This is a genomic window from Salinimicrobium profundisediminis (assembly GCF_026241755.1).
Classification (GTDB): Bacteria; Bacteroidota; Bacteroidia; order Flavobacteriales; family Flavobacteriaceae; genus Salinimicrobium; species Salinimicrobium profundisediminis.
This window is the reverse complement of record NZ_JAPJDA010000007.1, coordinates 57672-115342: the sequence shown is the minus strand read 5'-3', so window position 1 is coordinate 115342 and position 57671 is coordinate 57672. Positions and strand designations below refer to the sequence as shown.

Annotated in this window: 53 protein-coding genes and 1 other RNA gene (2 of these 54 cut by a window edge); 24 read left to right on the top strand and 30 right to left on the bottom strand. The window is 41.2% G+C overall.

Features of this window, described 5'->3' with window-relative positions; genetic code table 11:
* Positions 1–778, top strand: partial view of a DUF438 domain-containing protein gene (locus OQ279_RS05855; RefSeq protein ID WP_266068910.1) — the 3' portion only. It extends 197 nt beyond the left edge of the window; the window shows 778 of its 975 coding nt (coding positions 198–975); its start codon lies beyond the left edge, outside the window; its stop codon occupies positions 776–778.
* A 445-nt stretch (positions 779–1223) separates the two neighbouring features.
* Positions 1224–1811, top strand: a complete 588-nt coding sequence (locus tag OQ279_RS05850; protein WP_266068909.1) for a hypothetical protein — start codon at positions 1224–1226, stop codon at positions 1809–1811.
* A gap of 85 nt (positions 1812–1896) precedes the next feature.
* Here OQ279_RS05850 and OQ279_RS05845 read toward each other — a convergent pair whose 3' ends face one another.
* On the bottom strand, positions 1897–3921 hold the full coding sequence (locus OQ279_RS05845; protein WP_266068908.1) for a M1 family metallopeptidase: 2025 nt from the start codon (positions 3919–3921) through the stop codon (positions 1897–1899).
* A 75-nt stretch (positions 3922–3996) separates the two neighbouring features.
* Here OQ279_RS05845 and recG point away from each other — a divergent pair, with 75 nt between their 5' ends.
* Together recG and pheT are read left to right on the top strand one after the other, a co-directional pair.
* Positions 3997–6102, top strand: coding sequence for an ATP-dependent DNA helicase RecG (recG, locus tag OQ279_RS05840; RefSeq protein WP_266068907.1), 2106 nt, complete (start codon positions 3997–3999; stop codon positions 6100–6102).
* Between the two features lie 168 nt (positions 6103–6270).
* Positions 6271–8697, top strand: coding sequence for a phenylalanine--tRNA ligase subunit beta (gene pheT, locus OQ279_RS05835; protein ID WP_266068906.1), 2427 nt, complete (start codon positions 6271–6273; stop codon positions 8695–8697).
* A 108-nt stretch (positions 8698–8805) separates the two neighbouring features.
* Here pheT and OQ279_RS05830 read toward each other — a convergent pair whose 3' ends face one another.
* The gene (locus OQ279_RS05830; protein ID WP_266068905.1) at positions 8806–9393 is read right to left on the bottom strand and encodes a DUF4136 domain-containing protein; all 588 of its coding nucleotides are present in this window, start codon (positions 9391–9393) and stop codon (positions 8806–8808) included.
* 198 nt (positions 9394–9591) lie between these two features.
* Here OQ279_RS05830 and OQ279_RS05825 point away from each other — a divergent pair, with 198 nt between their 5' ends.
* From OQ279_RS05825 to OQ279_RS05815, 3 genes are all read left to right on the top strand, one after another.
* Positions 9592–10317 carry a hypothetical protein gene (locus tag OQ279_RS05825; protein ID WP_266068904.1) on the top strand — a complete coding sequence of 242 codons (726 nt, stop codon included), beginning with the start codon at positions 9592–9594 and terminating at the stop codon, positions 10315–10317.
* A gap of 75 nt (positions 10318–10392) precedes the next feature.
* Complete coding sequence (locus OQ279_RS05820) at positions 10393–10635, top strand: putative signal transducing protein (protein WP_266068903.1); 243 nt, start codon at positions 10393–10395, stop codon at positions 10633–10635.
* Positions 10636–10639: 4 nt separating this feature from the next.
* On the top strand, positions 10640–10834 hold the full coding sequence (locus OQ279_RS05815; RefSeq protein WP_266068902.1) for a hypothetical protein: 195 nt from the start codon (positions 10640–10642) through the stop codon (positions 10832–10834).
* A 118-nt stretch (positions 10835–10952) separates the two neighbouring features.
* Here the strand turns inward: OQ279_RS05815 and OQ279_RS05810 are convergent, their stop codons facing one another.
* A complete protein-coding gene (locus OQ279_RS05810; protein ID WP_266068944.1) occupies positions 10953–12578 on the bottom strand; it encodes an ABC-F family ATP-binding cassette domain-containing protein in 1626 nt (541 codons plus the stop codon).
* A 149-nt stretch (positions 12579–12727) separates the two neighbouring features.
* Here OQ279_RS05810 and OQ279_RS05805 point away from each other — a divergent pair, with 149 nt between their 5' ends.
* A complete protein-coding gene (locus OQ279_RS05805) occupies positions 12728–14170 on the top strand; it encodes a TlpA family protein disulfide reductase (RefSeq protein ID WP_266068901.1) in 1443 nt (480 codons plus the stop codon).
* Between the two features lie 255 nt (positions 14171–14425).
* Here the strand turns inward: OQ279_RS05805 and fsa are convergent, their stop codons facing one another.
* The 3 genes from fsa to ffs form a co-directional block, all read right to left on the bottom strand.
* A complete protein-coding gene (gene fsa / locus OQ279_RS05800) occupies positions 14426–15079 on the bottom strand; it encodes a fructose-6-phosphate aldolase (RefSeq protein ID WP_266068900.1) in 654 nt (217 codons plus the stop codon).
* A 62-nt stretch (positions 15080–15141) separates the two neighbouring features.
* Entirely contained in the window at positions 15142–15954 is an 813-nt protein-coding gene (locus OQ279_RS05795; RefSeq protein WP_266068899.1) for an SDR family oxidoreductase, read from the bottom strand.
* Between the two features lie 39 nt (positions 15955–15993).
* An RNA gene (gene ffs, locus OQ279_RS05790) (signal recognition particle sRNA small type) lies at positions 15994–16092 on the bottom strand.
* Between the two features lie 87 nt (positions 16093–16179).
* On the opposite strand from ffs, the gene OQ279_RS05785 reads away from it, so the two are divergent.
* Together OQ279_RS05785 and OQ279_RS05780 are read left to right on the top strand one after the other, a co-directional pair.
* Positions 16180–17241 (top strand): glutaminyl-peptide cyclotransferase, encoded by a 1062-nt coding sequence (locus OQ279_RS05785; RefSeq protein ID WP_266068898.1) that lies wholly within the window; start codon positions 16180–16182, stop codon positions 17239–17241.
* Positions 17241–17651, top strand: coding sequence for an acyl-CoA thioesterase (locus OQ279_RS05780; RefSeq protein WP_266068897.1), 411 nt, complete (start codon positions 17241–17243; stop codon positions 17649–17651). The genes OQ279_RS05785 and OQ279_RS05780 overlap by 1 nt, the downstream gene beginning before the upstream one ends.
* A gap of 176 nt (positions 17652–17827) precedes the next feature.
* Here the strand turns inward: OQ279_RS05780 and glyA are convergent, their stop codons facing one another.
* A complete protein-coding gene (gene glyA / locus OQ279_RS05775; RefSeq protein ID WP_266068896.1) occupies positions 17828–19102 on the bottom strand; it encodes a serine hydroxymethyltransferase in 1275 nt (424 codons plus the stop codon).
* Positions 19103–19212: 110 nt separating this feature from the next.
* Between glyA and fahA the strand changes: the two genes are divergently transcribed.
* Positions 19213–20502, top strand: coding sequence for a fumarylacetoacetase (gene fahA / locus OQ279_RS05770; protein WP_266068895.1), 1290 nt, complete (start codon positions 19213–19215; stop codon positions 20500–20502).
* Positions 20503–20573: 71 nt separating this feature from the next.
* Here the strand turns inward: fahA and OQ279_RS05765 are convergent, their stop codons facing one another.
* Together OQ279_RS05765 and ytxJ are read right to left on the bottom strand one after the other, a co-directional pair.
* Positions 20574–20774: a hypothetical protein gene (locus OQ279_RS05765; RefSeq protein WP_266068894.1), complete on the bottom strand. Its 201-nt coding sequence runs from the start codon at positions 20772–20774 to the stop codon at positions 20574–20576.
* Between the two features lie 124 nt (positions 20775–20898).
* Entirely contained in the window at positions 20899–21297 is a 399-nt protein-coding gene (gene ytxJ, locus OQ279_RS05760; protein ID WP_266068893.1) for a bacillithiol system redox-active protein YtxJ, read from the bottom strand.
* Between the two features lie 193 nt (positions 21298–21490).
* Here ytxJ and clpB point away from each other — a divergent pair, with 193 nt between their 5' ends.
* Entirely contained in the window at positions 21491–24091 is a 2601-nt protein-coding gene (gene clpB / locus OQ279_RS05755; RefSeq protein ID WP_266068892.1) for an ATP-dependent chaperone ClpB, read from the top strand.
* Between the two features lie 49 nt (positions 24092–24140).
* Here clpB and OQ279_RS05750 read toward each other — a convergent pair whose 3' ends face one another.
* Positions 24141–24326 carry a CsbD family protein gene (locus tag OQ279_RS05750; protein WP_266068891.1) on the bottom strand — a complete coding sequence of 62 codons (186 nt, stop codon included), beginning with the start codon at positions 24324–24326 and terminating at the stop codon, positions 24141–24143.
* Between the two features lie 102 nt (positions 24327–24428).
* Here OQ279_RS05750 and OQ279_RS05745 point away from each other — a divergent pair, with 102 nt between their 5' ends.
* From OQ279_RS05745 to OQ279_RS05735, 3 genes are read left to right on the top strand one after another with little or no spacing between them, the layout of a single operon-like run.
* Entirely contained in the window at positions 24429–25529 is a 1101-nt protein-coding gene (locus tag OQ279_RS05745; protein WP_266068890.1) for an esterase-like activity of phytase family protein, read from the top strand.
* Positions 25530–25532: 3 nt separating this feature from the next.
* The gene (locus tag OQ279_RS05740) at positions 25533–26054 is read left to right on the top strand and encodes a SixA phosphatase family protein (protein WP_266068889.1); all 522 of its coding nucleotides are present in this window, start codon (positions 25533–25535) and stop codon (positions 26052–26054) included.
* A gap of 36 nt (positions 26055–26090) precedes the next feature.
* Entirely contained in the window at positions 26091–26633 is a 543-nt protein-coding gene (locus tag OQ279_RS05735) for a glycosyl-4,4'-diaponeurosporenoate acyltransferase CrtO family protein (RefSeq protein ID WP_266068888.1), read from the top strand.
* Positions 26634–26636: 3 nt separating this feature from the next.
* Here the strand turns inward: OQ279_RS05735 and OQ279_RS05730 are convergent, their stop codons facing one another.
* Entirely contained in the window at positions 26637–27383 is a 747-nt protein-coding gene (locus OQ279_RS05730) for a DUF6503 family protein (RefSeq protein WP_266068887.1), read from the bottom strand.
* Between the two features lie 122 nt (positions 27384–27505).
* On the opposite strand from OQ279_RS05730, the gene smpB reads away from it, so the two are divergent.
* Complete coding sequence (smpB, locus tag OQ279_RS05725) at positions 27506–27961, top strand: SsrA-binding protein SmpB (protein WP_266068886.1); 456 nt, start codon at positions 27506–27508, stop codon at positions 27959–27961.
* A gap of 250 nt (positions 27962–28211) precedes the next feature.
* Here smpB and OQ279_RS05720 read toward each other — a convergent pair whose 3' ends face one another.
* Positions 28212–28856 carry a protein-L-isoaspartate(D-aspartate) O-methyltransferase gene (locus OQ279_RS05720; protein WP_266068885.1) on the bottom strand — a complete coding sequence of 215 codons (645 nt, stop codon included), beginning with the start codon at positions 28854–28856 and terminating at the stop codon, positions 28212–28214.
* A gap of 137 nt (positions 28857–28993) precedes the next feature.
* Here OQ279_RS05720 and OQ279_RS05715 point away from each other — a divergent pair, with 137 nt between their 5' ends.
* The 8 genes from OQ279_RS05715 (at position 28994) to miaA (ending at position 37973) form a co-directional block, all read left to right on the top strand.
* A complete protein-coding gene (locus OQ279_RS05715; protein WP_266068884.1) occupies positions 28994–29956 on the top strand; it encodes a Gfo/Idh/MocA family protein in 963 nt (320 codons plus the stop codon).
* A gap of 8 nt (positions 29957–29964) precedes the next feature.
* A complete protein-coding gene (locus OQ279_RS05710; RefSeq protein WP_266068883.1) occupies positions 29965–30855 on the top strand; it encodes a 3-hydroxybutyryl-CoA dehydrogenase in 891 nt (296 codons plus the stop codon).
* Between the two features lie 36 nt (positions 30856–30891).
* Positions 30892–32127 (top strand): DUF1015 domain-containing protein, encoded by a 1236-nt coding sequence (locus OQ279_RS05705; RefSeq protein ID WP_266068882.1) that lies wholly within the window; start codon positions 30892–30894, stop codon positions 32125–32127.
* A 4-nt stretch (positions 32128–32131) separates the two neighbouring features.
* Positions 32132–32791 (top strand): YggS family pyridoxal phosphate-dependent enzyme, encoded by a 660-nt coding sequence (locus tag OQ279_RS05700; protein ID WP_266068880.1) that lies wholly within the window; start codon positions 32132–32134, stop codon positions 32789–32791.
* Positions 32792–32804: 13 nt separating this feature from the next.
* Positions 32805–34178, top strand: a complete 1374-nt coding sequence (locus OQ279_RS05695; RefSeq protein ID WP_266068879.1) for an exonuclease domain-containing protein — start codon at positions 32805–32807, stop codon at positions 34176–34178.
* Positions 34171–36132 carry a DUF3858 domain-containing protein gene (locus tag OQ279_RS05690; protein WP_266068878.1) on the top strand — a complete coding sequence of 654 codons (1962 nt, stop codon included), beginning with the start codon at positions 34171–34173 and terminating at the stop codon, positions 36130–36132. The genes OQ279_RS05695 and OQ279_RS05690 overlap by 8 nt, the downstream gene beginning before the upstream one ends.
* 109 nt (positions 36133–36241) lie before the next feature.
* Positions 36242–37069, top strand: a complete 828-nt coding sequence (locus OQ279_RS05685) for an ion transporter (RefSeq protein ID WP_266068877.1) — start codon at positions 36242–36244, stop codon at positions 37067–37069.
* Entirely contained in the window at positions 37062–37973 is a 912-nt protein-coding gene (gene miaA / locus OQ279_RS05680) for a tRNA (adenosine(37)-N6)-dimethylallyltransferase MiaA (protein ID WP_266068876.1), read from the top strand. Before OQ279_RS05685 ends, miaA begins: the two co-directional genes overlap by 8 nt.
* Here miaA and OQ279_RS05675 read toward each other — a convergent pair.
* The 18 genes from OQ279_RS05675 to OQ279_RS05590 all read right to left on the bottom strand — a co-directional run.
* On the bottom strand, positions 37963–42819 hold the full coding sequence (locus OQ279_RS05675) for an HYR domain-containing protein (protein ID WP_266068875.1): 4857 nt from the start codon (positions 42817–42819) through the stop codon (positions 37963–37965). The genes miaA and OQ279_RS05675 overlap by 11 nt on opposite strands.
* Before the next feature lie 137 nt (positions 42820–42956).
* The gene (locus OQ279_RS05670) at positions 42957–43679 is read right to left on the bottom strand and encodes a response regulator transcription factor (protein ID WP_266068874.1); all 723 of its coding nucleotides are present in this window, start codon (positions 43677–43679) and stop codon (positions 42957–42959) included.
* Between the two features lie 3 nt (positions 43680–43682).
* Positions 43683–45251 carry a sensor histidine kinase gene (locus OQ279_RS05665; RefSeq protein WP_266068873.1) on the bottom strand — a complete coding sequence of 523 codons (1569 nt, stop codon included), beginning with the start codon at positions 45249–45251 and terminating at the stop codon, positions 43683–43685.
* An 82-nt stretch (positions 45252–45333) separates the two neighbouring features.
* Positions 45334–45909 (bottom strand): dephospho-CoA kinase, encoded by a 576-nt coding sequence (gene coaE, locus OQ279_RS05660; RefSeq protein WP_266068872.1) that lies wholly within the window; start codon positions 45907–45909, stop codon positions 45334–45336.
* The gene (locus OQ279_RS05655; protein ID WP_266068870.1) at positions 45906–46862 is read right to left on the bottom strand and encodes a YbbR-like domain-containing protein; all 957 of its coding nucleotides are present in this window, start codon (positions 46860–46862) and stop codon (positions 45906–45908) included. Before OQ279_RS05655 ends, coaE begins: the two co-directional genes overlap by 4 nt.
* Complete coding sequence (locus OQ279_RS05650; protein ID WP_266068869.1) at positions 46852–47862, bottom strand: glycosyltransferase family 2 protein; 1011 nt, start codon at positions 47860–47862, stop codon at positions 46852–46854. The genes OQ279_RS05655 and OQ279_RS05650 overlap by 11 nt, the downstream gene beginning before the upstream one ends.
* Positions 47863–47959: 97 nt before the next feature.
* Positions 47960–48784 (bottom strand): enoyl-ACP reductase FabI, encoded by an 825-nt coding sequence (locus tag OQ279_RS05645; RefSeq protein ID WP_266068868.1) that lies wholly within the window; start codon positions 48782–48784, stop codon positions 47960–47962.
* A 49-nt stretch (positions 48785–48833) separates the two neighbouring features.
* Complete coding sequence (gene recN, locus OQ279_RS05640) at positions 48834–50486, bottom strand: DNA repair protein RecN (RefSeq protein ID WP_266068867.1); 1653 nt, start codon at positions 50484–50486, stop codon at positions 48834–48836.
* 385 nt (positions 50487–50871) lie between these two features.
* On the bottom strand, positions 50872–51231 hold the full coding sequence (locus OQ279_RS05635) for a type II toxin-antitoxin system PemK/MazF family toxin (protein ID WP_266068866.1): 360 nt from the start codon (positions 51229–51231) through the stop codon (positions 50872–50874).
* Positions 51232–51684 (bottom strand): hypothetical protein, encoded by a 453-nt coding sequence (locus OQ279_RS05630; RefSeq protein WP_266068865.1) that lies wholly within the window; start codon positions 51682–51684, stop codon positions 51232–51234.
* Between the two features lie 331 nt (positions 51685–52015).
* Positions 52016–52906 (bottom strand): type IX secretion system protein PorD, encoded by an 891-nt coding sequence (porD, locus tag OQ279_RS05625; protein WP_266068864.1) that lies wholly within the window; start codon positions 52904–52906, stop codon positions 52016–52018.
* Positions 52899–54110, bottom strand: coding sequence for a bifunctional phosphopantothenoylcysteine decarboxylase/phosphopantothenate--cysteine ligase CoaBC (gene coaBC / locus OQ279_RS05620; RefSeq protein ID WP_266068863.1), 1212 nt, complete (start codon positions 54108–54110; stop codon positions 52899–52901). The genes porD and coaBC overlap by 8 nt, the downstream gene beginning before the upstream one ends.
* A 6-nt stretch (positions 54111–54116) precedes the next feature.
* Positions 54117–54443 (bottom strand): DNA-directed RNA polymerase subunit omega, encoded by a 327-nt coding sequence (locus tag OQ279_RS05615; protein WP_274704439.1) that lies wholly within the window; start codon positions 54441–54443, stop codon positions 54117–54119.
* Between the two features lie 15 nt (positions 54444–54458).
* The gene (locus OQ279_RS05610; protein ID WP_266068862.1) at positions 54459–55274 is read right to left on the bottom strand and encodes an outer membrane protein assembly factor BamD; all 816 of its coding nucleotides are present in this window, start codon (positions 55272–55274) and stop codon (positions 54459–54461) included.
* A gap of 106 nt (positions 55275–55380) precedes the next feature.
* The gene (gene dapA, locus OQ279_RS05605) at positions 55381–56253 is read right to left on the bottom strand and encodes a 4-hydroxy-tetrahydrodipicolinate synthase (RefSeq protein WP_266068861.1); all 873 of its coding nucleotides are present in this window, start codon (positions 56251–56253) and stop codon (positions 55381–55383) included.
* The gene (locus OQ279_RS05600) at positions 56246–56764 is read right to left on the bottom strand and encodes a DUF6913 domain-containing protein (protein WP_266068860.1); all 519 of its coding nucleotides are present in this window, start codon (positions 56762–56764) and stop codon (positions 56246–56248) included. Before OQ279_RS05600 ends, dapA begins: the two co-directional genes overlap by 8 nt.
* 57 nt (positions 56765–56821) lie before the next feature.
* Complete coding sequence (locus OQ279_RS05595; protein ID WP_266068859.1) at positions 56822–57520, bottom strand: hypothetical protein; 699 nt, start codon at positions 57518–57520, stop codon at positions 56822–56824.
* 108 nt (positions 57521–57628) lie between these two features.
* Positions 57629–57671: the end of a hypothetical protein gene (locus OQ279_RS05590; protein WP_266068858.1), read on the bottom strand. The gene runs 644 nt beyond the window's last position; only the last 43 of its 687 coding nucleotides appear in the window; its start codon lies off the right edge, out of view; the stop codon is at positions 57629–57631.

Here is a 57671-nt window from a genome sequence, read left to right as displayed (position 1 = left end):
TTTCCCGGTACTTGAACAAAAAGGCTGGACAGGGCCTTCCAAAAATATGTGGTCTTTTCACGACACTATTCGAGAGCAATTCCGGCTGCTTAGAAAAAAGATTGAAGCCAGGGAATTTGCTGAAGTTTCCCGGGATGCGCAGTATCTGGTAAGCAGTATTTTCAGGCTCCTGCTGGTTGAAGAAAATGTGCTTTTCCCGAACGCTCTCAGCTTACTTACCGAAGAAGACTGGAAAAACGTGCGGAAAGGTGAAGAAGAAATTGGATGGATGCTTCCCTCCCATCCTCCAAAATATCCTGAAACAGAGGAAGAGGAATACATTCACCCCTCACAGGACCATACCAAAAGGGAACTTTCTTTTGATACTGAAAACGCCTCCCATTATGACGAGGGCTATATGACCGTAGACCAGGTGAACCTGCTGTTAAAGACCATGCCTCTCGATCTTACTTATGTTGATGAAAATGATAAAGTGATCTTTTATAATCGTGGTGAAGAACGTGTATTTCCGCGAAGCGCCGGAATTATAGGCAGGGAAGTAAAATTTTGCCACCCTCCAAAAAGTGTAGGTACGGTATTAAAAATTCTGGAAGAGTTTAAAAAAGGGAATAAAAATGAAGCCTCCTTCTGGATAAACTTTAAAGGCAGGCTAATTTACATTAGGTACTTTGCGGTACGTGACGCTCAAAAAACATATCGAGGGGTTATTGAAATGTCTCAGGATATCACCGATATTAAAAAAATTGATGGCGAGCAAAGATTGCTGGACTGGAATTAATAGGGCTGAATAACAATATTTTAAGAATTTCCATGAAGGCTTTATGCATTTTTTAAGTTAGCTTTACAGTCATAACTTAGAAACAATTATGGAATACTTTCTTACTGGTATTGCCGGAATAGTTATTTTATTACTTATCCTCCTACTGATAAATAACCGAAAGCAGCGATTGAAGATTAGAAAAAATATTAAAGAAATTAACAATCTCCAGACTGGCTCCAGAGATTATCAAAACTTCTTTGAATAATTTTAAAGCAGTTTTTCTTAACTGCTTCTTAACTATCTATTTTTTTTTGAAATCTTCATTCATAGGATACCCTGATTACTAAAAATCTATTTATTACAGCATTTTAAGACTGTAACTTATTCCTCTTTTCCCGAAAGTTGGCAGGGGGCTTTACTTCTTTTTGTTATCTTTAAGTTCTTCATTTTCAAAACATGAGTTATGAAATCTTTCCTGTTCATTCTATCCCTGCTTTTCACATCCATTTTAAATGCGCAGACAAAAGTGCTGCCGGCAGAGATCCAGATAAAGACTGCAACGCTTGCAGCACCCGAAGAACTTCGTGACGGTGCAATGGTCTATGGCTTTAATGAACAGGGAGAAATGATCGTTTTACGTGAGGGCACAAATCACCTGGTATGCCTGGCCGATGACCCAGCTCAAAATGGAATTAATGTGTCTTGTTATTCCAACAAACTGGAACCATTTATGGCCCGCGGCAGGGAACTTGCTGCCCAGGGAACAGGGGAAATGGAAAAGCGGGAAACAAGAAAAAGAGAAGCTGAAGCCGGTTCCCTGTCTTTAACCGATTCCCCGGCAATGACCACGATCCTTACCGGTAGTGAAGAAAACTACAATGCGGCAACCGGAGAGCTCACCGACGGGCACTTCAGGTATGTGATCTATATTCCCTATGCCACAGCCGAATCTACAGGACTACCCGAAAAACCATTCGCCCCGGGTATGCCCTGGATCATGGATCCCGGTACCCATCGCGCTCATATCATGATCACTCCGCCAAAAAATTAGTTCAAGGTTCAAAGTTCAAGGTTTAAGGTTTAAGGTTTAAGGTCTACAGAATACCAACTACAGACTATAAACTACAGACTATAAACTACAGACCTTCTGCTTCCTGTAAAGTTTTGAGCAGCTCTTTGGCAAATTCCCTGAACCTGTAGTTTGGGTGAGTGGTGGCATCTTTGAGGTTGGCTAAACTCTGCTCATCAAAAGCATTTAACTGGTACAGGAAACCAAACGCTCTTTCCCGCACCTGGAAACGGGAATGAGGAGCCGTATAACTTCTCAGTTCTTCAATATATTTGTTTTTAGAAGCCATTTCAAATCCCGGAGTAGCGAGGGCCAGCGTTAGCCAAAGGGTCCTGATGTTCTTGTCAAGAAAGCCTTCTGTATTTGCCATTTTTCGCAGGTAAGCCGCTCTGTCTTCGGGAAAAGACATCCACAGGTTGTAGAGCGTCATTTCCTGGGTGAGGTAAGACGCATCATTCAGCAGAGATTCATATTCCGGTTTTAGTTGCTGTGGCACGTTTTGTAATGTAAAAGCTATGGCCTGCCTGGTATAAAGATTTCCGCTTGAAAATGCCTTTTTATAAAGGTCACTTACCAGCGTAGTATCTTCCAGAGCCAGCTGCAGTACCGCTTCCTGCCCCAGATAATCGTTTACCGGAAAACTGAGTACCTGCAGTAACAAATTCCTTTTTTCTGAAACAGGTAGTGGTTTGACCGCAGCCAATGCAAGGTACTTCTGAATAAAAGGAGATTTTCTCAAAGATTCCAGCGCCTGTGTTCCCTGGAAAGCCGATTGCTTCAGCCAGTCATTTACAAAACCCGAAAGGTCCTGCCCACTGGCAGCTTCCATTTCATCTATGAGATCTTGAGTGGTGGCGGTTGAATATTTATGCTTTTCAAGAAAATTCTTTACCCCCGTGTCAAAAGCAGTCTTTCCTATTTTCTCGTTCAAAATGTGCAAAGCCCACGCCCCTTTCTGGTAATATGTAAGAGAACTGCCATTTTTGGCAGCTACGGCTTCCCCCTTGCCCCTGTCACTTAATTCCTTTAGCTCTTCAGCGGTTTTAAAGAGTTTCCGGTAATAGTAGTCTTCCCCAAAAATTTCCTTTTCGGCAAGTAAAGCATAATAGGTCGCAAAACCTTCCTGCAGCCAGTGATCTTCATGAAAAGCAGCCGTTACAAGATTTCCAAACCATTGATGGGCCAGCTCATGAGCATTCACATTCACATAATTCTGGTCGTGATAGCCTATAGAATCTACAAGAAAAATGTCTGAAAAAATGGTTGTACCGGTGTTCTCCATTCCGGAGTATAAAAAATCACGGACAGGAATCTGTTTGTAATTCTGCCATGGATATGCCACGCCGGTTTCCTTCTGAAAAAAATCCATCATAAAACCGGTATGCCTGTAGGTGGGCTCCACCCTCTCTTCCATGCCTTCGGGATAATAAAAGATCATGGGAATATCATTTTCAATATGCCTCACCTCTTTAAAATCTCCAGCTGCCATCGCAACAAGATAGCTGCTCATTGGGTTCATCATATCAAATTCCCAGCGCGTAAGCGTGTCATTGATCTTTTCTGAAGCCACTAAACTTCCATTAGAGATCAGCATTTTCCCGGAAGGATAGATGTACGTGAGGTCAAATTCCAGTTTTTCTGAAGTATCATCAAAGCTTGGTAGCCAGTTAGAAGTGTATTTTCCCTGGCCCTGCGTCCATACCTGGTAATCCTGCTGCCCTGCTGCTTCGGGTTTCTTCGAAATAAAATAAAGGGTTTGACCGGGTGTAGCCGAATACTTCAGCTGAAGTTGCTGATCTTGTGCGGGAGAAAAATTTCCGGTGATCCAGAATTTATTTTGATCACTTCCGAAGTTAACTTTTTTACCATTCAGAAGCACATCCGAAAATGCCATTTTTCGGGCATCAATAAAGATCGAATCTACAGCCTCTAAAATGTCAAATTTGAACATAATTTTTCCCGAAACTGCCTTTTTTGAGGGGTAAATACTTATTTCGGCATTGAGTTTTTTGAAATCTACTGCCGCCGAATGCTGTGCGCAGGTCGCAGTGCTAATTAATATCGCCAGAACAAGTAAAAAGGAGCTTTTCATTGTTCAAATATACACTACCTGCTCAAACCTGTAAAAACTTACCTTCCTAAAAGGCTTTTTTTTATCTTCGTTTCCATGAATCCACCACTGCTGCATACTCCCATTGACTATCTAAAAGGCATAGGCCCAAACCGGGCCGAAATTCTGCGGAAGGAGATTGGGGTGAACACTTATGGTGACTTGCTTAACTTTTTTCCAAACCGCTACCTCGATAAAACCCGATTTTACAAAATTGCCCAGCTGGAAAGGAATTCTTCGGAAGTGCAAATCGTGGGAAAAATCGTACACCTGCGAACAGTGGAACAAAAGAAAGGAAAACGCCTGGTAGCCGATTTTGTTGATGACAGCGGAAAGATGGAGCTGGTATGGTTTCGCGGTCAAAAATGGATTCGTGAAAACCTGAAGCTCAACACTCCCTATGTGATCTTTGGAAAAACTTCCTGGTACAATGGCCTTTTTAGCATGCCACACCCCGAGATGGAGCTGGTTGAAGATTATAAAAAGAACCTGCGCACCGCCATGCAACCTGTGTACCCTTCTACAGAAAGATTAGGAAAATCGGGCATTACCAACAGGGTTTTTAGCCGCTGCGTACAGCAACTTTTTTTGGAGAGCGGCAATAAATTTGTTGATCCACTTCCGCAGGACATTATAGAGGAACTTCATTTATTACCCAAAGCCGAGGCACTTTTTAATGCTCATTTTCCGAAGAGCCAGGAATTACTGGCAAAGGCACAGTTCCGTTTAAAGTTTGAAGAGCTTTTTTACATACAAATTCAGCTGTTGATCAAGAACCTGATAAGGAAGAAAAAGATCAAAGGTTTTCCTTTTGAAGAAGTGGGTTCCCATTTCAGCGAGTTTTATGAAAAGCACCTTCCTTTTGAACTCACCAACGCACAAAAAAGAGTAATCAAAGAGATTCGAAAAGACCTGGGCACCGGTGCCCAAATGAACCGTTTGCTGCAGGGAGATGTGGGATCGGGAAAAACAATTGTCGCTTTGATGAGCGTGCTGCTGGCACTGGATAATGGATTCCAGGCCTGCTTAATGGCCCCCACCGAAATTCTGGCTACCCAGCATTTTAACGGGATATCAGAACTTGTTACTAATCTGGGGATCAAGGTTAAACTACTCACCGGTTCAACAAAGACTTCAGAAAGAAAAGAAATCCATGCCGCTTTAGAAAGTGGAGAATTACATCTACTTATTGGCACCCATGCGCTGCTCGAGGAAAAAGTTCAATTTCAAAATCTAGGCCTGGCCATTATTGATGAGCAGCATAGGTTTGGTGTTGCACAAAGAGCAAGGCTCTGGAAAAAGAACCACCTGCCGCCCCACGTGCTGGTAATGACCGCCACCCCAATACCGCGAACGCTCGCGATGAGCCTCTATGGAGACCTTGATATTTCTGTAATTGACGAATTGCCCCCAGGCAGGAAAGTAATCAAGACTGTACACCGCTATGACAGCAACAGGCTGAAGGTTTTTGCTTTTATTCGGGATGAAATTAGAAAAGGAAGACAAATTTATATTGTGTATCCGCTCATCCAGGAATCGGAAACCATGGATTACAAAGATCTTATGGACGGTTATGAAAGTATAGCCCGCGAATTTCCCATGCCCGAGTTCCAGATCTCCATTTTACACGGGCAAATGAAACCTGCCGATAAAGATTATGAAATGGACAGGTTTGTAAAAGGCGAAACGCAGATCATGGTAGCCACTACAGTAATTGAAGTGGGTGTAAATGTGCCCAATGCCAGTGTGATGATCATAGAAAGTGCAGAGCGGTTTGGACTTTCCCAGCTACACCAGCTAAGAGGCCGCGTGGGCCGTGGTGCCGAACAGAGTTTTTGTATCCTTATGACCGGTCATAAACTTTCTAACGACAGCAAGACCCGCCTTGAAACCATGGTACGCACTGCCGACGGATTTGAAATTGCTGAAGTAGATCTCAAACTCCGCGGCCCGGGCGATCTTATGGGAACCCAGCAAAGTGGTGTGCTCAACTTAAAGATCGCAGATATTGTAAAGGATAATGATATCCTCAAAACTGCCCGGCATTACGCATTGCAACTTCTAAAAGAAGATCCAGGCCTGGAACTTGAGAAGAATAAGATCGTTAATTACACCTACTCTCAGCTTATAAAGGAGAAGAATATCTGGAATTACATCAGTTAAACATAAATTTATCTTCTTTTAGATGAATACTTCAGGGCGTTACAGCAATCCTGAAACAGCTTTGTTTTTCAGAAATTAGTCTTTTATAGTTGACATTGCTGCTCTTCCCTTTTTTATTATGTCAAAATCAATGGTAATACTATCTTTGCAGCTCGAAAAATTTGTTCAATGAAGATTTCATATAACTGGCTTAGACAATTCATAAAAGTTAATCGTAATCCTGAAGAAACAGGAGAACTGCTCACAGATCTGGGCCTTGAAGTAGAAGGTATTCATGAATTTCAAAGTGTAAAAGGGAGCCTTAGGGGCATAGTGGTAGGAGAAGTACTTACCTGCGAACCCCATCCCAACGCCGACAGGCTTAAAGTTACCACTGTAGATTTGGGTAATGGCGAACCGGTTCAAATTGTTTGTGGGGCACCTAATGTAGCAGCAGGACAAAAAGTACCGGTGGCAACAGTAGGCACTACCCTTTACGATGAAAAAGGTTCTCCCTGGGAAATCAAGAAAAGTAAAATAAGAGGCGAAAGCAGTCACGGGATGATTTGTGCCGAAGATGAACTGGGTCTGGGACAAAGCCATGACGGCATAATGGTACTCGATTCCAGTATTGAAGTGGGCACCCCGGCAGCCAGTCTTTTTGAAGTTGAAGACGACCATGTGTTCGAAATAGGTTTAACTCCAAACCGTGCCGACGCTATGAGCCACTGGGGAGTAGCGCGCGATCTTAAAGCGGGGCTACAACAACAGGGAGAACCCCAGGAGCTAATTACCCCTTCGGTAAGTAGTTTTCATATTGACAGCCGCAGCCGAAGGATTCCGGTGAAAATTGTCAAGCCCGAACTGGCACCCCGTTATTGCGGAGTGACCATTACAGGGGTAGAAATATCAGAATCCCCAAAATGGTTGCAAAACAGGCTTAAAGCAATTGGAATCGCTCCAAAGAACAATGTTGTAGATGTGACCAATTACGTGATGCATGAGCTAGGCCAGCCCCTGCACGCTTTTGATGCCGACAGGATCTCAGGAAATGAGATCATTGTGCAGACATTAGAGGCAGGAACAAAATTCACTACGCTAGATGAAGTTGAAAGAGAGCTGCATGAAGAAGACCTTATGATATGTGATGCCGAAAAGCCACTGGCTATAGCCGGTGTGTTTGGCGGAATTAGCAGTGGGGTAACATCGGGAACCAACAATCTCTTTATTGAGAGTGCCTATTTCAATCCTGTAACTGTTCGAAAAACAGCCAAACGCCATGGTTTAAATACCGATGCTTCCTTTAGATATGAAAGAGGTATTGATCCCAACATAACCGAATATGCTCTTAAACGTGCAGTATTGCTCATTCAGGAGCTGGCCGGAGGAAGTGTTTCAAGTGATATTGACGACTACTACCCAAAAAAGGTTGAAGACTTCCCTGTTTTCCTCACTTTTGAAAAGATCAATTCTCTTGTTGGGCAAAACCTGTCTAAAGAAACCATCAAATCTATTCTTGCTTCGCTCGAAATACGAGTGAACAACGTTACCGAAACCGGAATGGGCCTTACCATACCGCCATACCGTGTAGACGTAAAACGAGAGGCCGATGTTATTGAAGAGATCCTAAGGGTTTATGGTTACAACAATATTGAATTTGGAGATAAGATCAATGCCTCTGTCGCCAATTCCACGAGGTTTGAAGATTATAAACTTCAGAATTTAATTGCCGGACAGCTTGTAGGGCAGGGATTCTTTGAAACCATGGCCAATTCACTTACTACTCCTTCCCACCTGGGCCTTAGTGAGCAGTTGAAGGAAGAACATGTGGTAAAAATGCTTAACCCGCTTAGCCAGGATCTTTCTGTGCTGCGGCAGTCGTTATTGTTCTCGGGCCTTGAGGCAGTGAGCTACAACCTGAACCGCAAAAGAGCCGATCTTAAGTTCTTTGAATTCGGAAAGACCTATCACAACTACAACAGCGGCCGGGAAGAAAAGAAACACCTTTCTATCTTCATTTCGGGTAACAGGAACAGAGAAACCTGGACCAATGCTGTTCAAAAAGGGGAATTTTTCTACCTTAAAGGAATAGTGACTTCAGTTTTGGAAAGACTGGGTATAAGAGACCTTAAAACCTCACCTGTCAAAAATGACGTTTTTTCTGAAGGAATTTCTTTCAGCTTTAATAATGTGAGACTGGTAGAATTTGGAGTGATCAAAAGAAAGATCCTCAAAAATTTCGACATAAACCAGGAAGTGCTTTATGCCGATTTCAACTGGGATATGGTGGTAGAAACTTCTAAAGACCAACAGAACAAATTCAGGGATATTTCCAAGTTTCAGGCGGTGAGAAGAGATTTTGCCCTCTTGCTTGATGACGCTGTGAAATTTGAACAGATCTACGACATAGCCTTTAAAACTGAAAAAGACCTTCTTAAGGAAGTAAATCTTTTTGACGTGTACGAAGGGGCTAACCTTCCGGAAGGAAAGAAGAGTTATGCAGTGAGTTTTATCCTGCAGGATGAAAGAAAAACCCTTACCGATAAACAAATTGATAAAATAATGGGCAAGCTGCAACAAAACCTTGAAAAGCAATTGGGTGCAGAGCTTAGATAAAAGCAGGGCTTTAGCCCAGATAAAGAAAAAAGGCTGTTCGGGGAACAGCCTTTTTCTTTGCAATTTTTTAAATACTGTTTCCAATCAGCATTCAGGTTTACTCAAGGTTTACTTTGGTAACCTGTCAAAAATGGCATTTACGTAAGTCCTTAATTCTTCACTAAGATTGGCGGGAGAAACAACATCTTCGGCTTTTCCTCTCCATACAATCTCATTGGTACGACGGTCAATAAGGTCAATCACTATGGTACCTTCTTTATATGGTACTTGCTGTACACTATTTCCTGCAATTCTGGGAACGGTGAAATAGTTATTATAAGCATAATTTCTATAGTATGGCCCTACGTAAAATCCGGGACGGTAATAACTGTAGTTGGTGTAAACAGGATTTGCATTCACCGCCATTTCTTCGTCTAACATTAGGTGATAATACACCAGGAGATCGGGTTGATTGCGATCTAGCCTGTAATTTAGGTCCTGCATATTCTGCCGAATTTCATCTATAACTATTTCATTCACCTGCGCATTGTCATAAACAGAAGTTTGTATAGTATCCTGGTTGGGTAAGAAGGCATAGCTCTCATAACTGTTTAAGCTCTTTGCCGTTCTTTTGTTGGTATCTACTTTGGGCCCGCAACCAACCAGGAGGATTCCTGCCAGGATACTCAGGCTTAAAAAGTGTCTAAAAATTTTCATTTTTTGAGGGTTTTAAAGTTCGTTATCCTCAATTTAGCGCATCTATTACTAATGGATAAATAGAACTGCAGGTTTAAAATGAATTTAACCATCACCTCTTAAATTTAACAGTAGGATTCCTTAAAACATAGCCAAAAATGCGATTTTTTGCATGTTTTGCTGTTATTCGCTATTTTTAGCTGCTAAACGGAAAAGAAAATGCTGCTAGAGAGAACAAACCTTCAGAGGGAGATGGAGCTGCTGCGCCGGAAGGAGATGAAAGAACAGGAAGTGCTGGAGGAAGTAAAGAAGATCCTGAAAAGAGAGGAAAATTCAGAAGAAGAGATCCTGCGTAAAATTGCTGAAGGGAGCGCCGAAGAATCAATTTCAAACCCATTGGTATTCGATTTACTGCAAACTGAAAAGATCTTTCATGAAAACCAGATTAAAAAGATCTGTGTAGATTTTAGGCTCCGCTTTCTCGACACCAAATTTTTTAAAGGAGATCTACCTGCTGAAGCGGTAAGCGCAGTTAAGGAAGTGGAAAAGAAACACAGAATTTCTCTGCAAGGTTTTAAAATAGTTGCCCCTGCCAAATATTTCAGGCTTGAAAATGCCGATGATCCTATGCTCTTTGCGCCATTAGGCAACGGGTACTACTATCTTCTCCACAAATGGGGTACCGATATGCACCCTTTGAGAAAACTATTGATGTGGCCGCTTAAAAATCTTGAAAACCTGTTGATCTTTTGTTTCCTCTCCAGCTTTTTGCTCTCTTTTGGAGTCAGGGAACTTTTCTTCTCTCAGTTCAGGGAGACTTCGCAATTCCTTATTATTTACATGTACTGTTTTAAATCTATGGTTGCGCTGATATTTTTCTACGGAATTAGCCTCGGAAAAAATTTTAGTTCGGGAAACTGGAACAGCAAATTCTATAATGCCTGATACAAATGTTAAACTCAAATTAAATACTCCTGAAGTCATTTGCCTATTCTTAAATTTATAGGAAAATAACATTATATGAGCGACGAAGAACAACAAGAATACAAAAGAGTTTATACCGGGAGTGAAGTAAATGTGCAACACCTGCAGAACTTACTTGAAGAAGAAGGGATCGCTACCCGGGTACGAAATGATTTTGATTCCGGATTAAGAGCCGGCTTTGGTGGTGGTTTACCCGGACAGGTTTTGCTCTTCGCCAGATCAAAGGATTATGAAAAGGCCCTGCGCATCACTAATGAAACCTTTCCTGATAGTGATTAATTAAATGACTGCTGCTCCCCGAAAAAATTATTTCAACCTGGTTGTGGGTCTTGCTTTCCTGGGCTATGGAGGCTACCGCATATACACCTTTCTTACAGGTGCAGAGTATACCACCTTCAGGATAATCATTGCCATAGGCTTTATTGTTCTTGGAGGTTTTGACCTGTACAAGTTCTTCTGGAAAGACAAAGAAGCATAAAAAAAGACTGTCTAAAAATTCACACCATTTATCCTACTTCTCATTAAGCAGGGTGATGCAATTTAGAATAGCATCACATAGATGTAAAGCTTTTTTAGACAGCCTCTTATTTTTTATATTACTTAGAATACATTTTATCCCTTTGTTCCTTGATCTTAGGATCGCTCATGTACTCATCAAAAGTAAGGTAACGATCTATAGCCCCGTTAGGAGTTAATTCAATTACCCTGTTTGCAACTGTCTGTGCAAATTCATGATCGTGAGTGGTAAACATCACAGTACCCTTAAAGTTCTTAAGGGAATTGTTGAATGCCGTAATAGATTCCAGGTCTAGGTGGTTGGTAGGCTCATCGAGCATAAGTACGTTCGCCCTCATCATCATCATTCGGCTTAACATACAACGCACTTTTTCACCTCCAGAGAGCACCCGGGCTGTTTTTAAAGCTTCTTCACCGCTAAAGATCATCTTGCCAAGGAATCCGCGGATATGAACTTCTTCCCTTTCCTCTTCGGTTTTAGCCCATTGGCGCAACCAGTCAACCAGAGTAAGGTCATTGTCAAAATATTCGGAGTTATCTAAGGGCAGGTAAGACTGGTTGGTAGTAATTCCCCAACTGAATTTACCCGATACGGCTTTTTCCTTTTCATTAAGTATCTCGTAGAAAGCTGTAGTAGCTCGTGAATCTTTTGAATACACCACTACTTTATCTCCTTTCGCAAGATTAATATTCACGTCTTTAAATAGCGTTTCCCCTTCAATAGAAGCCTCAAGGCCTTCTACATTTAGAATTTGATCCCCGGCTTCTCTTTCTCTTTCAAAAATAATCGCAGGATACCTTCGGCTTGAAGGCTTAATATCGTCAATATTAAGTTTTGCGATCATCTTCTTCCTGGAAGTAGCCTGCTTAGATTTTGCCACGTTGGCGCTGAAGCGACGAATAAATTCTTCAAGTTCCTTTTTCTTTTCTTCAGCTTTCTTGTTCTGCTGAGACCGCTGGCGTGCTGCCAACTGTGAAGACTCATACCAAAAAGTATAGTTACCACTGTAATGGTTGATCTTTCCGAAGTCGATATCAGAAACGTGGGTACAAACAGAATCCAGGAAGTGACGGTCGTGAGATACTACTATCACTGTATTTTCATAGTTGGCAAGAAAGTTTTCAAGCCAGTTTATTGTTTCATAATCCAGGTCGTTTGTTGGCTCATCCATGATCAATACATCAGGATTACCAAAAAGTGCCTGCGCCAAAAGTACCCTAACCTTAAGTTTGTTATCAAGATCGCCCATAAGCGTGTAGTGGCTATCTTCTTTTATACCAAGGTTAGAAAGCAGGGCAGCAGCCTCACTATCGGCGTTCCAGCCATTCATTTCCTCAAATTCAACCTGTAGCACTCCTACTCTTTCCCCATCGGCATCCCCAAAATCTTCTTTGGCGTAGATCTCGTCCATCTCTTTTTTGATGTTATAGAGAGGCTTATTTCCCATAATGACGGTTTCCAATACAGGGTATTCGTCATAAAGGTTATGGTTTTGCTCGAGAACAGACATTCTTTTTCCCGGCTCCAGGTGTACGTGGCCCGAAGTAGGTTCTGACTTCCCGCTAAGGATATTTAAGAAAGTAGATTTTCCGGCACCATTGGCACCAATAATTCCATAACAGTTGCCCTGGGTAAAGGTGGTGTTCACTTCATCAAACAACACTCTTTTCCCAAACTGAACAGATAAATTTGAAACTGATAACATATAGTCTTTTCTAAATTTTTGCAAAAGTAGCTATTTAAGCTTATCCCTTAAAACATTAACTTTTATAATTCTCTATTTAACGAGGAGTTAACATCGCTGTTGTTGCTTCGGGTCTACATTTGCTATCCGCTATTTGTCCCCCAAAAATTTTGAAAAGCAATAGTTTACATATTTTACATGATGCCTTACCAGCACTGGTTTTACTGGGCCTCAGCTTTTTTATTTCCAGCTGTAACAATTTAACTTCCAGTCCTTCATATGCTTATATTGGAGGTGAGATTATTAATCCTACCTTAGAATATGTGGTCGTTAAACACCAGGGGGAAGTTCTTGATACGGTTACGCTCGATGAAAATAATAGATTTAACTACAAAATCGAGAATGCAAAGGAAGGCCTGTATATACTTCAACATAAGCCCGAAACTCAGAATATTTATATTTCTCGGGGAGACAGCCTGCTGCTAAGAGCCAATACTTTAGCCTTTGATGAATCCCTCCACTTCAGCGGAAAAGGCAATGCGAAGAACAATTTTATGGCTGAAATGTTCTTAAAAGACGAGAACAACTCCCAACTCCTGCTCAACTTTCATAAGTACACCCCCCCTGTTTTTCTTGAAAAAGCCGATTCTATAAGGCAGGATCGAATAAATTACCTGGCCGCAATTTCCGAAAAGAAAAATTTTTCAGAAGAATTCAACCAGCTGGCAAGGGAGATCATCAATTATGAGAATTATGATCTCAGGGAGCGTTACACTTATCTCGTAAACAAATACTATCGTGACTACTCCCGACAATTCCCAGCCAATTTTCACGATTACAGAGAAGAAATCGATTTTAACTGTGTTAATATTCAGTGCAGCCCCGGTTATAAAAGGCTACTGGAGAACTATCTTATTAACTATTCCCTGGCCTGGTGTGCCGATAGTAATTTAGACGGGGCCGATTGTTACAACCTTACCGATGTTGCCAATGTAAAAGCCCGCCTTCGCAAAGCCGGCGAACTTATTAGGGTGCCAAAGATAAGGGAACAGCTACTGGAAAAAATTGCCGTAAGAGGTATCATCATGGCAGAAAACAAGGAGAATATAGTTTCGATTCTCGACGAACTTGAGGCCCTTAACTTCCCTGATGAAAATCTTGAAAAACTGGAAAACCTGGCCACGGTACAACTGGCCTACCTTCCCGGCACCTCACTGGCAGCAGTCCCCCTGCTCAATATGGAGGGGGAGCTCGTCACTACACAGGATATCATTAGAAGGCCCACCGTGATATTTCTTTGGTCTGTTTATGATGAAAGTTACCAGAATGAACACCAGGTAATAGATCTTTACCGAAAAAAATATCCCGAAGTAGATTTTATAGGCATCAATCTCGATCTTTCTGAAGAACCCGCCTGGAGAGTTGCTGTAAGACAAAATGGCTACGACCCGGCAACCGAATTTCAGCTGGCGCCCGCCAGGATCCACAAGGAAGCTTTTCAGTATTTCCTCACTAAAATGTTATTTGTGAACGATGCTTCAGTAGTAGAAGTGGGCGACGTGTACCTCTCTTCACCCGAATTTGAATCTAGGCTTCTGGCCTTCCTCAACTAAAAAAATTTTTCCGAAGAAGAAGTTGTCAAAAATGCCATTTTTGGAACCTGAATTTTCCCAACCCGTTAGTATTCTCTCAAAATCCTTCAGCAATATGTGCTTAAAGATTTTTTTTTAATAGATGCTTCAGTAGTAAAAACGTAAAATAACAATCTATCTTCATCCAAATTTTAATCCTGGCTCCTCAAAATGCTCTCCATTAAAAAGCCTTTCTTCCGAAGAAAAAAGGCTTTAAAAAATGTCATTTTTGGAACCTTAGTTCCCTTTTTTATGATCGGCAAGGAATTTCTCAAGACCAATATCAGTAAGTGGGTGGTTTAATAAACCTGTGATCGCCGAAAGTGGCCCGGTCATTACATCGGCACCTATTTTAGCGCAATCAATTACGTGCATGGTGTGCCTCACCGAAGCTGCAAGAATTTCGGTTTCAAACCCGTAGTTATCATATATTTGGCGGATCTCCATGATAAGGTTCAAACCATCTGTTGAGATATCATCAAGTCTCCCGATAAAAGGCGAAACATAAGTTGCCCCGGCTTTGGCTGCCAAAAGCGCCTGACCTGCCGAAAATACCAAAGTACAGTTTGTTTTTATTCCTTTATCGCTAAAGTATTTGATGGCTTTAATACCGTCTTTGATCATAGGCACTTTCACAATAATTTGATCGTGCAAAGCGGCAAGTTCCTCTCCTTCTTTTACAATATTCTCAAAATCGGTCGCAATCACTTCGGCACTAACATCTCCGGTAGTGATCTCACAAATTTTCTTGTAATGGGCAATGATGTTGTCTTTCCCGGTGATACCTTCTTTAGCCATAAGAGAAGGGTTAGTAGTCACTCCGTCAAGGACCCCAAGGTCCTGGGCTTCCCTTATCTGGTCAAGGTTTGCTGTGTCGATAAAAAATTTCATAGTGTGTTGTTATAAATGATTAAATACTGCTGAAAAATGCCATTTTTCAACCTTCTGCAAAACTACAACTTATAATGTTTTAAGAGTAGGCGCTCATACAATTTATCGGGCAGTATGCGCTTTAAAGCAATAGAGAACTTTTGCAGCGGCTCCCCTACCTTGTAATGTATTTTTGGATCTTTTTCCTGAAGTATGCTGTAGATCACTTTGGCCATCATATTGGGATCTTTACCCTGGTCTACATGCTCATTCATGATCTTAAGCGTGTTCCCGTAAGGCTTTTCATAAGGAGATCCTGCTATTACCGGCGCATGATACCTTCCCGCCGCAATGTTAGTGGCAAAATCTCCCGGGGCTATATTGGTCATTTTGATATTTGAATCCTTCAGCTCCATTCTAAAAGCTTCGGTAGTGATCTCCAGCGCTCCTTTTGAAGCCGAATATATTCCGCGGTAAGGCAACCCCATATATCCGGCGATGGAAGTTACATTTATTATAAGTCCCGAATTATTTTTCCGCATTTGAGGCAGTACGGCCTTAATGACATTAATAGGCCCAAAATAATTGGTATCAAAAGCCTTTTTTATTTCCTCATCGGGTGTTTCTTCAATGGGGCCGGTAATACCAACCCCGGCATTATTGATAAGTACATCAATTTTTCCTGCGGAAGCAATAACTTCAGCCACGGCAGCGATAATGGTTTCGGGTTTGGTAACATCGAGCGCGACCAGAGGAAAGGCAGAATCCCGCCCCGACGGATTACGGCTGGTTCCAAAAACGATATAATTCTTTGATTGAAGAAAATTGGCAATGGCTTTTCCAATTCCTGAAGATGCTCCTGTTACGAGCACCACTTTTGAAGCTGTTTCTGTCATGCTGCAAAGATGCAATAAATCGAGACTATTGGAAACAAAAAATGGCAAGCTACCCACATCACACCGCTACGACCGCTTACCCTTGCTGCGTTCCCGCCCTGGGGGATTCAGCAGGAGCTGGTTGTGTGGGACTTGCCGGGGCAAATATACAACCTTTCATGTTTTTTGCAAGTAATTTTTAAGCTGAATTCTTTAAATTAGCTTCCATAAAAATTACTGTGAAACATGAAGGTATATAATCCTCTCTTTTTGATGGCATTGGGTGTAATCTTGCATTCCTGCGGAAGTGACTCCAATGAATCAGAAAATAATTATTCTTTAAAAATAGAAGAAAACAAGAAGGAATTTAAGCTTGGCGAAAGCCTGCAGGCGCAGGTAAACGGAGAAAAAGATTCTGTGATTTACTTTCTGGGAGAACAAAGATTAGCAAAAACTGTAGGGGGAGAATCCCTTAACCACACTTTTGATGGAGAAAAACTGGGCAAGTGGCAGCTAAATGCTCGTATATATAATAATGGTGAAGTGGTTGAAAAGCAACAGGAAATTACCCTTTTTAATGACGCTGCCCCTGTTACCTATACTTACGAGATCATCAATAAATATCCGCACCAGGCCGATGCTTACACCCAGGGACTGGAATTCTTTGAAAATAAACTCTATGAAAGTACCGGCCACTATGGAAGTTCTTCTCTAAGGCTGGTAGATCTCACGACGGGTGAAGTTCAAAGAAAAATTAACATTCCTTCTCAATATTTTGCTGAAGGCATTACCATACTTAATAGTAAGATCTATCAACTCACCTGGAAAGAAGGAGTCGGTTTTATTTATGACGTAGAGACTTTCAAGAAGACCGGAGAGTTTAATTATGAAAAAAGTAAAGAAGGTTGGGGACTTGCAAATGACGGTAGCATACTATATAAAAGTGATGGTACCGAGAAAATATGGTTTTTAGACCCCGCTTCTCCTTCCCTACCAGAGACAGATTATATTCAAACGGTAACCAATCGCACCATTGCCACGCAACTCAATGAGCTGGAATGGGTAGATGGAAAGATCTATGCCAACACCTATCAAAAAGATGGGGTTGCAATAATTAATCCGAAGAATGGCGCTATAGAAGGAGTGATCAACTTCTCTGGTTTACGCGACCAACTGGGCAACACTGCCGATCTTGACCCGGTAAATGATGTGCTCAACGGCATTGCATATGACCCCGGGAGCAAGAAACTTTACGTTACCGGAAAAGACTGGGATACACTTTTTGAAGTAAAAATAATTGAGAACTAATGGTAGTACCTGCAGAAACATACACACATAAAAGAACGGTTTCCGAAGAAGATTTGGATGACCTCAACCACGTGAACAATGTACGTTACGTGCAGTGGATACAGGATATCGCAAAAGAGCACTGGGAAGTTAGAGCTACAGATGAGCTTAAAGAAAACTTTATCTGGGTGGTGATTCGCCACGAAATAGACTACAAAAAACAGGCATTTTTGGGAGATGACCTTATTATAGAAACCTATGTGGGAGAGACCACTTTTGTCACTTCTGAAAGGTTTGTAAACATCAAAAGTGCCAAAAACGGTGACGTTTTAGTTGCGGCAAAATCTATGTGGTGCCTGCTGGACGCCCATTCGAAAAAACCCACCAAAATCACCGAAGAACTACGTAACGTTTTCCATAAAAGAGAATAAAACACTCAAATTTCAGCTTTTCACGACACCTTCGGAAGCAAATGAGGCCCTGATATTTATCTATCCCCAACCTACACTTCCGCAGAATTAATAAAACTTCAGAAATAAAAAACGCTGCCTAAAAATCCCATTTTTGAGACCTAAGGCAGCGTTATATTTAATTTGATAGCTTACTCTTACATTTGAAAGAGAGGTCTTCCCTGCATAAGGTTAATCACGTCCTGTCTCACCGCTTCAAGCTTCTCGTCATCCTGATAATTAGTGATCACGCGATCAATAAGGTCAACAATAGTATCCATATCGGCTTCTTTGAGTCCGCGGGTGGTTACCGCCGGGGTACCAATACGTATTCCTGAAGTTACAAAAGGGGATTTATCGTCAAAAGGCACCATGTTTTTGTTCACGGTGATATCGGCTTTTCCAAGAGCTTCTTCGGCTTCTTTTCCTGAGATATCTTTATTGCGCAGGTCTATAAGCATCATGTGATTGTCTGTCCCACCCGAGATCACCTGGTAATCTTTTTTCATAAATGCTTCAGCCATACGTTTGGCATTTTTCTTCACCTGTACTGTATAATGAAGGAATTCATCGGTAAGGGCCTCACCAAAAGCCACAGCCTTTGCTGCAATGATATGCTCTAAAGGCCCACCCTGGTTTCCGGGGAATACACCGCTGTTAAGCAGCATAGACATTTTTTTAGGGCTTCCGTTCTTAAGAGTTTCGCCAAAAGGATTGTCAAAATCTTTCCCCATCATAATAATTCCGCCGCGAGGCCCGCGCAAAGTTTTATGAGTGGTTGAGGAAACGATGTGGCAATGAGGAATTGGGTCGCTGAGCAAACCTTTAGCAATGAGACCTGCCGGGTGTGCGATATCTGCAAAAAGTATGGCACCCACACTGTCGGCAATCTCTCTAAAGCGCTTGTAGTCGATTTCCCTTGAATATGCCGAGGCACCGGCAATGATCATTTTGGGTTGCTCTTTTTCAGCTATTTTTTGAACTTCATCATAATCTATAAGCCCGGTTTCTTTATCTACACCATAAAATACAGGGTTGTAAAGTTTTCCGGAGAAATTTACGGGAGAACCGTGAGTTAAATGTCCGCCGTGGGAAAGGTCAAAACCAAGGAATTTATCACCGGGTTTCATACAGGCGTGAAAAACAGCAGTATTAGCCTGAGATCCAGAATGCGGCTGCACGTTCGCATATTCGGCATTAAAAAGTTCTTTTAATCTATCGATCGCCAAATTTTCAACCTCATCTACCACATCACACCCACCGTAATACCTTTTACCCGGGTAACCTTCGGCGTATTTATTGGTAAGTACAGAACCGGCAGCTTCGAGTACCTGTTCACTTACAAAATTTTCACTGGCAATTAACTCTAAACCATTAAGTTGCCTCTCCTTTTCTGCGTCAATTAAATCAAATAATTCGTTATCCCGTTGCATATGCATTTTTTACGTTAAATAATACTCAAAAATAGCAAATACATTCGGTTCTTAGTAAGAAAATAATATATTTGGTTCGAATTGATTTTAACAAAATACCAACATTTATTATGTCCATTACAGCTAACGACCCTACACGAAAAACCTGGCTGGAAGTACCCGAAAACTCTGATTTTCCCATACAAAACATCCCCTTTGGAGTTTTTCTTACAAGAGATGATATCATCACCATAGGAACTCGTATAGGAGATACCGCAATAGACCTGGGTGCCCTGCACCAGTTGGGTTATTTTGAAGGTATCCCCCTTACTGACGATATTTTTCTACAGGATACCCTGAACGATTTCATTTCTGACGGAAAAAAAACCTGGAGACTTGTAAGGAATCGTATTGCTGAAATTTTTGACACCAGCAATGAAAGCCTTCGCGATAATGAAGAACACCGGCAGGTTGTTCTCTTTACCCTGGATGAGATTGAAATGCAAATGCCTGTACAGGTAGGCGATTATACCGATTTTTATTCCAGTAAAGAGCACGCTACCAATGTGGGTACCATGTTTCGTGATCCAGATAATGCATTGCTGCCCAACTGGCTTCACATTCCGGTAGGTTACCATGGGAGAAGTTCTTCTATAGTTCCCAGTGGCATTCCTATTCACCGCCCACAAGGACAAACCAAACCTAAGGATGCCGATGAGCCTGTATTCGGGCCCTCAAAAAGAGTGGATTTTGAACTGGAAATGGCTTTTATCACTACCGATGCCAACCACCTTGGGGAACCCATACCAATAGATGAAGCCGAAGATTACATTTTTGGACTTGTACTTTTTAATGACTGGAGTGCACGCGATATTCAAACCTGGGAATATGTGCCTTTAGGACCTTTTCTTGCCAAGAATTTTGCTTCTGCCATTTCCCCGTGGATCGTCACTTTAGATGCGCTTGAACCTTTTAGGGTGAAAAGCCCAAAACCTGAAAAGAAACTATTGCCTTACCTTCAATCTACAGGTAAAAGGAGTTTTGATATAGAACTTGAAGTATTCATAAAGCCCGAGAATGCTGAAGAAACACGGGTCTCTAAATCCAATTTTAGACACATGTACTGGAACATGAGCCAGCAGCTCGCTCATCACACCGTGAACGGTTGCCCTGTACTTTCTGGAGACATGATGGGATCGGGAACAATTTCAGGCCCCACTCCCGACTCATACGGATCTATGCTTGAACTTTCATGGAAAGGTGAAAAACCTGTAAAACTTTCTGACGGCAGCACCCGTACTTTTATTGAAGATAACGATACTGTTATTATGCGTGGTTTTTGCCAAAAAGACAACTACAGGATAGGATTTGGGGAGGTAAGCACAAAGCTGCTTCCTGTTTTTGAGCCTAAGAAGAAGTAAGTCTACAACAACCAATAAAAAAGAGCCGTAAAATTTGATATTTTACGGCTCTTTTTTATTGGAAAAGGATCCTAAATAAGCTCTTCTCTATTATTGCGATCTTCTCGTTTTTTATCGCGTTTCATGTCTCTTTCCCTCTCGGCATCTTCCTGCTTTTGCTTGTCACGGTCACCTGCGGCCTGTTGCGCCGGGTTCCTTCTTTCTTCTTCCTGTTGGTGACGCCTTTGCTCTTCATTGTGATCGCGGTTGCGATCTCCTCTTCTCTCTTCCATAATTACAATTTTTAAGGTTCTTAGATTAACACCTCTAAATATAATTAGAAATCACCTCTTAAAATATTGATTATAAAATATTTAACCGTATTTTACCATTGATCATAATTGAGAAAAAATTAACCTACAGTTGATCTTTTATATTCTGAACTTCAATAGATTGATGTGAGGAATGATGAACTACTTCCCTATTCTTAAGGATAATCATTTGCGGACTTTCATGTCTCACCCCGAAGCGGCTGGCCACTGCGTTAGAAATGTCGCGATTGGCTAAGAGATCAAGAAAGTAAAGTTTTACTTCTTCATCTTTTGGCAGATCATAACTTCGCTCAAAATTGTTTAATACCATTCGGCTGATTCCGCAGCGGGTAGAATGTTTGAAAATCACTACAGGTTGTGAATCAGATTCTTTTTCGATCTCTTCAAGTTGCTTCTCTCCAGTAAGAGCGTGCCACGGCACCTCCACAATCTCTTTCTTCACGATATCTCTTTCACTTTTAAAAACTTTATCAAATAATCCCATTTTTGAAGGCTTTAGTTACACGTTTATTGAACTCTGTAAAATAGTAAAATCATCTGATAATTCGGTTACAGGGCCTGAACTTTAGCATCTCTATAAGAGACAAAAAGTCATTAGATTCTGCAGAATATCAGCCATTTTGTCGGCATTATTGTACTGGTACATGCTTTGCTAAAACTAAAGAAAAAGAACAACTATGAACTTAAATAATTTTACAATAAAAAGTCAGGAGGCCATTCAGCAGGCCCAGCAACTGGCGCAGGAGTTAGGGCATCAGCAAATAGAGAACGAACATATATTCAAAGCAATTACCTTAGTAGATGAGAATGTTACTCCTTTTCTTCTGAAGAAGCTCAATATTAATGTGAGTCTCTTTCAGCAGATCCTGGACAAGACACTTCAAAATTTTCCGAAGGTGAGCGGCGGAGATATTATGCTCTCGCGTGAAGCATCCAAAACACTTACTGATGCATCTTCCGTAGCTAAGAAAATGGGAGATGAATACGTTTCAGTAGAGCACCTTATTTTAGCCATTTTTGGATCTTCAAGTAAAGTAGCCCAGATCATGAAAGACCAGGGCGCCACCGAAAAAGGTTTAAAAGCTGCAATTGAAGAACTTAGAAAAGGAGAAAAAGTCACTTCTCAAAGTGCCGAAGAAACCTATAACTCCCTGAATAAATACGCCAATAACCTCAATAAACTGGCCGAAGAAGGAAAGCTTGATCCTGTAATTGGGCGCGATGAAGAGATACGCAGAGTATTGCAAATCCTGTCTCGAAGAACCAAGAACAACCCAATGTTAGTGGGAGAACCCGGTGTGGGTAAAACCGCCATTGCCGAAGGTCTTGCCCATCGTATCGTTGCAGGTGATATTCCCGAAAACCTCAAGGATAAACAAATCTATTCCCTTGATATGGGAGCTTTAATTGCCGGTGCAAAATATAAAGGGGAATTTGAAGAAAGGCTAAAGGCCGTCATTAAAGAAGTAACTTCCAGCGAAGGAAACATCGTGCTGTTCATTGACGAGATTCACACCCTTGTGGGTGCCGGCGGTGGCCAGGGCGCCATGGATGCAGCCAACATTCTAAAACCTGCCCTGGCAAGAGGGGAATTGCGCGCTATTGGAGCAACCACTTTAGATGAGTATCAAAAGTATTTTGAGAAGGACAAAGCCCTTGAAAGACGTTTTCAAAAGGTAATGGTAGATGAGCCCGATACAGAGAGTGCCATATCTATCTTACGCGGAATCAAAGAAAAGTATGAAACTCACCATAAAGTACGCATCAAAGATGAGGCGATTATCTCGGCCGTTGAGCTGTCGCAGCGTTACATCACCAACAGGTTCTTACCCGATAAGGCCATAGACCTAATGGACGAAGCAGCCTCCAGGTTAAGAATGGAGATCAACTCCAAACCTGAAGAACTCGATGTGCTCGACAGAAAGATCATGCAGCTCGAGATAGAAATGGAGGCCATTAAGCGGGAAAATGATGAGAATAAGCTAAAAGCTTTGAGAGCCGATCTTGCCAATTATAAAGATGAACGCAACGAACTCCATGCCCAGTGGAAGAATGAAAAAGACGTTGTAGACAACATCCAAACGGCAAAATCGAGCATAGAGAATTATAAGCTGGAAGCCGAGCGTGCAGAAAGAGAGGGCAACTACGGAAAAGTAGCCGAACTGCGCTATGGTAAGATCAAGGAAGAACAGGAAAGGCTGGCCGAACTTCAGAAGCAACTGGAAGAGAATCAGCAGGGAAAATCTTTAATTAAAGAAGAAGTCACCAACGAAGATATTGCTGAAGTTGTAGCTAAATGGACCGGCATTCCGGTTACCAAGATGTTACAGACCGAACGGGAGAAACTTCTTAAACTGGAAGACGAGCTTCATAAAAGAGTGGTAGGGCAAGACGAGGCCATAGAGGCCGTAAGTGACGCCGTGCGCAGAAGCCGAGCAGGGTTACAGGACCAAAAGAAACCTATAGGCTCCTTCCTGTTTTTGGGTACTACCGGAGTTGGTAAAACCGAATTGGCCAAAGCTCTTGCCGATTATCTCTTTAACGACGAGAGTGCGATGACCCGTATTGATATGAGTGAGTACCAGGAACGCCACGCCGTGAGCAGGCTTGTTGGGGCGCCTCCGGGATATGTAGGTTACGATGAAGGTGGGCAGCTTACCGAGGCTGTAAGGAGAAAACCTTATTCGGTGATCCTGCTTGATGAGATAGAAAAAGCCCACCCCGACACTTTTAATATCCTCTTGCAGGTGCTTGATGAAGGAAGGCTTACTGATAACAAAGGACGCCTGGCCGATTTTAAGAACACCATAATTATTATGACATCAAATATGGGTTCTCACATTATCCAGGAAAAATTTGACACGATAAAAGATACTGAAACTGCGATGGAAAGCGCCAAAGTTGAATTGCTGGCCCTGCTAAAACAGAGCGTCCGGCCAGAATTTATAAACAGGATTGATGATATCGTGATGTTTGCACCGCTTACCAGGAAAGATATCAAGCAAATTGTAGGTCTCCAAATGAAAGGCGTAACCAAAATGCTTGCGAAACAAGGTATTACTCTTGATGCAACCGAAGAAGCCATTGCAAACCTGGCAAACAAAGGTTTTGATCCTCAATACGGGGCAAGACCGGTAAAAAGAACGCTGCAAAAAGAAGTACTTAATAAACTTTCCAAAGAGATCTTAAGCGGTAAAATACATACCGATAGTATTGTGCTGCTCGATTGCTTTGACGACGAACTGGTCTTTAGAAACCAGGAAGAGATCGCCCAATAATAGAAATGGCCCCAATTAATCGGGGCCATTTTTTTATTCCAGGAAAATCCTACCATCTGTCAATTTCCTTCTTCAATTCTTCCTTGCTGCGGCCGGTCTTTTCCTGTAGGCGCCCAAGCATTTCATCAAATCTACCCTCACGATAGGTTACATCATCATCGGTAAGATCTCCGTACTTTTGCTTAAACTGTCCTTTGATCTGTTTCCACTTTCCTTCAATTTGGTCATCATTCATAACTTAAGTTTTAATGGTTCTTATCGAAAGTAGCTAAACAAGGGTTCGCCTGCCGCTAAAAAAGTCCTATTTTGCTCTTAAGAATTTGTTATTTTTATCGGCATGAAAAAAGCATTCTTCTTAGTTCTTATAGCCACAGCCTTCCTTAGCTGCAAAAGTTCCCGAATAGGTAGTACTTCAAACGTACAGGTAAAGTTTTTAGACGATTATAATATTACCGACAACCTCACTGTAAAAGGTACAGAGGTTGGCGGTCTTTCGGGCATCGATTACCAGGAAGGGAAATTTTATATGGTGAGCGACCAGCCTTCTATGCCGCGGATTTATGTGGCTAACATGGCTATTTCCGAAGAAAAGATCGATACTATAGTTATTTCTGATGTAATTCTTCTAAATAAAGAACATGAAAGCCTCAAGGGGCAACATCTGGATCTAGAAAGTATTCTCTTCCAGGCTGAAGAAGACAATTTTGTACTTTCCAGCGAAGGAAATATCAATAATAAAAAAGATCCTATGCTCTTTAGGGTGTCAAAAAAGGGAAATTACGTCGACTCTTTTGCTGTACCCGAAAATCTTTTAGCTGAAAGTATCAAGAAGCCCAGAAATAACGGAACGCTTGAAGGACTTGCCGCTTCTTTTGATCAAAAAGGAATATGGGCGGCCATGGAACTTCCTTTGGTCACTGATGGACCAAAACCTAAGCTTTATCCCACAAAATCGCCGGTACGCATCACCTATTTCGACAAAAAAACCGGAGAACCTGTAAAGCAATTCCCTTACCGTTTAGAAAGAATAGCAAAAATACCCTGGCTCTATTTTGCAGTAAATGGTGTTACCGACCTTTTAGAGTACGCCCCCAACAAATTTCTTATCCTGGAAAGAGGTTTTGCAGCCGGTCATGGTCAAAATGGCAATACCGTGCGAATATTTGATGTAGATGCCAGCCTGGCTACAAATACTTTAGACATTAATAATCTTAGGGTTTCCTTTAATAACCCTGCAAAGAAAACCCTGCTTTACGATTTTAAATGGGCAAAAAATTACCTGAGCCAGGAGATCATTGATAACATTGAGGGCATCACCTTTGGCCCTACCCTGCCTAACGGCAATCAAAGCCTTATCCTTATTTCTGATAATAACTTCAACTCCATGGGGCAGCAACTCAACCAGGTCATTCTCATGGAATTTGTTCCAAAAAGGTAATCTATGCGTACTTTTTTCATCTTTTTGATTTCTATTCTATCTTTAGGAGAAACTTCTGAAAATCCTATAAAACCACCGGTGCAGGAAGCTACAACGCAATATTATTTCATTCGTCATGCCGAAAAGGAAATGACCGATCCTCAAGACCGGAATCCGCAGCTCTCAGAAGCCGGGATAAAACGGACAGCTAAATGGGCTGAAGTATTTGAAGAAGTTGAGTTTGACCTTATCTATTCCAGCAATTACCATCGCACCATGAATACCGCCAGGGCGGTGGCCGATAAGCAGCAGAAGCAGGTAGACATTTACGATCCCAAAAAATTAAACGATCCCGAATTTCAGAAGAAGACAAAAGGAAAAACGGTACTCGTCGTGGGGCACAGCAATACCAATCCGGCATTTGTAAACCTGCTGCTGGGAGAAAATAAATATCAGGATCTTGATGAAACAGAGTACGGCAGCTTATTTATTGTTACCGTCTCGCCGGATGGCGAAAAGACTTCCCAGGTACTTTTTATCAACTAAGGTGTCAAAAATGGCATTTTTTAAAGTTGTTTCTGAATGCTAAACGGAATTAAAGCATTTTTAGCAACTTCAGTCTCTATTGGGTTCTGTTACCTCACAGGTATTTTAACCAGTTTCACGGATTTTACTTTTGCCTGGGTGCTAAATTTTGTCCTGATGGCCTGGTACACCTACTTGGATTCTATTTTTAAGTGGAAATATATTTCGGTTTATTTTAATACCCTGCAATTTGAGGAAAACGGACGCATCTACAGGTTCTTTGGAGTACATCTGTACAGAAAACTACTCGTCTGGACGGGTTGGGAAAAGATAAGCCGCAAAGACCTCAAGATCATCAAAAAGGAAGAAGCTTTAAAGCGTGCTGAACAGGGATCCCGCAGTTCTGAAGCCGGACACGCGATAATATTTCTTATCGTAATGCTGGTAACATTTATAGTAGCAAATACTTGGAGGGAAGCGCTATGGCTCATCGTGCTCAATGTACTGCTGAATCTTTACCCTATTATAGTGCAGCGCTACAACAGGCCCCGCTACAAAAGATTATTGCGAAAATTTCAGGAGCAATCTCGGATGGTCTAAAAATTAATCCTGAATTTCAACCTTCAGAATCTCATTTTCAATCTTAGAAACCCTGGTTAATTCCCCTTTTTCGAACATATCATCAAGCTCTTCTAAGGGAGTAGATAGCGCATCGGTTTTATAATTTTCGTAATCCACAAACCGGATTCCGTTTACCATCCGTGGGTTTACGGCTTTTCTAAATCTAATTCCGCCGTCATTCACAAAGAAACGATAGGCCAGGTAATCTATGGTGAAATCATCTTTTTCGATCCAGTACATGTAAATATCTTCATGGTCTACTCCTCCACCCTGCTGCTCAAAAGTGACTTTGATCTCGTGGTATACTTTGTCGTTGATGGTATCCTGCCCCACAAGTTCTTTAATTACCGCATCGTCATTCAGCCGAAAAGGTAGTTGTACGAAATAATGTACCGCATTGACACTTTCGGCATAAGCTTCGGAAAGAGAATCAGATAATTTAAGCTGTTCCTCTCCCTGAAAGCGCCTAAAACCTTCGTTATTCAAGATGTCATCGTAGGTAGTGTTCGTAGAATCGGTAATTCTTCGGGTGAGTTCAAACTTTCCGTCATTGCGGGTACTGGTGTAGATATTTTTCCGGAACCGGAATTCAATATTTGCTTTTTCATACTTCTCCCCACCGGCGTTTTCAACAGCTTTTGCTATGATCTTATCGGCTTTAGATTGAGGAGCTTGTTCATTACAGGAAGCCAGGGACAGAACAAACAGGAGTACCAAATATTTTTTCATGACGGGGGATTGTAAAGAAACAAAAATACCGAATCTGGGGCTCAAACTGAAATTAAAACTCCGCCTTTTAAGATTTCCCTAAAAACACGGGTAATTCGCCAAAGCTTGTTATTTTTGTTGATATGAAGAACGACATCAACATTAAAAACCGTAAAGCCAAGTTTGAATACGAAATACTTGACAAATATATTGCAGGAATAAAACTGGCCGGTACCGAGATAAAAGCTATAAGAGAGGGAAAAGCCTCTATAGCCGAGAGTTTTTGTGAGTTCTCCAACAGTGAATTATTTGTCATTAACATGACGGTGCAGGAGTATTCCCACGCCACCTACTTCAACCACGATCCCAAACACGCCCGTAAACTTCTGCTTAACCGCAAGGAGTTAAGAAAGCTGGAAAAAGAAGTGAAAAATTCCGGATTGACCATTGTTCCCCTCCGTCTCTTCATCAATGACCGCGGACTCGCAAAAATGCAGATCGCACTTGCCAAGGGTAAAAAACTTTACGATAAACGAGAGGTGATCAAGGAGCGCGAAAGCAAACGTAAACTGGACAGGATCAAGAAGGAGTATAAGTAGGGGTGAAGTTAAGAGTTAGGAGTTCAAAGTTATGAGTTTGAAATTCCAAGCTCTAAGCACCAAATTCCAAGCACCAAAATCCAAATAGATTTAAGATTCAAGTTATTTTCTAAAGCTACTACCTACTGAATACTGGGCACTGCCTACTAAATTTTTATTTCCCGCAGATCCCGCAGATTCAAAAGTCTTGATTCTTGATTCTTGGCTCCTGGTTCTTACAAACTGCCAACTGATCACTAAATACTGAATACTAATTCCTGTCTTCCAGCAACGGTACAAACCTGAAATTTCCGAATTCGGTTTTTTCAAATTCTGTTTCAGATTTTCTTTCCAAAAGTGTCATTATTTGAGTGTCTTTCCCCACAGGAATAACCATTCTGCCGCCAATTTTTAACTGACTCAGTAAAGGATTCGGTACAAAAGGTGCACCAGCAGTTACAATGATCCTGTCAAAAGGGGCATAATCGGGCAGCCCTTTATAACCGTCACCAAAGGCCAGGTATCTTGGGCGGTATCCTATTTTTGAAAGAAATAGCTTGGTGCGCTTAAACAATTCAAGTTGTCGCTCAATGCTGTAAACTTTTGCACCCAACTCACAGAGAACGGCAGTTTGGTAACCACTCCCTGTACCAATTTCCAACACCATATCCCCTTTTTTTACCTGCAGTACTTCAGTTTGAAAAGCAACAGTATAAGGCTGGGAAATTGTTTGATCGGCAGCAATGGGAAAAGCCTTATCCTGGTACGCATGATCTTCGAAACTGCTATCCATGAACAAATGCCGGGGAATTTTTTTAATGGCATCAAGAACCTTTTCATCCCTGATCCCTTTATCTTCCACGACTTTTGCCAGTTGTAACCTCTTTCCCTGATGTTTGAGCGTATCCTTTCGCACCTTTTAAGTTTTGAAGGCCAAAATTACATAAAGATTACCTCAGGTTAAAGAAAATTTGGGATTTGCCGCTTTTATTCACTCCTAATTGGCATTGGCTTTAGTCCAAGAAATGTTATTTTTGTTGAAAACCATTTATTATGCTCAAAGCCGGCGTCCTGGGTGCAGGACACTTAGGAAAAATCCATCTGCGTTTGCTCCAGGAATCTGAAAAATATGATCTTGTGGGCTTTTACGACATAGATGAGAACAGTGGCCGCAAGGTTCAGGAAGAGTTTGGATATAAATATTTCAACAATTTAGACGATCTCATAGCCGCCGTAGACGTGGTTGATGTGGTCACTCCTACCCTTTCTCACTTTGAAGTGGGCCAAAAGACCATTAAAGCAGGAAAACATTTATTCATAGAAAAGCCTATTACCAACACGGTTGAAGAGGCCGAACAGCTGGTTAAACTGGCTAAAGAATACAATGTTAAAGGCCAGGTAGGTCATGTAGAAAGATTTAATCCCGCTTTCCAGGCGGTTGCAGATAAGTTTGAGAACCCTATGTTCATTGAGGCCCATCGCCTGGCGGAATTTAATCCGCGCGGAACAGATGTGCCGGTGGTACTCGACCTTATGATCCATGACATAGATGCTATTTTAAGCGTGGTAAAATCTGAAGTTAAGGAGATACAGGCCAGTGGGGTTTCAGTTATAAGTGACACTCCCGATATTGCCAATGCACGGATTCTTTTTGAGAACGGTTGTGTTGCCAATTTAACTGCCAGCAGGATCTCCCTGAAAAACATGCGCAAATCGCGCTTCTTTCAGCGTGACGCCTATATTTCTGTGGATTTTCTCGAAAAGAAATGCGAGGTCGTAAAAATGAAAGATGCTCCTGAAGTTCCCGGAGATTTTGATATGATACTTCAAAATGCCGAAGGTCTTAAAAAACAGATCTATTTTGACAATCCGGAAGTGAACCCGAATAATGCCATTTTAGAAGAACTAAATTCGTTTGCCGCCGCCATTGAGAACAACACTACGCCAATTGTGAGCCTTGAACAGGGAACACAGGCACTGCGTGTGGCAAAACAAATTATTAACTCATTTAACTAATCTCTTTTATGAAAAATATTGCAGTTATTGGTGCAGGAACAATGGGGAACGGAATTGCCCATACTTTTGCCCAATTTGGTTATAAAACAAATCTTATAGATATTTCAGAAGAAAGCCTGGAGAAAGGGATGAAAACCATCTCAGGCAATCTTGACCGCATGGTTTCCAAAGAAAAGATATCTGAAGAAGATAAAACAAATACCCTCAACAACATCACCACTTTTACCCAGATTTCAGAAGGTGTAAAAAATGTGGATCTGGTAGTGGAGGCCGCAACAGAAAATGTTGATCTTAAACTGAAAATTTTCAAACAGCTGGATGAAATCTGCGCTTCAGAAACTGTACTTGCGTCAAACACTTCTTCAATTTCAATTACAAAAATTGCCTCGGTAGTCTCAAACCCGGAAAGGGTAATTGGAATGCATTTTATGAACCCGGTACCGGTGATGAAGCTGGTGGAGATCATTCGAGGCTACAACACCAGTGATGAGGTGACTTCAAACATCATGGAGCTTTCAAAAAAGCTGAAAAAAGATCCTGTTGAAGTAAATGATTATCCGGGGTTTGTGGCCAACCGCATTCTTATGCCAATGATCAACGAATCTATTGAAACCCTTTACAACAGGGTGGCCGGGGTTCAGGAAATTGATACGGTGATGAAACTGGGCATGGCGCATCCTATGGGTCCGCTACAACTTGCCGATTTTATTGGGCTTGATGTTTGTCTCTCTATTCTCGAGGTGATGTACAGCGGCTTTAAGAATCCAAAATACGCTCCCTGCCCTCTCCTGGTAAATATGGTGCAGGCAGGAAAACTTGGCGTGAAATCGGGAGAAGGTTTTTATGACTATTCTGAAAGCAGGAAAGCCGAAAAAGTCTCTGGCCAGTTTACCTCTTAAAAATGGCATTTTTAGAACCTATTTAATCAGCAGCATTTGGCAAAAATAATTCCTTTCAGGGCTGTACGGCCTTCCCGGGATAAGGTGGGCCTTGTGGCCTCGAGACCATATCAGGAATATTCGGTGGAAGAAGTGAGGTTTCAGCTGGAGCACAATCCATTTTCTTTTCTGCATATTATTAATCCGGGATATAAATTTCAGAAGGAAATATCGGGAAGTGAGCGGTTTCAGCTTGTAAAGAACCGCTACCTTGAATTTAAAGAAGAAGAAGTTTTTATTCAGGATGAAAAGCCGGCATATTATATTTATAAAACTATTTCCCGGCACCAGGCTTACTGCGGAATTATCGCGGCCACAAGTGCACTGGATTATGAAAATAATGTGATCAAAAAGCACGAGGATACAATTTCTCAGCGGGAACAACTTTTTAAAGATTACCTGAAGACGGTGGGCTTCAATACTGAACCAGTGTTGCTCACTTATCCTGACAGCCCGGTGATAAACGAGATCACTACAGCGGTAATGCAGGAGCGGCCCGAATATGAGTTTTCTTCTTTGAACCGTGATGTACATTACATGTGGATTGTAGATGATCCTGATAAAACGGAACAAATTAGAAAGGAATTTGAGCGCATGGAAGCGGTTTATATCGCCGATGGCCACCACCGCAGTGCCTCGTCATGGCTGTTGGCAAAAGAGTCGCGAGAAAAGAACCCCAATCATACCGGAGAAGAACCTTATAATTTCTTTTTGAGCTATATGATAGCCGAAAGCAACCTGCAGCTATATGAGTTCAACAGACTGGTTCGCGACCTTAACGGACTTGGGAAAGAGGAATTCTTAATTGAGCTAGACGAGTGGTTTCGCATAGAAAACAGGGGCACGCAATTTTATAAACCTTCCAAAAAACATCATTTTTCGATGTATTTGGATGGAGAATATTATTCGCTTTACCTGCGAAGAACAAACTATGAGTTTACAGATTCTCTAAGCAGCCTCGATCCTTACATCCTGTTTATAAAGGTGCTTAGACCTATTTTGAATATTACAGACCTCAAAAACGACAATAGAATATCATATCTTCCCGGAAGAAATGAAACTTTTGACGTGAAAAAGGCTGTAGATGAAGGCGAATTTGCCGTTGGCTTTGGGATGTTGCCATTAACTATTGAAGAAATAAAGCAAATTGCAGATGCCGGGTTAACCATGCCTCCAAAAAGCACCTGTATTGAGCCAAAACTAAGAAGCGGTCTTACCGTGTATGAATTTTAGAGCTATGAACATTGCAGAGAACATCAAATCATTTAAAGCAGAAATTCCTGAAGAAGTCACTCTTGTTGCTGTTTCCAAAACAAAACCCGAAAGTGACATTTTAGAAGCCTATAACGCCGGACAAAGGATCTTTGGTGAAAATAAGATCCAGGAAATGACCGAAAAATGGGAAAACCTGCCTAAAGATATCAAATGGCACATGCTGGGCCACGTGCAGCGCAACAAGGTAAAATATATGGCAGAATATGTGAACCTTATTCACGCCGTAGATTCCCTGAAATTGCTGAAGGAAATTGAGAAGCAGGCAAAAAAGTACGACCGAACCATAGAGTGTCTTCTGCAAATAAAGATTGCCGAAGAAGACACTAAATATGGAATAGATGTTGATGAAGCAGACAGCATATTACAGTCACAAGCCTACCGCGAGATGACTCACGTTAAGGTGGTTGGATTAATGGGAATGGCTACTCTCACTGAAAAAGAAGAGAAGATTAAAAAGGAATTTAGTTATTTAAAGACTACTTTTGATAACTTTAAGTCAAGGTATAACTCCCTGCATACTTTATCAATGGGCATGAGCGGCGATTATAAGATCGCAATTGAATGTGGAAGTACGATGATAAGGGTGGGAAGCGCCATTTTTGGCGAAAGAAATTACAATTAAGAGGAAATAGCATTTGTACGCAGTTTTAGACATAGAGACTACCGGTGGGAAATATAATGAAGAGGGAATAACTGAAATTGCTGTCTATAAATTTGACGGTCATCAAATCGTTGATCAATTCATTAGCTTAGTTAATCCTGAAATACCCATTCAGCCATTCGTTGTTGGCCTTACCGGCATTAATAATGACATGCTCAGGAATGCCCCAAAATTTTTTGAAGTCGCAAAGCGCATTGTAGAAATTACAGAGGGGGCTATTTTGGTAGCACATAACGCCAAGTTCGATTATCGAATTCTGCGCACCGAGTTCCGCAGGTTGGGTTTCGATTATGAGAGGCAAAGTCTTTGTACTGTAGAGCTTTCCCAAAAGCTTATCCCCGGCTTACCGTCATACAGCCTCGGAAAACTGGTGAGATCGTTGGGTATTCCCTTAAGTGACAGGCATCGGGCTACCGGCGATGCCCAGGCCACGGTCAAGCTCTTCAAGATGCTGCTTGCCAAAGATTCAGAAAAAGAGATTTTAAAGAGTTCGGTTCGCAATGCGCCAAAGCTGAAGATGAACACCAAACTGGTACAGCTGCTGGATGAACTACCTTCAATTACCGGGGTTTACTACCTGCACAATGAAGATGGAGACATCATCTTTATTGGAAAAAGCAAGAATATCAAGAAAAGGGTAAACCAGCACTTCACCAGTGATAACAAGAAATCGCGGGAAATTCAGAAAGAAGTTGCTTCTGTAAGCTATGAAGCCACAGGAAATGAACTAAATGCTTTGCTCAAAGAAAATGAGGAAGTAAAGCGCAATAAGCCCAAATACAATAGATCTACAAAACGCTCCCTTTTTTCTCATGCCCTTTACCAGGCCAAAGACAATGAAGGTTATATTCATTTAAGGATTGGTAAAATTGATGGGCGCAAGAAATATATTACGGCTTTTACCAACCTGCAACAGGCAAAATCTACTTTAGAAAAGATCCTTAAGGAGTACGAGTTGTGCCAAAGCTTTACCGGCTTTTATGAAGGCGCCGGCAGCTGCTTCAACCACAACATGAAAGAATGCCGCGGGGCCTGTGCGGGAGAAGAAGGCGCTTCAGAATATAATGAGCGGGTAAGAAAGGTACTTGAGGCCTACAGCTATGAAAAGAAAAATATGCTGGTGATTGACCGTGGAAGGGATATTGATGAAAAGAGTGCATTATTAGTCGAAGAAGGTGAATTTAAAGGGATTGGGTACTTTAACCTCAACTATCAGTTGAACAATCTGGAGATCATAAAATCGATCATTACACCCATGAAAAATGACCGGGATGCCCAGCAAATCATTCAGAATTATTTGAGGAAGAACAATCGTTTAAAAATCATCCATCTTCATCCGCATGAATAAATATCTACTGCTCCCAATTATTTTATTTACAGCAGCACTTTCTGCCCAGGATCTTTTCAACACTCAGAACCCAGATGTAATTTTTAACGAACTTAAGGCAACAGTCTACAGTAAAGACTCTACTGCAAATGCCTTTTACATCTATGAAGATGGCTACAGCCGCTTCCAGTCTTCAGGAGATTACAACCTTCTTACCGACTATAAAGCAAAGATCAAGATCCTCAACAAAGAAGGTTTTCCTCATGCCAGTGTGCAGATAAAGCTTTTTAAGGGAAATAATGGAGAGGAAGAGTTACACGACCTTAAAGCTACCACCTATTACCTGGAAAACGGGAAGCAACAGGTTCGCCACCTCGACCCTGCTCTCATTTATACTGAAGAAAATCCTGAATACCATATTGTAAAGTTTACTTTCCCCTCGGTGCAACCGGGAGCAGTTCTGGTATATTCATATCAAAAAGAATCTCCTTATTATTTCAATTTCGAAACCTGGTGGTTTCAGGAAAGCATTCCTAAAATATATAGTCGCTACCTGGCCGATATTCCGGGGAATTACAGGTATCACATAAAAAAAATAGGAGAGCAGCCGCTTGATGTGGAGAACAATGAGATTAAAAGAGACTGTTTTTCTATAGAAGGAATTCCGGGGCAGGCCGACTGTAGCCGGTCTGAATACGTGATGAAAAATATTCCTGCCTTTAAAGAAGAGGAATATCTTACTTCCAAATTCAATTTTATTTCCCGTATAGAATATGAGCTTGAGGAGATTCTTTACCCTGACGGCCGGGTGAAAAAATTCACAAAATCCTGGAAGGATGTTGATCGCGAGCTCAAAAATGATAATGACCTGGGAAAACAGCTTAGAAAGACCAAATGGGTACGCGAGGTTCTTCCGGAAAGTTTAAGTAGTAAAGCAAATAATCTTGAAAAAGCGCGGGAGATCTTCGAGTTTGTAAAAAGTAATTATAAGTGGAACGGGGAATACAATATTTACAGAAATGTAAGTATTAAAGAACTTCTTGAAGATAAGACTGGCAATGTTTCGGCTATAAACATCCTGCTACATAATCTTTATGTCGAAGAAGGATTCAATGTTCTTCCCCTATTAAGCTCTACCCGACAAAATGGAATGCCCACTAAATTATACCCGGTACTTTCTGAATTTAACTACCTCATGGTGCAGCTTGATATTGACGGAAAGACTTTCCTACTGGATGCTACCGAGAAAAATATAGACTTTGGTGTTATTCCTTTTCGTACTCTAAACAAGTATGGAAGACTACTGGATTTTGAGAATGGTAGCAGTTGGGTAGACATAGAACCAGAAGTCTACTCCACTATTACTATTCAGGATTCTATAAAGCTAAACAGTAATGGAACCACAACCGGAAATTCAATTCATAATTTTTCCGGCTACCACGCACTTGCAGTCAGGAATAAGTTGGACGAGATCCAACCCGAAGAGATCTTTCAGTCCCTCACAAATGCAAATTCCCATACCAGAAGTCTTGTGGCAGTTCCTGAAAAGATAGAGGACAAGGTAAAAATCACTTTCAATCTTCATAACTCCAGCCAGAAGATCAACGACCTGATCTATATGAATCCTTTCAGTTTTAAGTTTTTTAAAGAAAATCCCTTTAAGCTAAAGGAGAGAACCTATCCCATTGATTTTGGGTATAAAGATGTTTACACCTACAATATCAGCCTTGTTATACCCGAGACACACGAATTCGTTGAATTTCCCGAGAACAGGCGAATAAGTCTTCCTGAAAAAGGTGGCTCATTACAATTCCTGACCCAAAAGGTAAATGATCATTCTGCAATTATACACTGTAGAGTATCATTCCCTCAATCTGTTTATAGCGCTGGGTTCTATCCTTATTTTCAGAAGTTTTTCTCTGAACTACTTAACATACAGGAACATTCAATAATTCTGGTAAGGGAAAAAGTGTAAAAAAACCTTAAGTTTTTTTAGCTGTAAAGCTTTAATTATAAAACAATTCCCCTTCCAAATAAATAGGTTCTCCTGAAAAATCCTATTTTTAGGCTGTAATTCAATTTGCGTGGCCCAAACAAACATACCTTCCTGGAAAAGTAAACTTCATGAAATTATTTATGAAGCCGATACGCCTGCGGGAAAAGCTTTTGATATTGGTTTGCTCCTGGTAATTGTACTGAGTATTGTACTGGTTATGCTGGAGAGCATTCCCGGAATGAGTGACAAGTACTACTGGCAGTTTTATACGGCCGAATGGATCATCACCATCATATTTTCTATAGAATACATGCTGCGGATTATTGTAATTAACCGGCCAACCCGCTATATTTTTAGCTTTTACGGAATTGTAGACCTTCTTTCTACCCTGCCAACCTATCTGGCAATCCTTGGAGGCGGGCATAACCTGTTATTCGCAGTGCGGGCTTTACGATTACTGCGGATCTTCAGGATCTTAAAAATCACGAGATATATAGGAGAGTCAAACCGGCTCTTGCTTGCATTGCGTAACAGCCGCGCAAAGATCCTGGTTTTCCTGTATGCAGTGGTTATTTTATGTGTCATTATGGGTACGGTAATGTACCTGGTAGAAGGGCCCGAAAATGGTTACACCAGCATCCCTACAGGCATTTACTGGTGCATAGTGACCCTTACCACAGTAGGTTTTGGTGACATTCACCCCGTGACTCCCCTGGGGCAGTTCATAGCCTCTGTGATCATGATTACCGGTTATGGTATCATTGCTGTTCCCACCGGAATTGTGACTTCGGAATTTAGCCGTGCCTCGGCCAATGAAATTCCTGTGAACACGCAGGTTTGCCCATATTGTAATGAAACCAAACACCTCGATAAGGCAGAATACTGTCATAACTGCGGAAATCCCCTAAATGAATAAGAAATATCTCATTGCCGTTGTAGGCCCTACTGCCATTGGAAAAACAGCGCTGGGAATTGAGCTTGCCCGGCATTTTAATACTGAAATTATCTCGGCCGATTCAAGGCAATTCTACAAGGAGATGCAAATAGGCACTGCGGTACCTTCTGAAGCAGAGCTAAAAGCTGCCAAACATCATTTTATTCAGCATATTTCTGTTGAAAATGACTATTCTGTAGGAGATTTTGAGCGCGATGCCCTGCAACGTCTTCAGGAGTTATTTCTGAAACACGACGTGGTGGTGATGGTAGGCGGCAGCGGACTTTATATTGATGCGGTAGTAAAAGGTCTTGATGAATTTCCGGAAGTAGATCCACAAATTAGGCTCAATTTGAAGGAGGAATTGGAGCAAAAAGGACTGGAAACCCTTCAGGAGGAACTCAAAACCCTTGATCTGGAGTATTATTCCGAAGTAGATCTACAGAATCCGCAGCGGGTGATCAGGGCATTGGAAATTTGCAGGGGCACAGGGAAACCTTATTCAGACTTCAGAAAAAAGAGTTCTAAAAATCGCTTTTTTGACACCTTATATGTGGGAGTTTCAGCGGAACGCGAAATTATTTATGGCCGTATTAACCGCAGGGTTGATATCATGATGCAACATGGTCTTTTGGAAGAGGTAAAAGGCCTTAAGGACAAGCGTGAGCGCAACGCCCTGAATACGGTAGGATATAAAGAAGTTTTTAAATACCTCGATGCACAGTGGGATCTTGACACTGCGGTAAGTGAAATAAAAAAGAACACCAGAAGGTTTGCGAAACGACAACTCACCTGGTTTAGGAAAAATGAAGCGATCAACTGGTTTGATGCCGAAACCCCGGTCAAAGAGATCATCACTGCTATTCAGAAAAAAATTACTTTATAATTGCCCTTTTTAAGTACTCTCTGCCATTGGTGTAGATCACAAGCGGATATACTCCTGCCTGGTAAGCGCTTAAATCAAGCTGATACTCTGGAATGGGCTGACTGTTGTCGTATTGCTGCTCGCGAAGGAACCGGCCTCTAAAATCGAATATTTCAATCCTGTTTATTTGCAGCCCGGGAGAAAGTTCGAAACTTATCAATCCATCTCCGGGATTGGGATACATGATCAAAGAATCGCGCTCTGGTGCCGGAGACGAATCACAAACAATCTGCGGATCTTCAACCATCACCTTTACAGTACAGGTACCACTTCCATTCACGGTAGAATATGAAAGTATTACTTCGTTCTCTCCCAGATCTTCACAGGTAAAAATAGATTGGCTCACATTATAAGTGCCGCTCATACCTCCTGTAAACAAGTCCTGCGGCTGTAGCTGGGCACTTCCATCCTCATTTAAAGCAAGTACAAAAAGGGCTTTGCACTCAATACCCGAAGGATTTTCTTCATATGGCTGCACCAGAATAGGTGTCTCGCAGATATCCACATTTCCGGAATTATCTGTCACGGTAAGCACCAGCTGCTGCTGCCCTAAATCGGCGGTGGTAAAAGAGGTACGGTTTAGGCTCATTGAAGTAATTCCGCAGTTATCTGTAGAGCCAGCACCAAAGTCTTCAGGAGAAAGTGTTGCAGTCCCATTTGCACCAAGAGTCAACACATAGTCTGCCTTACAATGAGCAACAGGACCTATATTATCCTCTACCTCTACCCTTATTTCGCAGGTTTGAGAGGGGTCATCTATTTTGGAAAATGTAATATAATTGGTACCCAAATCTTCACAGGTATAAGTGGTTTCCCCATAGAAATCAATACCCGAAGGATCACCGTCAAACAAATCTTTGGCCTTTAAAATGGCATTTCCGTCGTTGTTTAATTGAAGAATGACTTCCTCAACACAATTGAGATCACCGCCCGTGCCCATAAATGGTCTCACATTTACGACAACCTCACAGAAATCTGAGTTTCCCGAAGCATCGGTTACTGTAAACCGCACGGTCTGAGTGCCCACATCTTCGGTGGTAAAATTGCTTTTGCTCAAAGACATATCTTCAATCTTACAATTATCGGTAGAATTGAGGTCCACATCCTCAACAGATAACTGTCCCTGACCATTTTCATCCAGTACAAGATCAATTTTGGAAATACAATTTACCCTTGGCGCCAATTTATCAACAACGGTCACTTCTACTTCGCAGCTTCCGGTGTATTGGCCGTTATACGTAGCAGTGATCATTTGAGGCAGACCTATATCATCACAGGTAAAATCCTTTTTACTCAATTCGAGCTGAATGTCTTCATCTTCCCCGGTATAGGTGAGAGTAAGTTCTGCATATCCATCCTGATCAAGTTCTAATTCACCTGACTCTGTACAACGAATATCTTTAAGAGGATCATAAGGCACCACATTCACGGTAGCCTCACAGGTTTCCACATTCCCATTCACATCTTCTACGGTTACCAAAATATCATTCTCTCCCACATCTGAAGTTTCAAAGCGGCTTTTGCTCAGGCTAACATTGTCTATTCCGCAATTATCTTCTATAGTGGATAACAATATTTCGGGCGGAATTACCCCGAAGCCATCTTCGTTCAGGTGAATTTCCAGGTCGTCGCGGCAATTAATGATGGGTTTGACGTCATCAACAGGATCAATCATAAAGGAACATTCGGCAGTCTCGCCGCCTTCAGTCGCAGTAAGTGTAATTTCTGTTCTGCCGTAAATTAGAGTACCTTCAGGAGGATCCTGAGTTATTTGAGCTGTGGATGAATTCACAGTCGCTGAACTGGTGTAATCTGGAAGCTCAAAGGCACAATTGTCTCCAAAGGACGGAGTGCTGTTTGGCGGACAGAAAATTTCCAGTTCATCCTCATTCACATCTACAATCAGTTGGATCTCACACGCAACAGATTGATTATTATATTCATCGGAAGCATAAATCTTTAATGTAGTATTTGAAAATATTTCCTCCCCAACATCGGGCACCTGAGTGTAGGTAATGGCTGCATCATTGGTACAATTATCCTCGGCCTGAAATTCTCCTGCAAGATCGGGCACCAAAAATTGCCCGTTTACAGCGGTAATAGTTCTCTCACTACCTGATGGGCAGATGGTGAAGACCGGGGCTTCTTCATCAACCGGATCAACCATAAAGGAACATTCGGCAGTCTCGCCGCCTTCAGTCGCAGTCAAAGTGATTTCTGTTCTGCCATAAATCAGGGTGCCTGCAGGAGGATCCTGAGTTATTTGAGCTGTGGATGAATTCACAGTCGCTGAACTGGTGTAATCTGGAAGCTCAAAGGCACAATTGTCTCCAAAGGACGGAGTGCTGTTTGGCGGACAGAAAATTTCCAGTTCATCCTCATTCACATCTACAATCAGTTGGATCTCACACGCAACAGATTGATTATTATATTCATCGGAAGCATAAATCTTTAATGTAGTATTTGAAAATATTTCCTCCCCAACATCGGGCACCTGAGTGTAGGTAATGGCTGCATCATTGGTACAATTATCCTCGGCCTGAAATTCTCCTGTAAGATCGGGCACCAAAAATTGTCCGTTTACAGCGGTAATAGTTCTCTCACTACCTGATGGGCAGGTGGTGAAGACAGGGGCTTCTTCATCTATTACCGTTATATCCAAAGTACACCTTGTAAAATTTCCCGCATCATCTTTTGCTTCGAACAAAACTTCATAATCCCCAGGAGCTAATTGATCCCCAGACTCCGGACCACTAATCCTTGAGACGGCTTGAGGACCAGAATTGTCGGTGGCTGTTGGTATTTCATATTCCACAACTGCAAAGCAATCACCTAGAGTAGATGATTTTACGATTGGCTGGACAGGACAATCTATAACGGGTGGTGTCTCATCCTCTGCTTGGTTAATAGTCACAGTGAAGCTGCAAGTAAATTCATTGCCAGAAGTGTCAATAACCCTAAAAGTATTCTCGGTATCGCCGAGACGAAATTTACTTCCTGGTGGAAGTCCCGCTATTTGGTCAAAATCTGCTACGGAACAATTATCCTCCGGGATTGGTGCAGTGTAATTAATTACCTTTCCTGTCTCTCCGAACGGCACTGTTACAGGTTGAACTGTAGGACAGGTCATTGTGGGAAGGATTTCGTCTTTTACTGTTATTGTAGCAGGACAGGAATCACTTAATCCAGTAGCTGGGTCCGTAACGATTAAAACAACAACATTATCCCCTAAATTAAAGCAGTCAAAGGATGTTGTATTAATTTCTAAAGTTAACCCTGCTTCATTCCCGCTGTAAACCTGTTCGGCCGTAATCTGAGCCATTCCATCTCCATCCAAAGAAACGGAAAAGCTATTACAAATTGCCTCTGGTGGATCTGGACCTTCAGGATTTTCAACTGTTACATTAACAGTACAAGTATCTGTTAAGCCTGAAGAATCTGTTACAGTCAGAGTAACAGGTACAGTACCAACATCTACAGTAGTAAAATTATATTGTGAAAGGCTCTTAGTAACAATGGCGCAGTTATCGGAAGAATTATTATCAACCTGCTCTGCAGTTATTGAGGCTGTTCCATTTTGTAAAACCACAGTAAATGGAGAAACGCAATTAGCTACGGGAGGAGTTAAGTCTGTAGAAGGAGATCTCTCATAAATTTCAAGATCAAAATTAATTGTGAGACCATCTAAATTTCCATCATTTATAAATAATTTCGAGCAATTATTGAATGCAAGATCTAAAGGAAGCTGAAGATGATCATCTTCTTCAGCTGGATTTCCTGGATCATTAAGTGTTCCAGTATGATTTAGAGTTGAATCATAAATTTGAATAGCAAATTTCTGTTGATCAATACCTGAACTAATATTATTGTACAATAAAAAATATTGAAGGAGACCTAAAGTTTCATAATTTAAAATGAGATTAAAATCTAACTCATCTGAATAATCTATTATATGAATATATCCAAAATTATCAATCTCGATACTTCCGGGTGATCCAATTTGACTTAATGTCTTTACATAGTCAAGATTTTTGCTAAAAACTAAAACTTTACCATCATTTTCTGCATGGCTGATAAGAATATAATTTTCATTAGCGGCTACGCGAAATGGATTATCAAGCGGATGACCTGGAGTTCCTTGAAAACTCGTGAAATTCCCGTTTGAATAATAAATTTTTAAAAAATACCGTTCAGTAACTTGCGAGTCACTCCCCCTATACGAATCAACTATATACAGGTTGTTATCGCCATCAATTGCTAAACCAGTTGGTTCCCAAAATTCATTTTTCCCATCTCCTCCTGATCCTGAGCCGATATTACCTACAGAATTTCCCGAGGTGTTAAATTTTTTGATCAATTTTGAACCACTATCTGCAATATAAATGATGTCATTATTGTCTATCACTAAATCTAAAGGACCATTTAATCTTCCGTTTTCCCCGGGAACATCACTAATTATATTAGTCAAGCTTTTATCTTCCGGATTATACTTAAAAACTCCGTTTCCAAAGGTTAAAATGTATACGAATCCTTGAGAATCAGTATCAATTGAAATTACCAAATTACCAGTAGAATTTTGCCCTGCTGTTCCCAAATCTTTCTGATCAATATGATCATAAACCGGAACTATATCAGCAGGATTCTGTCCCAATAAAGAAAGACCACCACAATTCAGAAGAAAAAAAAGAAGAAATAACCTTTCAAAAATGGCATTTTTGAGCCCTCTTGTATTTTGGCCACAACCAAAAAAATGCCGCAGGAGTACGGCAGTAGAATGACATTTTTGGATGGCATGAAGTCTCCTCATTTAGTGCAGGTTACACGCAAATATAAGTAAGTAAACGAAGACCCCCGGGCAGGAAAATGTTAACATGTAAATATGAGGACGTTGCTGCAGCTTAACTGCAGCAAGGCCCAAATACTTAGAAACTGAAATCTAATATGTTAACTCTGTGCTTCTTCTTTATTTCTTATAACAAGCCTGAATCCTTCCCCATGAATGTTAAGGATCTCAACGTTCTCATCCTTTTTAAGGTATTTACGCAGCTTGGCAATATAAACATCCATACTTCGGGATGTAAAATAGTTGTCATCTCTCCAAATCTTTGTTAGAGCAAGCTCTCTTGGCATAAGATCGTTCTCATGTAAGGCGAGCAGGCGCAGCAATTCATTTTCTTTTGGAGAAAGTTTTGAAGGCTCTTCATCCCTAAAGGTAAGGAAGCGGAGCTTTGAATTGAGGTGGAAATCACCAATCTGGAATTCAAACTGCTTACTATCGGCCACACTATCTGTAGCTTTACGCTGCATAATGGCTTTGATCTTCATAAGCAGTACCTCACTGTCAAAAGGCTTGTTGAGGTAATCATCTGCCCCTACTTTGTAACCTTTCAACACATCTTCTTTCATTGCTTTCGCAGTTAAAAAGATAATTGGCACTTCTTCGTTCTTTTCCCGTATTTCTTTGGCCAGGGTAAAACCATCTTTATAAGGCATCATTACATCAAGAATGCAAAGATCAAAATCATCTTTTTTAAACTTTTCAAATCCTTCCATTCCATTCTTGGCATGAGTGACCTCATAATCGTTCATGGCCAGGTAATCTTTTAATACCGTTCCAAAGTTTGGATCGTCTTCAACTAGTAAAATCTTCTTATTTTCAGTTTCCATAAATTAAGATATTAGTGGTAGTTTAATTATAAATGTACTTCCTTTTCCTTTTTCACTTTCCACGCTAATTTGTCCGTGGTGATCATCAAGGATACGCTTTGCATAGGCAAGACCCAGGCCGTGGCCTTTCACATTATGGATATCTCCCGTATGCTCACGATAAAACTTCTCAAATATTTTTTTCTGCACAGGTTTCGTCATTCCGCTCCCCTGGTCACGTACCTTCATTACAATGTAGTTCTTTACATTCTCGGTGTAGATATCAATCTTTGGGGTATCTGGAGAATATTTTACTGCATTGTCCAAAAGGTTCACAATTACATTGGTAAAATGGGTCGGGTTTGCCAGAATGGAAGCCCTTAAAGCCCCAAAATGTGTTTGTACATACCCTTGTTTGTCTTCTACAATTAACTCTACATGGGTTATAGCTTCTTCAATCAACTCATGTAAATCAAGTCTTTCTTTTTTAAGGTCCAGTTCGTTCTTTTCGAGCCTGGAAATTCGCAATACGTTCTCTACCTGGGCGTGCATTCTTTTATTCTCATCCCTTATCATGCGGTGATAATGCGCCACCTTTTCGGGGTTGTTCATCACCTTCGGATTCTTAATAGCATCAAGCGCCAAATTTATTGTCGCAATAGGGGTTTTGAACTCATGCGTCATGTTATTAATAAAATCCGTTTTTATCTCGGATATCTGTCTTTGCCTTATCAACTGAGAGAGCGCACTGGAATAAGCTATCACAATAATAAGCGTAAAAATAATTGATAAAGCCGCCATCAAAGTAATGGAAGACAATACAACCTGTTTCTTTTCAGTGAAATTTACGAACAATTGGTAATTGTTACTGCTATTCCCCGAAGTAAAAATAGGCACCCTGTAAGTGGTCCTGGCATCCAGTTCAAAATTCTCTGACTGTACCTTGGTAGCCAAACCATTACCGTAAATTCCGTATTCAAAGGAGGTATTCATCCCCCTGTTGCTTAGCTCCGTCTGGATCAAATCTTCAAGGTATGACCTGGAAACCCGCTCATGCAGAGGTTTCCTGCTCGTATATTCGCTCACAGTAGAACGGATAAATTCCTTCTCTACATCTTTCATCCTAAAGATGCGGTTGATCCTGCCAGTGGTAGAAAGCATATTCTCATTCATACTGTCGTTCTCCACCAGCTTTGACACCTTCCGGTTAATCAATTTTTTAAACTGAACGGTATCAACAGATGCATCCAGAAAAGCGGTAGAAAGCTTAAAATCTTCCTCTAAACTTCCCTGTGAAGATAGGTAAACATCATCTGAGAATTCTTGCTGTTCTTCAAATATTTCGTTTATAATAGCGCTGTCTGCCTGCGCCCCCAAACTGTCTACCAATTCCTGCATCGCGAAATAGTAGTTCTCCAGCTCGTTATTCTCTACCTCATTAGCTACTCTTCGCAGTATCTGTTTAGCATTAAAAGAGAACTGCTCTTCTTTGCTCTCAACTGTATTTTTTATCCAAAATCCCTGAACAAATATAATTCCTATAAGAGAGAGGCTCATGAGAACCACCAAAAGAAAAAATATCTTTTTGTTCATATCTTCAAAAGTATGATTTTAACATTTAGCCAAAATACCCTTTAACCAAAAGTTAACAAAAGAAATCCAGTATTTACGCGCTCTAGACGAGGGTTTCATGTAGTTCGTGCACTGCTTTACGGGTGCTGGAGAGCTCCTTATTTTCGATGATAAAGTCGGCCAGTTTCGCCTTTTCTTCATCACTCCACTGGTTGTTCATTCTGGCTTCGATTTCTTCGAGGGTAGATTTGTCGCGTTTTTTGAGCCTTTCAATCCTTCGATCTAAAGGGGCCGTGACAAGGAGATTGAAATCGCACTTTTTATATCCCCCGGATTCAAACAGAATGGCTGCTTCATAGATCACATAGGGCGCCACCTGCTCTTCTTTCCAGGATTCAAAATGCCGGGCCACAGCAGGGTGTATAATAGCATTTAATTGTTCAAGTTTCTCGCGGTCTCCAAAGACTTTTGAAGCAATATATTTTCTTTCGGGCAGCCCATTTTTATAGCTGTGTTCTCCAAAAAGTGCTTGTACGGCCGATTTTACCTCACTGTTGCTAACCATTAATAGTTTAGCTTCATCATCGGCGATAAAAACCGGAATACCAAGTTCTTTAAAGAAACCCGCAACAGTAGTTTTTCCGCTTCCAATACCTCCCGTAAGTCCTACTACTTTCATTTTTTAATAATAAACTGAATTCTCTTCTCATTAAGCCGAAGGTTTGAGGTGAAGTCGGGCTTTTTGATCACCTGGGGAATAAGGAAATCCTGCTCGCCCCTTACCTCGTTGAAATCTACCACCACTCTAAAATCTGAAGCTGTTACTTTATTAAACTCCTTCAGGTTGACCTGGTAGAACAAAACCACTTCCTTCGGAAATATCACCACATTAAGCCCTCGCGGCACATTCATAATTTCAATAGGCACCTGCACCTTTCCTTCAGTAAACTTTTCAACATCCAGGCTATACTCCACTTTATTGTTGTAAAAAGTGACATTTGGAAGTGCAGTGGTATCAAGATACACTGCCCCTTCTCTATCGTTCTTTACTTTTGCAAGGCTAAGCGGCTCGGTAAGAAGCCTCGAAAGGGTATCTAAAACGTTATCTGGGCCGCTCACCATAATGGAGTCGGGTGTAAACTGAAGATCACTTACAGCCGAATATCCGGCGGCGTACTCAATATTACTTCGGAAGATCACCGGCAGCTTTTTTTCCTGTTTCTGTTCAAAATTCACGGTGAGCACCTCCTTCAGGAATTGGTTATCATCCATATCGAGCTCCAGTTGAGACTGAAGCTGAGCCCTGTTTTCAATAAGATCGTACACCAGGTTACCGTCAGCTACATGGGCCTGTGCAAGGTCTATAGTTATGGTGGGTGCAAAAAGTGAGAACCAGGCAACGGTAAAACCATTCTCCTCTACCCTTAACTGAAGGCTTTCAGGATTGTTGAGCAGCAGTTTATCTGGCGGCACGTTCACATACTCCACAGGAATTTCTATCACTTCACTATACTGCTTTGAAAACTGCACAAAGATCCAGATCACGATCGCAAAGAACAGAAAGAACAAAAATGAATTGAAGTCGGTTTTTTTAAACCGCGCCTTTGTAACCGTTTTAAACCTATTGAGCATGTTTAAAAAATAGCTTTGGAAACCTCTCTTCCGGATCCATGTTGAACATCCTAAGATAGCAGGTTGACTTGCAGAAACCAAACCCATAACCCAGAAATTGTACGAGAGCAGCTACAATAGAAAAACCTGCAATTTTAATACTGCCGTTACGCACCAAAGAATGGAAAAACAGAACCAACAGATACACCACATACACCCACATAGGCAAATACCATCCAAAAAAGGCAAAAATCACAGCTACCACAAGCCCAAAACTAAATAAAGTCGGAAACCAGTACGTGATCTTAGCCGACTCTGGGTGCCACTTATTCAAAATTGGCCTTACCATCCCAAATTTATTCACCTGCCGGTAAAACTTCTCCCAGTCTATACGCCGCTTGTGGTACACGAAAGCTTCCGGAAATAACCGGCTTGAAAAATGCCCTTTTTGGAGCCTAAGTGCCAGGTCGGGATCTTCGCCGGGGTGAATTCTTCCGAAGCCACCACTAGCAAGAAACGCCTCTTTTGACAATCCCATATTAAAGCTGCGGGGTTCAAATTTTCCCAGCATCTTCTTTCCTCCTCTAATTCCGCCGGTAGTAAAAAAAGAGGTCATGGTATAATTTATCGCCTTCTGCAGGTCACTAAAACCTTCATGAGCAGCATCGGGGCCACCAAAACAGTGAGCAAAATCCTGCTGCAGCTCTTTTTCAACTTCAGTAAGATAATGCGGCGGCAAAAGTACATCAGAATCCAGGATCAAAAAGTAGTTCCCGGCAGCCCGGGCCATTCCGTAGTTACGGGAATCACCGGGACCTGAATTCGGCTTTTTAAAGTAGCTGATCTTCAGCATTCCGGCATATTGCTGCACCACTTCTTCCGAAGAGATTGTAGAACCGTCTTCTACGATCACCACTTCAAAGGCTTTGCCGTAGTCGAGTTCACACAAGCTTTGCAGCAGCTCCCTGATCTCGGCCGGGCGATTGTAAACGGGAACAATAAATGAGAAGGACAGCTTCATAGCACAAATGTATTAAAGAAAGTGGGACAGGCACCAAAAAATAAGAGGCCTCAAAATGACATTTTTAAGACCTCTTACTATCGATATTTGAACTAGCTTACTCTCCTTTTCCCTTTACAAAAGCTTCCATCACCTGCTGGCTCACTCCCATATTGGAGAAACCACCGTCGTTGAAAAGATTTTGCAGGGTAACTCTTTTTGTAAGGTCTGAAAACAGGGTCACAATATAATTTGCACAATCCATTCCTGTTGCGTTTCCAAGCGGCGACATTTCATCGGCATAAGCGATAAATCCGTCAAAACCTTTCACGCCGGTACCTGCAGTAGTAGGCGTGGGCGACTGGGAAATGGTGTTCACCCTTACTTTTTTCTCTTTTCCGAAGAAATACCCAAAACTACGGGCAATAGATTCAAGATATGCCTTATTATCGGCCATATCGTTATAATCTGGGAATACTTTTTGGGCAGCGATATAAGAAAGCGCCATAATGCTTCCCCACTCGTTCATGGCATTCTTTTTATAAAGGCTCTGCATGGTTTTATGGAAAGATACAGCCGATACATCCCAACCTTTAGTGGTGAAATCGTAATTCATATCGGTGTAATGGTTCCCTTTTCTAACATTGACCGACATTCCAATAGAATGCAGTACAAAATCGAGTTTTCCCCCAAGAATTTCCATGGCTTTATCTACAAGATTGTCCAGGTCTTCTACACTGGTAGCATCTGCAGGGATGATTTGCGAATTTGTCTTGTCGGCAAGATCTTTAATATTTCCCATTCGCATGGCAATAGGCGCGTTGGTAAGTACAAATTCTCCTCCTTCTTCATGTACACGCAAAGCGGTTTTCCAGGCAATAGAGTTTTCGTCTAAGGCTCCAAAGATGATCCCTTTCTTTCCTTTAAGTAGATTATATGACATGGTTTGGTTTTATAGTTTTTATTAAGCGGGTAAATATAATAAACATCTTTTAATTCAGAAGCGCTTTCGCATGGGCGACGGCAGAATCGCTAATGTTTTTGCCTCCAAGCATCATGGCCAGCTCTTCAACCCGCTCTTCTCCCCTGAGTTCCTTAATGTTGGTAATGGTGCTGTTAACGGCATCTTCTTTATAAATTTTGAAGTGCCTGTCCCCTTTTCCGGCAATTTGCGGAAGGTGTGTAATTGCAATAACCTGCATGTTTTTCCCCATTTTTTGAAGAATACCGGCCATTTTTTGAGCAATATCGCCCGAAACCCCTGTATCTATCTCATCAAATATAATGGTAGGCAACTTGCTGTAAGTGGCGAGTATACTTTTCACTGCCAGCATGATTCGCGACAATTCCCCGCCCGAAGCAGCCTTTTTAATTTCATTGTAGCTCCCGCCTTTGTTGGCCGCCAGCAACCAGTTAAGTTTATCCTGCCCGTTGTGAAAAAAGTCTTTTTGCTGCTCCAGCTCAATTTTTAGTGTAGCGTTGGGCATTCCAAGATCGGCAAGTATGGTCTCGATTTCCTTTACAAATTTCGGGATCACACTTTTTCGGGCAGCGTGCAGATCTGTTGCTATTTTATGCAGATCTTCTTTCTTTTCTGAAATGGCTTTTTCTGAATGTGCTATTTCTTCTTCGGCATTTTCTGAAACTGCTACTTTCTTTACGAGTTCTTCCTCGATTTGTTTTAGTTCATCTACAGTTGCAACTGCGTGCTTCTTCTGAAGGTTATACAACACCTGAAGCCTTGCATTCACCTGCTCCAGCTCTGCCGGATTAGCCTCCACCTTATCTAAAGCCGATTCGAGTTCGGTAGCTATATCGTCTAATTCTATATTCAGACTTTGCAGCCGCTCAAAAAGCTGCTGGTAATTACCTGAAATACCCGAAATGCGCTGCAAATTGTTCTTTGCTTCCCTTAAAGCGGCGGCGGCACCAATCTCTTCCTGCTGAATGTGATTTACAGCACTCCCAAGTTGATCGGTAAGTTGTTCTACATTACTCAGCTCTTCATAGCGCTCTTCAAGTTCTTCCTGCATTCCTGTTACCAGCTTTGCCTGCTGCAGTTCGGTAAGCAGAAAAAGGTTGTAATCGTATTCTTTGGTAGCCTGCGCCTGTTCTTCCCGCAACTGCTGTAGCTGTTTTTGAAGCACCCTGAGCTGCTGCATTTCGGCCTGATACTGCTTGAGCCTGGAAGCATTTGCCGCCAGGGAATCGATGACCAGGAACTGGTAATCGTTATCACCCAGGCTCAAAGTCTCGTGCTGACTGTGAATATCGAGCAGTCTTTCCCCAAGCACCTGGAGAGAAGAAAGATTTGCAGGAGTATCGTTTATAAATGCCCTGCTCTTGCCAGAAGGAAGAATTTCCCTCCTTATAATAGTTTGTGTTTCAAAGTCGAGGTCTTCTTCAGCAAAAAGAGCTTTTAGGTCATAGGAAGAAATGTTGAAGCTTCCTTCAATAACACATTTCTTTTCTTTGTCCCTTATTGCACTGTAGTCGGCACGCTTACCCAAAAGAAGGGAAAGAGCCCCGAGCATAATAGATTTACCCGCCCCGGTTTCTCCTGTAATTATTGTAAAACCACTTTGAAGATCCATTTGGATATCTTCAATTAGAGCGTAATTTTTTATAGAAAGGCTTGTAAGCAAGAGAATGAAAATTTTGGTTAAAGATAAGGCAAAATTCTATGGGCAGTAAGCAATTAACAGGGAGCAAATTTAAAAGAATCAAATGGCAGGCACCAAATTTGGCAGATTAATTTCCGAAGAAAAAAATCATCCCGACAAAGAAGGAATTTCTTCTGAAAGAATCCAATCCTCTCAAAAATGGCAATTTAATGAGAAAAAACTCCTGAAGCTTTGTGAAAAAAATATCTTAAAAAAAAGATGAATATTTTTCTCATCTGCGATCAAGTAAAAGTGGCGTTTAAAAAATACAATATCATTATAACTGCCTGTTTCTTTATAGAAATGAATACCCGAAAAAATAGTTCTCAAAAAAGCCATTTTTGGATAGCCATTCTTGCACCTGGCCTCATGAAAAATCTTCTAATGAGACTTCATTAATTCGGGCAATAAGCCTGTTCACAGCAGCAGGCTTTAATGAGTTCTTGGCATAATTACCCACGATATGCTTTTCCATAACATACGTAATTAAATGACACCTTGCCTGACTATAGATTTTGTTGTTTTGCCGTTGCAACATCTCCTGTTTAATTTCAAAAGTAAAAAGATCCTCTTCGGATGATGACGTCATCATAACGCATATATAAATTTCGTCAGCGTCGTATACATCTTCGTTGGAAATAATAATAGCGGGGTGGGTTTTTGTTTCTTTACTGTAAGGAAGATCAAAAAAAACTTCTATGATGTCTCCTCGTTTAAAAACTGCCATTTATTTTACGAGAAGTGTTTCGGTGTATTTCGAATTCATTTTAATCACTCCCCTCTTTAAAGAATCTTCCGAAGAAAATTTTTTCTTGTTTTGAAAAGTAATCCGATGTAAACGACCTTCAATTTTGTAAAGGATATTTTGCATGTAGATATATTTTTCCTTTACATTCTGATTTTCGAAATAGCTAACCTTCTGAAGCTCTTCACCAATTTCATCCATTTTTGAAATCGTCTTTTTTGTAGATTGTAAGAGTTTCATAGCTCCATCTTCATCAAGGTTCTCTATATGTTTTAAAGAACCTTCTAAAGAGAGAATAAAGGAATCTAATTCCTGACAAAAGCTCTTTAAACTTCTGTTTAAAAAAAAGTGCAAAAATCTTGATATAAGAGAGGTTCTACCTGCGTTTTTAACAACAGGACGAGCCATTTGTTCTATATCAATTGATAAATACATTGTTACTGGTGTAATCTAAATTTATACAAAAATACGATATTATATCCATTTCGATTCTAAAGTTATACTAAACCACTCTTTTATAGATTATTGCTAACGACTCGAATAGCGAAAGCTACAGTTTAAAAACTCTAACTTCTATGTTATAGCTAAAACTTTAAAGATCCTCTCAAAAATGGCAATTTTTGCAGCTATGTTGGCGCGGATTTGTAATCTGTACCGAACCTTTAACCAAAAATAGAGGTCTCGACTCCGCTCGACCTGACTGATCATATAAATTTAAAAGGAACAACAATCAGTTGGCGCGGATTTGTAATCCGTGCCGAAACTATTAATATATAATATTAGACCACCTTTCAGAAAAAGTAGGGGCGAGATTGTTGAGGGCTTCTACCACCTCCCGGGTGTTTACCTGAGGGCCACCACTAAAGATTTGTTCCACTTCGTCGGCCTTGGCATCAAAAAAAGTACGGAGTAAAAGTGAGTTGGGGCGACGGCTATTCATTCGCTGCAAATCCATTATTGCCCCGGCCACGGCTTCCTTCCCTTCTTGAGGAGACATGTGCATTACATCTAAGCCATTGCGGTGATAGGTGTAAAGCGCATCGCGATAGCCGGAATATGTATTTGACAGTAAATTGGCGTTGAGCTGGTAACGGGACCTATTGCCGTCTGTGCCTTTCCAGCCACTATAAGAGCTCTGCTGTGCAGTACCTACAACCTGGTTGGCAGTTTGAAAATAAGGTGTTCCTCCCTGTTTACTAAAGGTATCGGCATCAAGCCCCAGAATGGTATACACATAGAAACCAATTACCGAAACCAGGTTTGAATCAAATTGATTGGGACTAAATTCAAGCGGCTCATATTCGGAATAATTAAAAGCCAGCTGCTCATCGTTAAAGTTGAATACAGGCGTGATCATTGTAGAGCCAAAAACAGGACGGGACGACTGCACCTGAATGCTTCCTGAAAATTTATTGCCGTCATAGCTGCTGATGTTGATGAACATGCTGCAGTTGATACGCTCCTGCGGAAGAAATTCCCTGTCTGTCCAGCGCGTTTGATTCACAAACTCACTAATGGCGTTTTGCAGGGTCTTAAATACCGATGCATTTGCCTGGCCAGTTTGTTCAGAATTCACCACTACCTGGCAATTTAGCTCCTGCGCCCCTACGGCAAGGCTGAAACAAAAGACACACAAGAAAAGAATTATTCTATTCATCTAATAACAGGATTATTTCATTCAGGATATCCTGAGCCACTTCTCTTTTTGACTTCAGCGGAAAAGCTTTTACTTTCTCATCCTTAAAGAGGATCTTTACTTTATTGGTTTCAGACTTAAAGCCTGCACCCGAATCGTTCAGGGAATTGAGAACAATAAAATCGAGGTTCTTCCTCTTTAACTTCCCGCTTGCATTTTCCTCTTCATTTTCAGTTTCCAAAGCAAACCCGACCAGTAGCTGATGCTTTTTAAATTCTCCAAGAGAGGCTAATATATCAGGGTTCTTTACCAGCTGAAGTTCCATAGTCTCTGCCGACTTTTTGATCTTTTGAGAAGCCGAAATCTTCGGGCGATAGTCAGACACTGCAGCCGATGCAATGGCAATATCTACTTCAGAAAAATGATCTGTAGCAGCATTGTACATCTCCACAGCGCTTTGAACTCTAATAATCTTTATATCTTCATTAGGATTCTCTAAATGTGTAGGCCCCGAAATCAAGGTAACTTGAGCTCCGGCAGCATGTGCAGCCGCAGCGAGTTCAAAGCCCATTTTTCCGCTGGAATGATTTCCAATAAAACGTACAGGATCAATAGCTTCGTATGTTGGCCCCGCAGTAATTAGTACCTTTTTGTTGTAAAGCGGAAGATTTTCAGCAAGATGATTTGCAATGAACTTCACGATATCTTCGGGCTCGGCCATACGGCCTTCGCCAGTTAGACCACTGGCCAGCTCCCCCGAAGTAGCCGGGATCATAATATCTCCAAATGACCTGAGACTTTCAAAGTTCTCTAAAGTAGAAGGATGCTTATACATATCAAGATCCATAGCCGGGGCGAAATAAACCGGGCACCGTGCAGAAAGATAGGTAGCAAGTAAAAAATTATCGCTGTGCCCCTGTGCCATTTTTGAAAGGGTATTGGCAGTAGCAGGTGCAATTAGCATAAGATCGGCCCAAAGGCCCATTTCCACGTGATTGTTCCATTCATCATTATCGTCTTCCTCTTTGGTAAAAGATGAGATAACTGCATTTTTGGAAAGGGTGGATAAGGTAAGAGGGGTCACAAATTCTTTGGCTGCAGGGGTCATGATCACCTTCACCTGCGCCCCGGCTTTAACAAACAGCCGTACCAGAAATGCTGTTTTATAAGCGGCTATACCCGCGGTAACGCCGAGAAGTATTTTTTTGCCGCTTATTACAGACATAGCTTTTTATTCTTCGCTCTTTGTGTTGCGATAGTAGATTTTCTCTTCCAGCCACTCCTGAACCGCAAGTGCATGTGGCTTAGGTAGTTTTTCATAGAATTTAGAAACTTCGATTTGCTCCTTGTTTTCAAAGATCTCATCAAGGCTGTCGTTGTAAGTAGCAAATTCATCAAGCTTTTCAAGAAGTTCTTTCTTGATCTCGCCGTTTATTTGCGTAGCTCTTTTAGAAATTATAGAGATCGCCTCATAAATATTGTTAGTAGTAGAGTCGATCTTGTTCTTATCAAGCGTCGTAGTGTTTAGTGGAGCATCCGTTCTCTTTAGATCTATCATATTCTCGTCTCAGATTTATAATTGTTGTTCTTTTGTTTCAATGTCTTTTAAAGCAGTATTGGCCATCTCAATATATTCTCCTTCGGGATAATATCGCTGGTAATCTTCAAAATATTCCCGTGCATTTGCAAGCCTTTCGGGCATGGCATAAGCGTAGCTGTTGATGGCGTAAAGATAAGCCGACTCAAACTTGTAATACAGGGCCTTTTCTCTAAAGGGAGAACCCGGGTATTGAGAAATAAAATTATCAAATGCAGTTATTGCCGCTACGTAACTTTCTGTATGGTGATACTGTTTGGCAATTTCGTATGTTTTTCGCTCCAGCTTTACCCTAAGCTCTGTGGCTAGCTTATTAGCTTCATCCATTCTTTCACTTTCGGGAAAGCGGTTAATGAACTCCTGCATTTTACTAATCCCCTTTATGGTTTCAGTCTGATCAAGATAGTATGCCGGCGAAAGGAAGTAATAACTTTTTGCTCCTTTAAAAGCAGCCTCTTCGAGCTTTTCACTTTCAGGATAACTTTCCACAAAACGCTCAAACTGGTAGCCTGCCAGGAAGTAATCATTAAGTTCGTAATAAGTATCAGCAAACATGAAGGTAAGTTTCTGGCCCTGTGGCTTACCTCTGAACTCGGGCACCAATTGCTCAAACAGCCTGAGTGCTTTCCTGTATTTTCTTCGGGAGTTCCCCTCGCCTGCCTTGGCTTCGTTGTACAGATTCTCTGCAGTTGAATATTTTAGACCGGTATCCTTACTCTTTAAAACTTTTTGGTATTCACCACAAGAGGTAAAGAGGAAAATTACACTTAATAATAAGATTACTTTTTTCATCCTGAATTTTAACATCTGGCAAAAATACTCTTTTCTGCTTTATTATAAAAACTTTAGTTCCAGCATAAATTCGCCTTAAACCAAAGGATTTCTGCCGGTTTATGAATTAGAAATTACCTAAAAAGGTTTCGATTTTTTCGTTCAGTTTGTCGGTTGAAGAAACCAAAGGCAGCCTTAGCTTGTTTTTTCCAATTCCTTTCATCTGCAACAGTGCCTTTATCCCCACAGGATTTCCTTCAGCAAAAATAAGATCTATAGAAGGTGCCACTTTATAATGTAACTGGTAAGCTTCATCTACTTTTCTTTCAAGGCCCAGGCGCACCATTTTAGAGAACTCGGCCGGAAGCCCCTGTCCAATCACCGAGATCACCCCATGACCACCGGCAAGAACCATAGGCAATGTTACCATATCATCTCCCGAGATCACCAGGAAACTGGCGGGTACCGCATCAATAATCCTCATAGCCTGCACAATATCTCCCGCAGCTTCTTTGATCCCAATAATATTCTCAACCTGCGACAGTCGCTTTACAGTCTCGGGCAGCATATTAGACCCCGTTCTACCCGGCACATTATACATAATTATGGGTTTTGGCGATGCCGATGCCACTGCTTTATAATGCTGAAAAATGCCTTCCTGGGAAGGTTTGTTGTAATAAGGAGAAACCGATAATACTGTATCAAAAGCAGAAAGATTGGTGCTGGAAACCTCTTCGCAAACTTTGGCAGTATTATTCCCGCCAATTCCCAGTACTAAAGGAATACGACCATTGTTTTCTGAAACTACCGTATCAATAACGAGTTGTTTTTCCTGGGCAGTAAGGGTTGCGCTTTCGCCGGTAGTTCCTAAAACCACCATATAATCTATCCCGTTATCAATTTGGAAATTCACCAGCTTTCTTAGCGCTTCCTCATCTACGGAAAGGTCATCTTTAAATGGGGTGATTAAGGCAACACCCGTACCAATAAATTTATTCATTTAGGTTGCTGTATTTAATATTTTTCAGATATTTTTTTAGTTCATGTACAAAAACTTCAGCTTCTGAAAGTTCTGCGGAAATATTCAGGTCAAAAATGGCATTTTCATCATTCCTTTTCCTTCCTGCTTTTAACTGTGCCCGGCTAACCGAAACGAGAAAATCTGCCAGTTTATTTTCTTCAGCAGTAAAAGAAATCAAAACTTCATACTGAGTGTTCAAAAATGCTGAAGCACCTTCAGAAATCCTGCCATTCCAGCTGAAGTCGGCATTAGAGATCATAGGGTACTCAAAAATGCCATTTCTGAAACCTTTTTCGCGGCAAAAAACAAAACAAACCTGCTGCTTTTGAAGGGAAAGATCATCCTGTAGCTTCAAAAATGGCAAAATTGCCTGCTCATCTTCAGCATCAAGAATAAGGCCGAGTTGAAACCTCTTTTTTTCAGCAAAATTACCTGCCTGAGACCGCCATTTTTTTCGCGCTAAAGCGAACTTTATTTCCTGAATTTTCACCGGGCAAAATTATAGATATTCTTATTACCAAACGCAACCGCACCCGCCTATTTTAGGCTATACCAGGTGCAAAAGCCTGAGTTTTTTTTCGGGGGTCACAAAAAAGAGAAAAACGAGTTTGATTGCGGCAAACTTTATAAGCGCTGCCACGATCTCTACACTCAGATCTCTAAAGTAGAAAACCTCCATATCGCGCAAAATGTCTGAAAAAATAAAGGAAAGAGCAAAACAGATATAGAAAACGGACTTTTTTGAAAAAGAATTTAAATAATATACAAGTGCAGTGATGGCAACAAAGAGAATATTGAGGTAGTAGAGCACATAGATCCAGAAGGCGAGCTCATGCCCAAGGTTGCGTTCAATCTCAATAATATGAACCCATAACAGGTAAACATAAATAGCTATTACGCTAATAAAATAAAGGGTGGTAAAGCGGTTGCCCCTTTCATATTCAGTGTGTTTAATGGCTTCCCGGGCCAAAAAGATGTAACCAATAAGCCACATTCCCAACTTAATATGTTCAAAATACCACAGGCTGCCACCCCACGAAAAAAGGGTTGCACCCATTGCCATACTAAGGAACATAAGAAAATTGAAGTTCTTAAAAGGGATCTTCCGCAGGTAATAAAGGATTAGCGGGAAGAAGAAAAGGATCTCTCCTAACTTTCTAAGAAAAAAGTCATCTTTAAAAATACCCGTAAGGTTAACGCAAATAGCAGAGATTGCCAGGAGTGAAAGAATAACCTTTTTTTTCATTCATCAGGAAAATTGTGTGCAATATAGGAATTTTGCTAAGAATAAATTTTATTGTCATAAATTTTAAGAAAAACGGATTAAAAAATACCTTCTGAAGAGAATACTTCATCAAAAACCCGGAAGAAAGGTGCTTTTTCTCCGATGAACTGCA

Coding starts and splice junctions, on each gene's coding strand:
- OQ279_RS05850 (WP_266068909.1), top strand. CDS start 1,224: ATGAAATCTTTCCTGTTCATTCTATCCCTGCTTTTCACATCCATTTTA.
- OQ279_RS05845 (WP_266068908.1), bottom strand. CDS start 3,921: ATGAAAAGCTCCTTTTTACTTGTTCTGGCGATATTAATTAGCACTGCG.
- recG (WP_266068907.1), top strand. CDS start 3,997: ATGAATCCACCACTGCTGCATACTCCCATTGACTATCTAAAAGGCATA.
- pheT (WP_266068906.1), top strand. CDS start 6,271: ATGAAGATTTCATATAACTGGCTTAGACAATTCATAAAAGTTAATCGT.
- OQ279_RS05830 (WP_266068905.1), bottom strand. CDS start 9,393: ATGAAAATTTTTAGACACTTTTTAAGCCTGAGTATCCTGGCAGGAATC.
- OQ279_RS05825 (WP_266068904.1), top strand. CDS start 9,592: ATGCTGCTAGAGAGAACAAACCTTCAGAGGGAGATGGAGCTGCTGCGC.
- OQ279_RS05820 (WP_266068903.1), top strand. CDS start 10,393: ATGAGCGACGAAGAACAACAAGAATACAAAAGAGTTTATACCGGGAGT.
- OQ279_RS05815 (WP_266068902.1), top strand. CDS start 10,640: ATGACTGCTGCTCCCCGAAAAAATTATTTCAACCTGGTTGTGGGTCTT.
- OQ279_RS05810 (WP_266068944.1), bottom strand. CDS start 12,578: ATGTTATCAGTTTCAAATTTATCTGTTCAGTTTGGGAAAAGAGTGTTG.
- fsa (WP_266068900.1), bottom strand. CDS start 15,079: ATGAAATTTTTTATCGACACAGCAAACCTTGACCAGATAAGGGAAGCC.
- OQ279_RS05795 (WP_266068899.1), bottom strand. CDS start 15,954: ATGACAGAAACAGCTTCAAAAGTGGTGCTCGTAACAGGAGCATCTTCA.
- OQ279_RS05785 (WP_266068898.1), top strand. CDS start 16,180: ATGAAGGTATATAATCCTCTCTTTTTGATGGCATTGGGTGTAATCTTG.
- OQ279_RS05780 (WP_266068897.1), top strand. CDS start 17,241: ATGGTAGTACCTGCAGAAACATACACACATAAAAGAACGGTTTCCGAA.
- glyA (WP_266068896.1), bottom strand. CDS start 19,102: ATGCAACGGGATAACGAATTATTTGATTTAATTGACGCAGAAAAGGAG.
- fahA (WP_266068895.1), top strand. CDS start 19,213: ATGTCCATTACAGCTAACGACCCTACACGAAAAACCTGGCTGGAAGTA.
- OQ279_RS05765 (WP_266068894.1), bottom strand. CDS start 20,774: ATGGAAGAGAGAAGAGGAGATCGCAACCGCGATCACAATGAAGAGCAA.
- ytxJ (WP_266068893.1), bottom strand. CDS start 21,297: ATGGGATTATTTGATAAAGTTTTTAAAAGTGAAAGAGATATCGTGAAG.
- clpB (WP_266068892.1), top strand. CDS start 21,491: ATGAACTTAAATAATTTTACAATAAAAAGTCAGGAGGCCATTCAGCAG.
- OQ279_RS05750 (WP_266068891.1), bottom strand. CDS start 24,326: ATGAATGATGACCAAATTGAAGGAAAGTGGAAACAGATCAAAGGACAG.
- OQ279_RS05745 (WP_266068890.1), top strand. CDS start 24,429: ATGAAAAAAGCATTCTTCTTAGTTCTTATAGCCACAGCCTTCCTTAGC.
- OQ279_RS05740 (WP_266068889.1), top strand. CDS start 25,533: ATGCGTACTTTTTTCATCTTTTTGATTTCTATTCTATCTTTAGGAGAA.
- OQ279_RS05735 (WP_266068888.1), top strand. CDS start 26,091: ATGCTAAACGGAATTAAAGCATTTTTAGCAACTTCAGTCTCTATTGGG.
- OQ279_RS05730 (WP_266068887.1), bottom strand. CDS start 27,383: ATGAAAAAATATTTGGTACTCCTGTTTGTTCTGTCCCTGGCTTCCTGT.
- smpB (WP_266068886.1), top strand. CDS start 27,506: ATGAAGAACGACATCAACATTAAAAACCGTAAAGCCAAGTTTGAATAC.
- OQ279_RS05715 (WP_266068884.1), top strand. CDS start 28,994: ATGCTCAAAGCCGGCGTCCTGGGTGCAGGACACTTAGGAAAAATCCAT.
- OQ279_RS05710 (WP_266068883.1), top strand. CDS start 29,965: ATGAAAAATATTGCAGTTATTGGTGCAGGAACAATGGGGAACGGAATT.
- OQ279_RS05700 (WP_266068880.1), top strand. CDS start 32,132: ATGAACATTGCAGAGAACATCAAATCATTTAAAGCAGAAATTCCTGAA.
- OQ279_RS05690 (WP_266068878.1), top strand. CDS start 34,171: ATGAATAAATATCTACTGCTCCCAATTATTTTATTTACAGCAGCACTT.
- miaA (WP_266068876.1), top strand. CDS start 37,062: ATGAATAAGAAATATCTCATTGCCGTTGTAGGCCCTACTGCCATTGGA.
- OQ279_RS05675 (WP_266068875.1), bottom strand. CDS start 42,819: ATGAGGAGACTTCATGCCATCCAAAAATGTCATTCTACTGCCGTACTC.
- OQ279_RS05670 (WP_266068874.1), bottom strand. CDS start 43,679: ATGGAAACTGAAAATAAGAAGATTTTACTAGTTGAAGACGATCCAAAC.
- OQ279_RS05665 (WP_266068873.1), bottom strand. CDS start 45,251: ATGAACAAAAAGATATTTTTTCTTTTGGTGGTTCTCATGAGCCTCTCT.
- coaE (WP_266068872.1), bottom strand. CDS start 45,909: ATGAAAGTAGTAGGACTTACGGGAGGTATTGGAAGCGGAAAAACTACT.
- OQ279_RS05655 (WP_266068870.1), bottom strand. CDS start 46,862: ATGCTCAATAGGTTTAAAACGGTTACAAAGGCGCGGTTTAAAAAAACC.
- OQ279_RS05650 (WP_266068869.1), bottom strand. CDS start 47,862: ATGAAGCTGTCCTTCTCATTTATTGTTCCCGTTTACAATCGCCCGGCC.
- OQ279_RS05645 (WP_266068868.1), bottom strand. CDS start 48,784: ATGTCATATAATCTACTTAAAGGAAAGAAAGGGATCATCTTTGGAGCC.
- OQ279_RS05635 (WP_266068866.1), bottom strand. CDS start 51,231: ATGGCAGTTTTTAAACGAGGAGACATCATAGAAGTTTTTTTTGATCTT.
- OQ279_RS05630 (WP_266068865.1), bottom strand. CDS start 51,684: ATGTATTTATCAATTGATATAGAACAAATGGCTCGTCCTGTTGTTAAA.
- porD (WP_266068864.1), bottom strand. CDS start 52,906: ATGAATAGAATAATTCTTTTCTTGTGTGTCTTTTGTTTCAGCCTTGCC.
- coaBC (WP_266068863.1), bottom strand. CDS start 54,110: ATGTCTGTAATAAGCGGCAAAAAAATACTTCTCGGCGTTACCGCGGGT.
- OQ279_RS05615 (WP_274704439.1), bottom strand. CDS start 54,443: ATGATAGATCTAAAGAGAACGGATGCTCCACTAAACACTACGACGCTT.
- OQ279_RS05610 (WP_266068862.1), bottom strand. CDS start 55,274: ATGAAAAAAGTAATCTTATTATTAAGTGTAATTTTCCTCTTTACCTCT.
- dapA (WP_266068861.1), bottom strand. CDS start 56,253: ATGAATAAATTTATTGGTACGGGTGTTGCCTTAATCACCCCATTTAAA.
- OQ279_RS05595 (WP_266068859.1), bottom strand. CDS start 57,520: ATGAAAAAAAAGGTTATTCTTTCACTCCTGGCAATCTCTGCTATTTGC.